Origin of the sequence: Niallia nealsonii, from assembly GCF_002835805.1 — a bacterium.
Taxonomy (GTDB): Bacteria; Bacillota; Bacilli; order Bacillales; family Cytobacillaceae; genus Niallia; species Niallia nealsonii.
Window position 1 is genome coordinate 1 of the sequence record NZ_PISE01000031.1, and the last position, 57,671, is coordinate 57,671.

Consider the following 57,671-nt stretch of genomic DNA (forward strand, 5'->3'; position numbering starts at 1 on the left):
AGAAGATATCGACCAGTAGTCCAGACTCGCGGACTCGCGAGGAGTTTAGGGAATTTTGCCCCGAGGGGCAAAATTCCCTAAACTCCCAATACCCTTCCAAATATGGAAATAACACAGAAAGAAGTGGCTCACTTTTAAAGTGATCACTCTGGCTCAAATTAATATTGACAAATACATTCAGAGTCCTTTGCACAAGGGCTCTTTTATTTTAAAGAAAGAAAAAGGAAATATTTGCATTTCCTTTTATGGATAAAATTACCCGCCTAATTTAAAATATATGCTAAAATTACTATGCGTTTATTTAAACATTAGATGGGGGAACAGCATGAAAAAAGCACTTAAAATTTTTATTGTATTAGCATTATTTTTAGGAATTGGATCAAATATCTCAAACGTGAATGCAGCAACGAAATATAGCGCAACTGTAAACACAAAGATATTAAATGTTAGGGAAAAGACATCCGATAAATCTAAAAAAGTAGGAACACTTAAAAAAGGGACAAAGGTTACAGTCTATTCAAAAACAAAATCTGGTTGGTCGCAGATAGTATATAAAAAGAAAAAAGCCTATGTTGCTACCAAGTACTTGAAATTTGCACCTTCTACTAAAAAAGTTAGTTATTTACGCAATAAAAATAAAATTTATGTATATGATGATGCTAACAGAGGAACTTTTACAGAAAAATATGTAACAACCAAGGATGATTGGAGTATTTGGAATACTTATTTATATAATGGTAAGGATGTTTTATGGCAGAAGAAAGAAAAAGAAGACAGTAAAGGATTATATAGTAAGTATGATAAAGATGTGAAAACATTACTTCAGTATCCGATTAAGTTAGGGAAATCTTGGTCCTATAAGTCTGATGGGGATACATATACTATAAAAATTACTTCCCTAAATAAAACTATTAAAACAAAAGCAGGTACATTTAAAAATGTTTTAGAATTAACTATTACTAATAAGAAAAAAACATTTCAAGAAAAAGATTATTACGCTCCTGGAAATGGTTTAATTAAATATTATTATGATGACAAAGAATACGGCAGCAATGAGTATGAGTTAATTAAAATAAATAATAAATAAATGATCAATAATCTTTTGTAAGAGTCCTCCTTTATAGGGCTCTTTTTTATGCCGTTTAAGGAGGTGAACTCAATGGACAATGAAACTATAAAAATCTTTTCTTACACAAGGGCCTTTTGCTCTTTTATTCGTAGGGCTCCTTATTTATGTGATGAAAAACAATAAGGAAAGAGAAATTAGACTTCAAGATTTATTAGATAAATTCAGTGAAAAGTATGATTTAGTTATTAGCAAACTTGATGATATTAAAGAAAAAATAAAATAGGGTGGGATTTAGATGGATAAAGCAAGCATTACACGATTCTCATTACTTATCGTAGCCGTAGCCAATTCCATATTAAATGCTAGGCTGTGAAACAATCTCAGAGGATTTAGTGAATGACATCATTGCTGTTGGCTCTGGTGTTTATTTTTTATATGCAGGATGGAAAAACAACTATTTAAGTAAAAAAGATTTGAAACAAAAAGAAGTACTGCAAGCAAATAAATTAATTAATAAAGTAAGAGTAGTCAAAATGGCTGCTCTTTTTTTATTGGAGGTGCAGGCATGTTAGCAAAAATCATTTGGTTTTCAGTAAAGAAGATCAAAAAGAACAAGACATTTTATTATTCTAAGCGAGAAGACCCCCACCTCCAGGAACGGAGAGAGTAGGTGGACAATCTAACCACAATACAGGAATTGCAATTGATTTCTGCTTAACTAATGAAAAAGGGGACTACTGCCAATTATACTGTGAATAGTGAATGAAAACGTGTAGTAGCGATTGTTAAAAGCTTAGGATTTGAATGAGGCGGTGATTGGACTAGCTTTAAAGATAATCCGCATTTGGAGTACACAGGTAAGATTGTTGAAACAACAACTACTGCTAAAACAGAAACTAAGTCTACAGATAGTGGCAATGATGCAAACATCAAGAAATTCCAAACATTTATTAATGGCTATGCATCTAAAGCTAAATTCACAAAACTTGATGTGGACGGCTACAAAAGACTAAAAACAATAACAGCTGATATTCGTGTTTATCAATATTTAGCAAGAGTAACAGTAGACGGAGAGTTCGGCCCTAAATCCAAAAAGGCAGCACTTCCTAATAAAAAAGGGAAACCTTCTGCAACTTGGAATAAAATTGTGCAAGGTATGCTGTATATCCATGACCATGATCCAAAAGGATTCAATGATATCTTTGGTAATGGGATGTTAGCAACTATTAAGAAATTCCAGAAAGAAAAAGGCTTAACTATGGATGGCATTGTGGGACCTAATACATTTGTTAAATTCTTTGTATAAAATAACCATGGTGAATAAATAATTAATAGCGTTCATTACTTTCATGACAATCCTACTCTTTAGAGTGGGGTCTTTTTTATTTAACGCTATTTTTATAAAGTTTGTTATTTTTGAGGAATTAATTAATTTATATTGTATAATTTTACTAAAATATACATGTTTTATGAGTTTAGAAAGAGGGGATTCTCTTGTTTAACAAAATTAAAACAGCGTTATTTGGGAAAGGAAATGTTATTCTATTTGAATTAGATGATTGGTATGCTTGGTACAAAGACCCTCAAAAGTTTCATAATACGGTTGTTACACATCTTGTAAAAGAAGGGAAAAAAGTAGAGACAATTTCAGTGGTTAATAAAGTTTTTAGTAATAAGATTTCAATCCTAATTATCGATGGAATAAAATATGAACTCAGTGTAAGAATTTATCAAGGTTTAGGTCCAACTCAAACAGTGGTTCTAAAAGAAATTGAATCCAAGCATTAAGAATATTAATTTAATCTAACTAGGAGAAAAAATCTGCATAAAATAAATGGGATAGGTAAATATTATATAGCGATTAGCCTTACCAAAAGCCTTACTCTTCGGAGTGGGGTCTTTTTTTATGTGAAAAGGAGTTTTTTTTCAGTTATAGAAATTGAAAGAAGGAAAGGAGGAATGTATATGAAAGATCCAGGACCAAGGCCAATAGTTTTTTGTGACCTGCCGGTAGGCGGTTTTACTGTTGATTCAGAAGGCGGGGGATATAAAGATTTTTTCTTTGACCCAACAATGGGAGAATATAACATTAACCCGGGTGGTGGAGGGAGTTTTAGATTATATTCACCACCAGGTTGGTAAAGTAATATAGCTCTCCCCATAGTGAGAAGGGAGTTTTTACTGTTTCTCTAGTTTTGTAACCAAGCGAAAGTACTTGATTAAAATATACAAAAGTAGAGGATTTAATAAAGGAGAATACCACCATTTCCACCAACCATAATGAAAATATCCCCAAGGTTGAGGCAATAATGCAATACATTCATAAATAAATATAAATATGTCCCATATTATAATTGTAGCAATCTTTATATAAATAGGTTTATCAAATGGATATAAATTAAGAAAAATAATATTAACGGATGGAATTAAAAACAATTGATATAAAAAGAGAGCCCAGTCAATATCACGAGTGAAATACCAATATCCATGATATTTGAAATCAACAAATATATCGAATAGAAGTTGGAGGCTGATACTGAATAGATAAACGCTCAATATTTGACTATAACTCAATTGTTTTTTATGAACTTTTATAGTTATGAAATTAACGATAATAATTGCAACTACAAGACCAATCAAGCGCATCACCTAAGTTTTTTATATATTATATCCTATATATAGGGGAAATAAACAATGATGGGTTTTCTTTTATTGTCGTTTTTGTAAACTAATAGAAATATCGAAATGAAAAAAGAATCCTTCCTAGTATGAAAGGAGGGATAGAATGACAGGATACGATTATCTTCTGTAATTAAAGAACAATACGATAAAGTGAAAATTTTTTCCAAGTTGAAAGTCCTCATTGATATCCTTTTAGAAATTTTCCTTCATGTGAGAGCAAATCAATAATCTTCTTACATCATTTTCTAAATATAAAATAAGAACGAATGTTTCTTTTTTATCTTGTTTAAGAACTTATGTTCGTATATAATTGTAAAAAAAGAGAGGTAGTTAGGATGAATCGGCAGCTAGAAAAGGCGATGCTTGAGAAAAAAGCACTGGAAATTATATACGAGAAGAATGACCATACATTCTCGAAAAGGAATATTTTAATTAAGCATATAAAAGCTTTCTGCTTAACCAAAAAGCAGCCGCGCATTTTTAGAATCGAATCCATCTTAGCTGCTTCTTATGTTAAGGAAAATAAAAGGTACGCATAGGAGGATAACTGAAAATGGCAAAAACAAAGAAGCTTCAAAGACCGCAAAGGGATGAATTTGAATTAGAGGAAATAGCAAATAGCTTACTAGAAGCACATACGGAAAAAAGCGAAGTACTATTAAACGTATGGAAAAGAGATGAACCAGTTAAAGGAACTATTGTGAAAATGGATGGGAATACTAAGCTAATTCACGTAGAGAATGATATAGATTGTGTAAAGATACCTTTCATGAATATCCTTAAAGTACAAATTATTTAAAAGAAACGGCCCAACTTATCTGGCTAACATTATATTACGAACGGGTGCTTATCTTATTGATCTTGCTGCCAATCGAGGATTATTTTAAATTACGTCATAATCGGGTAGGTTTGTGGAAAAAGTAATGAACCAGTAGTGATTGGATAACAGCGAAACCTTAATAGAACTTAATCGTCCTAACTATTAAAGATTCAAAGGTTTACATTGAAGTTATGGTGTTGCTTTTTTCTTGAACTTTCAAAACCCCTTACAGCAATAAATAAATTGGAATAAAATGAAACTAAGGGGTATAGATATTGGGGGATAGATATGTATTTCTTTAATAAAAAGGAAATTTATATGAGATATTCAATCGCAAAATTATCAAAGGTAAGAGGAATTTTAAAAGATAAGGGTATTAAATATACCTACAAAGTTATTGACCATTCAGGACAATGGCTAGGATGAGATACAACTAGAGGAAACTTTGGAAATATCGGAATGGACAGTAATTTTGAAAAACAATATGTTGTTTCAGTTAAGAAAAAAGATCTAGAAAACGCAAAGTATTGGGCTAACAGTGGTTTACATTCACAATAATTAAATGAATACAACCTATATTCCTTATAAAATTAAAATAACGAAGGCCGCTTTTTAATAATATAAATCAAGCACCACAATAGGAGATCCTTGATTTATATTTATTTAACAAAAATATTATCTAACAGAACCTGAAACCAACATTTAGTGGGTTATAAAAGTAGATATTGACAAAAAGGCTATAAGACCAAGCACTATTAAAATTTGAAGAATAATTCCTACAATACTACAAATTAAACCTACAGTAGCTAATCCTTTGCCACTTTCATTTGTTATATTAATCTGTTTTAACGCTTTTTTTGAAAATACTATCCCAATAATGCCTAAGATTAGACCAATAAAAGGAATAAGTAATGATAAAATACCGACAGTTAAAGAAATTACTGAATTATTGTTTGTTTGATTTTTATCAGACATTCTTTACCCTCCCTCACTTGATAATTTTACCATATTTTGTTGGTGTTAGGAGGGAAATAGTAAAATAAAATCCTTTTCTCAATGGAACAGCGAAGTATTCCTGTCATAAATGAAGGGAGAAAAAGAATAGATTTGTGAAGAAATACACTTAAACAAAATGGCAGTTTAGCTCAACAAGAACGATAATGAAAATATAATAATACATTCCGTTAATTGTAAAGGAATTACTATTTACAAAAAGATGAATGCTAATTATAGTTATTAAAGAGTAGTTATGTCTTTAATTAAAAATTTAACATTAGTGACAAGCAACATAGCATCCCAGTTAAAATAAACCATAAAGGAGATAGAGATATAATGGAATTCTGGGAATCAAGTTTTATAGAAAAACAAACGATGTGGGGATTTGAACCTACAGACTCCGCAATTTTAACAAAGGATTTTTTCCTTGAAAGGAATGTTAAGGACATACTGGTACCAGGTATTGGATATGGTAGAAATGCAAAGGTTTTTATTGATAATGGAATAAATGTTACAGGTATTGAGATTTCAAAAACAGCGATTGATTTGACGAGGCAAAATGGGCTTGATATTAGTATTTTTCATGGTTCAGTAACTGACATGCCTTTTGATAACAAACTCTATGACGGTATATTTTGCTATGCACTTATTCACTTACTGAATAATCGTGAGAGAGATAAGTTTATTAAAGATTGCTATAATCAGTTAAAGCCAAATGGATATATGATTTTTACAACTGTTTCAAAAAAAGCCCCCATGTTTGGTAAGGGCAAACAATTGGATAAAGACTATTTTGAGATAATGGAAGGTGTAAAAATGTTTTTTTATGATTCTGACTCTATAAAACAAGAATTTGGAAAATATGGACTGGTAGAGTTTTCAGAAATTGACGAGCCAAGTAAGAACATGAAAAATAAACCTCCAGTAAAATTTATAATTATAAAATGTAAGAAAGAATTATAAGGGTAATCATACAAAAATCTAAAAATAGTGAATTGTTAGGGGATAGGGGGTGTATATCCGCAACCTATTCGTCAAGATATTCAATTGGTAAAAAAGATTATATGAAATACAATATGATATTGAAGGAACAGATGCAAAGGTTTGTTAAAGAACGATTTTTTAACGGGAGATATTTCCCGTTAACTCCTAGTGGAACAGATTCAGAAAGTATTTTTTATGTTTTATGAGATGTAAACTTTGCAATGATGGCAATTAGACAGATTTTTGAGGATGCATATAACGAAAAGTCACCGAGAGACGTACCCGGTGACTTTTATTTCTATATATAATTTCCTTAATTTATGAATTTTCTTTTTTGGTTCGAATAATCTTATTCCACAAAAGCACCCTTTAATTTAGGTGCAATATTTTACAATCTTGCTTTCTTGGATACATACTATTACTAAATGTTTGATATATATAAAGGAAACACCTGATGACCAGGAAGTTCCCTTTATATTTCTCGAGATAAAAATACACCAAAACAATGATTAAAAAAAGAGTAAGGTTAACCTCCGATATAAACACTTTCACATGTTCCAGGTTTTGGTTCATAATAACAATGATTTTTATATTGACCAGCTAAAGGTTGGCCGTACCAAGTTGGAGGACACGGAGCATATGGATTAAAATACCAAAGAGCATATTTTCCTGGGTGGTCTCTCCAATAATCCAAATTCTGTTTTGCTAATCTTTTTTCAGCAGTTCTCGCTCTTTGATAAAATACATTCCCTTTTTGAACAGCTTCAAAAGAATAATTTCCTCCTTGTACTTGATAAATGACTTGTGGAATTGTTCTTAAATCTTTGAAATCTGAACAATTTGCTTTAAGACGATTAACAATTACATTTCCAACATATAACATTCCTTGTATTCCTTCACCTTCGGCTTCTGCTCTCATCATCCTTGCCATTAAGTCAACGTCTGAACTTCGGTAATTTACTCTTGGCATTTTGTCACCCCCAAAATATAGTATGAAAAAAAGCCTACATTGATGTCATTGTTTATAAAATAAGAATGCTTAGTTTTTAAAGCTTACAGTTTTTAAGTAAGGTGAAAATCATGTCATTTTTTTTAATAGTTTTATTCCACAAAAGCCCCGTTAATAACCTTAAAAAATAAGCGTTAATCCTTCTTTGAGTAACGCTAGCGGTTAGTTTAACAAATATCCAAACAATCTAAATGACGCGGAAATATAAAAAACATCTGGTTTGCTAAAAATCACCTCTTTAAAGCTTAGAGGTGATTTTCTATTGGATATTTATTTTGAAATTGCGATAAAGATTTTGAAGAATTGTACTTAAGGAAATTTCACCAATAATGGGATTAATCTTTGAATTTCCTGTTGGATTATCCATTGAAAGGGCATGAGTAGAAGCGACAGATTTACCATTAGTGTCAAAAAGCAAGTGTAGCCTATATTAAAGTAAACTTTAATGGAGACAAATGGAATTCAGTATATATCAAATTATTTTCAGATCGTCTAAACACTTATTTGTTTGCAGCGTTTCCTTTTCAAAAAATATTTTATGAAATTGAATATATTAGTAAAAAAGTAGCGGATTAAATTATTTTAATAAAAGTAAATGGAATAAATTTTATGTAGAGTGTCTGTCCTCCAATGTTTTAACGTTTAACAGTTTTGGGGGTAGGCACCAATATCCCAAAATCAAAATCCAATGTTAAAGTACTGTTTAACATGGATCATATTTTGTTAAGGGCTTTTGTTTGTGTTAATTTTATGACTTCATAGGAATATAAGCCTAAATTAGAACTGTTTTTTTGTTATAAAGAGGAGATTGTATGATATAATTTGGACAGTTTCTTTTAAGGTTACGCGGAGTAATGAAATGATAGCTAGTTATTTCTTTAAAAAAGAATAAGAAGCGACAAAGGCAAATTCATCGAAAGGTGAAGACGCAAAACTATAGGGACTAAGGTCGAAAGACGATGTTAGCCAGTTACCGATTTTTTTCATAAAGCAAAAAACTAATCGGTAATAGATTAGTTTTTTTGTTTTTTAGTAAAAAATGAGAATGGTTGGAGTCTGTGATCTGCTGAAGACTTAGCGGTTTAGAATAAAAAAGAAAAGGAGAAAGATTAATGGCATTATTTCAAACAGACAAAAACAATAAAGCTTTTATTATTACTTTAGGAGGATTTGCTGAAACAGACAAGGCTTCTAATTTTGTGGAAAATTTAAAAAAGGAAGTTTCGAGTATTGATGTGAAAAACTTTAGCTTAATAGTAGATTCGGCGGAACTGCGAACATTCAAAACGGAAATTTTGCCCGTTCTTGAAGCTAGCTATTCTTTATATATGAATTTAGGATTTAAAAAAATTCTAATGGTTACGCCAAAAAAAGTAACGCCAAGGCTGCAGCTGAAACGAATAGCCAAAAAAGTTCATTTTTCAGGAATATTTATAAATACTCTTCAAGAGGCACGGAGCGCTGCAAAAAGCGATTGATTTTTTGATGGAAAATATCATGCATAATGGCTGATTGCCAGCGATTAGTATAATTATTAAAAAAATCTGAATAATTTATTTAATAAGACCATTTCTTATCAAATAAGGAGGGAAAGCAAATGACTGTAAGTGCTATTCTAAAAGAAGTCTCTGTATATCATCCTGATAAAGTGGTAAACAATGATTATTTTATCCACCATTTTCAGCGTCAAGGAAAAGATATTGAACATCTGCTTGATGCTCTTGGGCGAGAAAATAGATATGTAGCCGATTATCAAAGGGAAACTACTTTAACGATGGCGATTGAAGCCTCCAAACAAGTTTTAGAAAAAAGCAAGTTGTCTGGTGAAGATTTAGATATGATTGTGTTTGTATCAGGCACACCTGAATATTTTTGGCCCCCAAATGCTGTTGCCATTCATCAAGCCCTGCAAGGAAAAGAAGAAGCGATTGTTTATGATATGAATGTAGCATGTGTAGGGATGGTTGTGGCAGTGGAACAAGCAAGCCGTAATATGCTGGCTAACCCAAATATAAAGCGTGCTCTTGTCGTAGCTTCTGAACAAATGCATCGATATGCAAGACAAGAAGATGCAGTGACATATGCTAATTTTGGAGATGGGGCTGCTGCTGTCCTTATTGAAAAAAGAAAGAATACAGAAAATGGATTTATTGACTCTACATACAAAGTAAATACAGAATCTATTGATAAAATTGTTTTCCCGGCCTGCGGCGTTTCTAACATGTTAGAGTCTGATACAACAGAAACGGAGAAAAAAATCAAATGGGAAAATGTTAACAATGATAATGCATTTCTATCTACAATCGAACTGATTGAAAAGCTGCTGAAAAGAAATCATTTATCTACCAAAGATATTCAAGCATTTTGCTTTTCTCAATTATCAAGGAAAAATATCTATAAAATACAAGAAGCATTCAAAGAAGACAGCGGGAAATTCCCTATTGTTGGTACTGAATATGGCTATACAGGTTCTGTAAGTCCTTTTATGGCTTTAGAGCACGCTGTAAAAACAGGTCAAGTGAAAAGAGGAGATTATGTCATTTTCTGGTCAGTAGGGGCAGGCTCTACTGCTTGTGCCGTATTATATAAATATTAAAATAGTGAAGAAACAAGCAGGGCATTCGATAGCCGAAAAAGCCCTGCGTTTAGAAAAAAAATTAAAGGATTTAGGAGAAATTAAATGAACAGAAAAAAATTATCCGACATCATTACACCTGGCCAGTTTAAAACACATGTCATCCCTTCTGCCATCATTGGCGCTTTTATCTTTACAAGCACTCTAACAGAAAATCAATTTGTAGAGTTTTGGATTGTAACAATAGGGGTGATTGCCTATATTGCTTTGGGCTTGTGGTCATCTATTCGTTCAACCAAAAAATTACATAAAATCATTCAATATACTCGGGATTTAGAGTCAGGAAATTTAGCCGAAACAATCGAAATAAATGGCCAAGATGAATTTGCGATGATTTCCAACTCTTTAACAAAAACAATGAACAATGTGCGACAACTTATGGAGGAATTGAAGGAAAGAACATCAAATGTAAACAGCAATTCTGATGAATTATCGGCAACAATCACAGAGTTGATTTATATAATGGACGATGTAAAGGAAACAACCAATGAAATGGCGCAAGGTTCTGTAGAATTGAGTGCAACTACCCAGCAAATTGGAGCATCGGTAGAACAAATCGAAGTTTCCACTAAGCTGTTAGCTGAAAAAGCAAATGAAGGTGAGGATACAGCAGAAGAAATTAAAAAACGAGCAACGCAAGTAAGGGAAGATGCAAGCATATCTGCTTCTTCTTCTTATGATATATATACGGAAAAAGCCGAAAAGATTAAAGGAAGCATCCAGCAAGCGGCAGTGGTCGAAGAAATAAAAGTATTAGCTGATACGATTGGCAATATTGCGGGACAAACCAATCTTTTAGCTTTAAATGCATCCATTGAGGCAGCAAGAGCAGGAGATGCAGGCAGAGGTTTTGCAGTTGTCGCAGAAGAAATCCGCAAGCTGGCAGAACAATCCTCCAAATCAGTCAATAATATTCGCAAGATTACAAGCCAAGTTCAAGATGCTTTTTCTGATCTAATAGATAATTCAAAAGATATATTAGACTATATGGACACAAAAGTTAAACCAGACTATGAAAAATTGGTGCAAATAGGGGAGCGATATGAGCATGATGCGGAATTTATTAATCAAATGTCCTATGAAATCGCCCAAGCATCGAGCGAAATGGCAACTGCCATTGAAGAAGTAAATCTAGCCATTCAAAGCGTAACCGCAACAAGCCAACAATCCGCAGCAGGAACAGAAGAAATTTTGCATAATATTTCAGAGGTCTCCTTGGCGATTAAAGAGACGGCAGAAATGGTAGAAGATCAAAACAATGTAACAAGCAATTTGAAAAAACTTACGCGGAAATTTGGATTGTAAAACAAGCTATTAGGGGTTTTTGGATATGAAAAAACAATCTGAATGTGAAAGAATCAGCATCGTTTATTTGCTTTATTACAAATAAAAAAGAATGTAGGGGAATGCTGCATAAGCATAAATAATAAATAGCCTTCTCTTCATGTTAAAAGCCAGCAGACAAATGCTAGATAGGATTTGTCTGCTGGCTTGTTATTATTTGGTCCTCTTTTTATTATCAAATCGCCTAATTTCTGCTGTTGTCGGCAAACTAAGTGCTACGAATGATTTTTTTCTTTCCCGCATCGCACACAAGCATTGGAATAATAGCTGAATTTATGTTTCCTTTTAAAAAAACAAATAATAGACATCCATTTCAACTGGAATCACCTTATTTCTATTTTATACTCCCACTATTTTATAATTAAAATATGAACAAATTATGAAATGTTCATTAAAAAAAAGAGAAAAAATGGATAAAGGTGTGGTGTGTACATAGTATACAGGGGAGAGAGCAGCAGTTTTGAAATAGATGCTGTATAGGAGCATTCATGGATGCACCAACAAAGTCATCCAATGTACTATCTAGTTCTCGCTTGTACTGTTTAGATAAAAAAATCTTTTAAATAAGATTGGAGCAAAAATGTTTGAAGTTTTCTTTTCTAAAATGATGAAAGATAAAAAGAAAGAGTTAGAACTGCTTTTGGAGAATAAATTTCTTGAGTGGATATACTGTGCGTTAGTATGTATAAATGTGTAGAATGAATTTGCAAAGTATGCTGGTAAGAACGGCATTAAAATCTTAATGTGGATCAACATCAAAATGAAGGAATTCATGGAAGAAGAAAAAATGATTGAAGAGTATCGTAATAAGAAGCGCTATAAATAGGGTGATTCTTTTGTGCACTAAAAAAGGAAGAATCAAATTCCTTCCTTTCTAAAAGGGAAGCTCTTTGGAATGGTTACGGTTCAGCAGATCAAAGAAAATGATTGCAAAAGCAAAAGTCCTTGGATTTATATGGGGAGGCGATTGGGATAATGATGGGCAAACAAGCGATGAATCTTTGGTTGGTAGCCCGCATTTACAATATGCGTACAAAGGATATGGAACAGATACCTTTAAAACACAAGGTAATGCTATCTCTTTAACAGTAAAAACAACAACGACAAAAACATCTAGTTCAGACAATGCTGCTATCGTACCTTATCCAGCTAAACTAATTAAAAAGGGTTCAACAGGTAAAAATGTTGAGAGAATCCAAAGGATAGTCGGTGTAAGAAGCGCTGGTGATTTTGGGCCAGTAGCAGTAAAAGCATATCAAAAACGTAAAGGCCTTGATGTGGATGGACTAGTTGGAAAAAACACGTGGGATATGATGTTTTAATTAAGAAAATAAGGGAATACTGGTTGTACAGACCAGTTCCCCCTGGGCTTATAACATTCCTACTCTTCGGAGTGGGAGCTTTTTATTTTTTTTGCATTTTTTGTACAAAAGAGTTCTTCTTAAAATTAGAAAGACTCACAATCCAGGTTATTAATAATTATAGGTTATTCTTCACAGCCTTAACCTATTAATCTAATCTATTAATTATTTGAGTTAACTTTAAACTTCATTTCTCCATTTTCATTAATAGACTTTATAGTAACAGATACTCTTCCTATATATCCTTTTTCAAAATAGCCTACTAATGTTATTTGATGTTTTTTTCCATTATTATCAAAATAGTAAAGTCTCATTTCACCTTCATCGACACTTTTATCAGGAATAATATTAATAGAATATTTTGCATTACTGTCTATTTTTAAAATTTTCTTATCTTGTGGGGCTTGAGTATATGTAATATATAAATTGGAAATGGTTGTGTCTGAGTTATTTTTAATTTTAATTATAAATCCTTCACGTCCGGCATAATAACCAATTAATATACCTAATAGTAATACACCTACTAATCCGCTTATTAACAACTTTTTTTTCATTATAGCTCCTCCTATTAAATGCTACCAGTTAAATTACAGGAAATACTTCATTATTATAATGGACTAATATGTTGCCCGGGTTGCCGCGAGTAGTTTCTTCTCTATAATAATATGAAATTGGACCTATTAAATACGTTGACTCATCTTTATTGCGATTTACCACTTCAAATTAAAGACTTAGAGAAATTCTAGAAAGATACCTAGAATGTTTTTCGCCAAAAGAAGATATCTCAAAATCTAAAGTTATTTGTTGTTTTTAACAAGTAAAAAACCCTATTCTTTATTGGAGTAGGGCCGTTTTTTCTCTTTCAAAGATATACAGAAGAATACTTCCAAAAAAGATTGCTTCAATTAAATGAGTAATTCTGCTTATAAATGGAGTTTCATCAAAACCAAATAGAATATGTCCAAAATTATAAAATCCTGACAAAACAATGATCCATCGAATTACTATCTTTTTTATTAATTTGTCACTTCCTTGTTAAAACAATTATAATACTGCAAGAAAAATTGGACAAATCATTTATGCTTTTTTATGTCCAAGAATGTTGATAAATCAACATTCTTGATTTTGAATTTTAATAGATTTTCCCTTTTGAGACAAATCCTTTTGCGTTTCCTTTTAAATGAAGGCTTAGTTATATTTTTTAAACAAACTTTATTAAGAGCTATACTTCAGAAGATATCTTTAAAATAACCTCCAACAAGTTAAAAAATTTAGTCAAGAAGATAATACAGTATGTTTTATCTAACTGACCGAATCACTGACCGTTTAAAAAATATTAAGGATATAATTTTAAAATAAAGTTTCATCATTCTACTAATCCTTGCTTAACTAATACATCCTTTTATTTTAAGTGTATTTATTCACAATGTTTTAAACCTGCAGTTAGTTTTTCTCTGATACGGATATTTTTTTTGATATGGGAGCATTTTTTCCTAATATAACAGAGAAGACAACAATTAATGCTATCATAACAGTAAAAACTGTGATGGATTCATCTAGAAATACTGTTGCAAATAGAATCATTAAAAATGGTTGTAAATATTGAATCTGACTAACTCTTGCTATTCCGCCCATAGCCATTCCGCTATACCAAGCAACATATGCCAGAAATTGACTGACCACTGCGAGGTAAATAAAACTAACCCAAGCATGTATTGGGGCATGGAGCATCTCAGTTGTAAGGTTTAGTCCAACTGGAATAATGAAAAATGGAGCACCGATCATAATTGCCCAAGCAATCACTTGCCAGCTACCTAATTCTTTTGCGAGTCTTCCACCTTCTGCGTAACTAAGTCCAAGTATAAGAACTGCTGCTAGTAAAGTTAAATCGGCAAATTGTAATTGACCGAATCCAAGATGAAGTGCATACATAATAACAGCTAACGAACCAATTACACTTGAAATCCAGAATTTGCGAGAAGGGATTTCACCTGCTCTAAACGTAGCAAATCCGGCTGTTGCTAATGGTAACAGGGCTAATTCCACAGCACCATGAGAAACAGGCAAGGATTCCATTGCCAAAGAAGTAAGGAGAGGAAATCCTAAAACTGCACCAAAAGCAACAATAAGTAGACTTTTGAATTGGCGAGGAGAAGGTAGTTTTTCTTTTCGAACAATCAATACCACAGCTACTAAAATAGCGGCAACAACTGTTCTTCCTAAACCGACGACTGTGGTCCCAAAATACTCTACTGCAATACTTGTAGAAGGGAGCGTTAAGCTAAAACAAATAACACCTACTAATCCCAGTAATAACCCAAATTTCTCTCTGGTTTCTTTCTGCATCTTATCCTACCCCTAACCTTTTATTTTTGTCATATCTGTACCATTTTCTGCACTTCTAAAAAAACAGTTCTGATATAATTAAAATGATAAGGGGACATATGATAAAAATACATCATCTTTTTGTTTATCTGTACTGGTACAGTTGGAGGAGGGATTAATATATGAACTCAAAATATATCAAAATAATGGAAGAAATTAAGCTTCGGCTAGCAGATCGATCGCTTATTGCAGGTAGTAAACTTCCTTCTGTTCGTCAGTTATCTGAGTATTTTTCATGTAGCAAAAATACAGTCATTAAAGCATACGCCGAACTAGAAAAAGAGCATTTAATTTATTCTGTTCCTAAAAGCGGTTATTATGTTGTGAATGAATTTCAAAATGCGACGAATGAAAATGAGGTGATTGATTTCTTATCTGCTGGTCCAGATAAAAATGTTATGCCTTATCTTGAATTTCAACATTGTATGAATCAAGCAATCGAACAATATAAAGAAGAGATTTTTACATACTCTGACCAACAAGGGTCTTACTCATTACGAGTACAGCTAGTGAAATATTTGCAGAATTTACAGGTGTTCACTCAACCTGAGAGATTAGTTGTTGTATCTGGTTCACAGCAAGCCCTTAATTTATTAGTTTCAATGCCATTTCCAAATGGAAAAAATAATATTCTAATTGAACAGCCTACTTATTTCGGATTTATCGAGTCCATCACTCTGCAAAAAGCTACTACCTTTGGAATTGAGTTATCAATGGAAGGGATTGACCTTGATCGTCTGGAATACATTTTTCGAAATAATGATATAAAGTTTTTCTATATTATCCCGAGATTTCATAATCCTCTTGGACATTGTTACACAAATAATGAAAAGAAAAAAATCGTGGAGTTAGCTGAAAAATACGATGTATATATAGTGGAAGATGATTTTTTAGGAGACCTTGACCCAAATGCAAAATCAGATCCTTTATTTTCTTTTAATCCTTCGGGGAGAGTGATTTATATTAAAAGCTTTTCGAAAATTTTTCTCCCAGGGTTAAGGATTGCTGCTGTCGTTCTTCCTGCATTCATGAATAACAATTTTTTACGATATAAATTTAGTTCCGATTTTAACAGTTCAGCACTTTCTCAAGGTGCTCTTGAAATTTATTTAAAAAGTGGAATGTTTAATAGCCATCTGAAAAAAATAAAAGAGGTATACCGTACTAAAATTCACATCCTTCTAGAAGCATGTGAATTATTGCTACCTGCTAATACTCATTTTTCTAAACCAACTTCAGGATTCTATCTATCCATCAGTTTGCCTGAGAATGTGACAGCAAAACAGGTAGTTCATATGCTAAATGAGCAGCATATATATGTGGATGATGCATCTAGATTTTTTTTGCCAGACTATAAAAAGGAAAACCTTCTTCGATTAAGCATCTCTCAAGTGGACGAGAGTAAAATTAAATTAGGAGTAGAACGATTGGCTGACTGTATTGCTTTAATGGAAAGTAGAAAAAATCATCTTACTCGAAAGAACTTTTTATTCTTTTAATATCGGCAAGTTTATGTAGAGGATAGAATTGGGATTATGCGGTTTTCTAATGTTAAGAAAATGGATCAAAACGGTTGTTTATGAATTTAGGCAAGCATTTGAGACATATTTACTCTCAAAATCTATAAACTTTTAAATAATATCAAACCCTTTCAAAATGATAATTTTTGAGATGGTTTTTCAATGAACCTAATTATTAAACTGACCACATAGAAGGGATGAAAGGGGCAAAAGCCGAAATTGAATCAGCAAAAAAACTATTGTTTATATGGTGGATGACACTCGGATTACAGGTGGAGAAAAATTAATAAATCATAAATAGGTAACAGAAAGTGAACTTTCAGATAAATAATTAAGAAAAAGGGGCTGTCCCAAAAGTCATTAAAAAATGACTTTTGAGTACAGCCCCTTCTTTTTAGCTCTGTTAAACTAGCCTGTTGATTTCCACTCCAGGCGTTCGCTTTCCGCGGGCGGTCCGGGAGCCTCCTCGGCGGCCCGCCTGTGGGGTCTCCCTTTGACTCGCTTTTCCCGCAGGAGTCTCATGCCTTCCGTTCCAATCAACAAAGTGCCAAAATTAATCATAAGCATTAACATAGATTTTTTTAAAATTAAATGACAAAAAACCGTCTTTTCTTGTAAAATGAAAGTTACCACACCAACACATACAAAAGAAAAGGACGGTTTTTTATGAGCAATCTTACGACTACTAACCCGAATTATAACATGGAACAAACTTCTCTTCCACTTCCAATTCAAGAGCAAATTTCTCCTCCAAAGAAAAGAAAAATAGCTCCTACTTTTCTTCCTTATAATAATCAACAAACTACCGTTATTTTTGATATCCAAGAATTCATTCCAGAAAACCACGTGGCTCGTGTCATTGATGAAATGGTTGAATTCATAAAAGAGGAGGTATTCTTCGAACACTATCAAGGTGGCGGGCGCAGTTCGTATCACCCAAAAATGATGGCGAAAGTCATCTTATATGCGTACTCACAAAAAGTGTATTCTTGTCGTGAAATTGCCAAACTAGTGACGGAAAATATTCCAACGATGTGGCTAGCTGCATTATAAAGGCCTGATCATCGAACGATCAACCGATTTCGTACGCAACAAATGGAAAAACTTCTTCCGAAACTGTTTGAAGAAATGATCCAGCAATTAATCAACCAAAAGTATATTTCCATGGAAAACTATTTTTTGGATGGAACTAAGTTAGAAGCAAACGCAAACAAGTATACATTTGTTTGGAAAAAAGCGACAACAAAGTTTGAGAAAAAATTAAAAGAGAAAATAGAGGAAACGTATCAACAGATTCAAGCAATCGCCGAGCAGGAAGGACAGGAGATGCCTGCCGCCGATGAGAGCAGTTCTCTTTCGACAGAAGAAAAACTGGCGAAAATGGAAGAAGTACTCGAGAAGAAAGTAACAAAAGAAACGACTGATATCCAGCAGGAAAAAGATGTTCAGATACGAAAAGAAAAGCGACGCACTCTCAGCCGGTTTAAGAAACTATTAAAGGTAGTTCGTGAAGATTTTGGTCCAAGACTAGTAAAATATAAGGAGCAAACTGCCTTATTTACTGATCGAAACAGCTACTCGAAAACGGATCCGGATGCCACGTTTATGCGAATGAAAGAAGACTACATGAAAAATGGGCAATTAAAACCTGGATATAATGTGCAAATGGCAACGGAAAATCAATTTGTTCTTTTTTATACGATCCATCAACGTCCAACAGATACCCGGTGTTTCAAACCGCATTTAGAAGCATTGAGAAACACATCCCTGCCATTTCCTAAGAAGGTAATCGCAGATGCAGGATATGGGAGTGAAGAAAACTACCTTTATTCATTAGAAGAAGAGTTCGAAGCGTTGATTCCATATAATACGTTTTTAAAGGAACAAAAAAGAACATATAAAAAGGATATCCGTCATGCGAGTAATTGGGCATATGATGAACAAAAGGATGAGTATACTTGCCCAAATAACCGTAAGGTGTTATTCAAACGTTATTCGAAGCGTACCGATAAAAACGGATTTACTCGCGACATAAAAATCTATGAATGTGAAGACTGTTTTGAATGTCCACTGAAAATACAATGTACAAAGGGGACTGGAAATCGCCAAGTTCATTACAACCCGGTTTATGAAGAATTAAAAGAAAAAGCAAAAAGAAGCCTTTGGTCTGAATCAAATGCACAAATCTACGCTCATCGAAAAATGGAGGTAGAGAGTGTTTTTGGTCCTATCAAGGGCAATCGGTCGTTCCGTCGATTTTCGCTTCGAGGCCTAGCGAAAATCCAAACGGAATTCGGCATCGTGGCCATGGCTCATAATTTCCTGAAAGTAGCTGGCCTCCGCCAGCTACTTTCAGGAAAGAGGACTAGAAACCAAAAATCAGGCGACGAAAAACAATTTGTTTTTCGTCGCCTGATTTTATTTTAGGACTTATTAGACAGCCCCTTTTTCTTGTGGAATTAATGTGTAGTAGTATAGATTGTTTTTACTATTAGTGGTAATATTATCCTATGTATTATGGGAGGGGAAAAATATGCCATTTAGAAAACCTGTTTCCACTATGGGTGGTTTGAATTTTTGGAAAAATATTGAACAAGATACTTACTTTGTAATGCAGAAACATAAAACTGGAATATGGCCATATAAGTATAGAATTTTAATGAGAGAGAATTCCAAAGAGATTGCCAATGCAAATGACCGGAGTACCATTCAATATGATTGGGAATATTTACAGAATCACGCCGTACCTCGAACTAATGAACAAGGATTTTTAGATATTAATTTAATCGTTGAAAAACTAATCAATAGTAAGATAGGTATTTAACTATTGATTGTTTCAGGACTCTTTTTTATTTAGGAGTTCTTTTTTATGCCTTTTTAAGGAAGTGGACGCAATAGAAATGAAATTATCAAAGTATTTTCTTACATAGGAGCCATTTGCGATTTTATTTGTGTGCTTCTTATTTATAAGATAGAAAACAATAAGGAAAAAGAAAATAGGGTAGGGTTTAGGCGGATAAAGCAAATGTTTCACATTTTGCATTATTAATTATAGCTGTAGCTAATTCATTATTAAATACACTAGGGTATTAAACAATTTTAGATTATTGTTTTGTGAACGACATTATTGCTTTTGGCTCTGATGTTTATTTTTATATAGGATGGAAGAACAACTATCTTTTTAAACAAGGCCTAAAGCAATTAAGTAAAAAAATAAAGCAAGTAGGGCTGTCCACACGGATGGTCCTTTTTGTTCATAAGATAAATTAAAACCATTATAGGAGTGTGTTAAATATGAAAATAATTTTAGATGCTGGACATGGGTATAATACTGCTGGAAAACGTACTGTTGATGGGAAAATGAGAGAATGGGAGTTTAATAATGCTACTGCGAAATATGCGGCAGAATATCTAAATGATTATAAAGACGTGGAAATAAAATTTGTACAAGATACTACCGGTAAAACAGATGTTTCTTTAACTACTCGTACTAATATTGCAAACTCTTGGAAAGCTGATGTTTATGTATCTATTCATGCAAATGCTTCTGGTAACGGTAAATGGGATGATGCAAACGGTATTGAAACATTTACGTATACATCTAAATCAAAAGAAGCTGTTGCTTTAGCAAATAAAGTACAAGCTGCTTTAATTAAAGCTACTGGACGTAAAAATCGCGGTGTAAAAACTGCAGATTTCCATGTACTAAGAGAAACAAATATGACAGCTATCTTAATCGAGTCTGGTTTTATGTCTAATAAAGAGGAAGCTGAATTATTGCAAATAACGGAATATAGAAAAAAAGTGGCAAAAGCCATTGTAGAAGGAATTGCAGATCAATACAATTTAAAGAGAAAAGCAGTTCAAACATTTACAGAGAAAACGGCAATTCCATCAATCGTTTATGAAGCTCATATTCAAGGGACTGGATGGCAAGGCAAAAAGAAAAATGGAGAAACAGCTGGAACCACTGGAAAGTCATTAAGACTTGAAGCAGTAACCGTTAAACTAGAAAACACAGAGGCAAAACTAGAAATGCAAGGACATGTTCAAGGAATCGGATGGACAACTGTAAGAACAAATGGAGAAGTTATCGGCACCATTGGAGAGGGTCTGCGTTTAGAAGCAATTAAATTAAAAGTACCTGGATTGAACGTCCAATATAGGGTGCATGTAGAAAAAGACGGATGGACATCTTGGAAGAAAAACGGGAAAATGGCAGGTACTACTGGCCAGAAAAAACAAATTGAAGCGATTCAAATCAAGTTGTCATAAAAAATATAAATGAAGATAAAATACCTGCACAGCTATAAACTTATACAAGTTCTTTTTCGGAGTGGGGAATCTTAATAAGTTCTAAAAATAAAGACAGTTGAAGAAAAATAGTGAATTTTTTTTCAACTGTCTTTTGTTTTTATTAATTTATTTATTTGGTTAATAAATATGTTCAGTCCATTTATATGTTAATCTTTATTAGAAATATTGAGCCTTGCTGCTGCAGTTATAACAACTCGTTCAATTCCAGCACTGGTTCCTTCACGAATAGCCCTATCATGCGAAAAAATCCAAGTTTTTATAATTGCCTATGCTAAGTGGAGAGGCTATAGGAAGCACATAATCTTTTTATTATGAAAAATATTTTATGACCGGCCAAACAACGGACTATTTTAATTTTAGCTTTAGAATAAAATTCTATTATTCTAGTAAGTTTACTTAATTAAGGCACGATTAACTGACGTAATCTCTGGATGCGTGTAGATAATACATATATTCACCCTTTCATCTCCTTAAATAGAAGTTGTTTTTTTAGAAGGAGAGGTTGCTAATAATACGCCAGTCAAAATGAGAAGAGCAGAAAAATATCCTTGCCGCCCCATATTTTCATGCAGGAAGAGGAAGGCAAACATGGCTGAAAAAATTGGTTCCAGGGAAAAAAAAAAACCAGTGTTCTCAGGTGCCGTATATTTTTGAACAATTGGCTGCATAACAAAGCCGTAAGCAGAGCAAATAAGGGCTAGACCAAGTATGGCAAACCAATGGATCAGCTTTTGTGGTAAAACAGGTGTTTCAAAAATGAATATTCCAATGGCTGAAAAAAGGCAAGCAAATCCGAGTTGATAGATTCCTAGTTGCAAGACATTAACCTCCCGAGCGAAGCGGTTTGTTACGATGATATGTACTGCATAAAGAAAGGCAGCAGCCAAACAATATAAGGAACTAAGAGCAAAGGTAAAATCATCTCGAATAGTAAGCAATGCTAAGCCAATAGAAACAATCGTAACGCCTAATATGATTGAAGTTTTCGTGTAATAAATGTCTGCAAAATTGGCACTAAGATAACGGTTGTGCTAGTCAAAAAACCAGCTGAGGAAGCAGGAGTGTTTTGCATGCCATACAAAAGGGAAATAAAATACCGTATAGGAGAGCACCGACAATCGCACTGTATGTTAATGTTTTAGCATCCACTGGAATTACTTTTTTGTGGAATATCACCATCATAACCATACATGCAATTCCAAATCGTAATGCTATAATTGTTATGGGGGAGAGTGTATCCAGACAGATTTTCATAAAAATATAAGATGTACCCCAACTTATAGAGACAGTAGCTAGAAGCAAGTTAGCCTGTTTTTGTGTCATAAAAGTAATCCCTAACCTTTCGTGAATTTTTCTTAAGATTGGCTATATCGTATCATCGGATTTTGCATTAGTAAAACGAATATTTATAATAAAACTATTAGCAATTCTAATGTAAAGGGATGGGTTATTGTGAATCCATATTATGCGTTTATCAAAGCCATAGAAACAGGCAGTTTTACCAAAGCGGCCGAAGAACTAGGCTATACTCAATCTGCCATTAGCTAAATGGTGCATTCGCTGGAGGAAGAACTTTCTACTACTCTTATATTGCAATCTCGAACGGGGGTTACACTGACTTCAGACGGTGAGGAGTTTTTGCCGTATATCACAAAAATTTGTAATTCGCATAGAGAACTTCAAGAAAAAATCAAAGAGATGGAAGGGCTGTATAGCGGACTTATTCGAATTGGCACATTTACTAGTGTTTCATGTCATTGGCTGCCAGGATTGATTAGAGATTTTAAGGAACAGTACCCAACTGTTCATGTTGAATTACATCAAGGAGATTATACGGATATTGCCAATTGGATAAAAGAAGGAAGCGTAGACTTTGGTTTTGTAAATCCAAAAGCTGTTTCCAATTTAACTACCGTTCCTTTGCAAGAAGATGAAATGCTTGCGGTATTGCCCGTAAATCATACTTTATCTGCGTCTAGCAAAGTTTCATTGAAAGAACTAACCCATGGGCCTTATATACTTTTAGATGAAGGAGAAATAAGCGAACCATTAACCATTTTTAAACAAAATAATTTTGAACCGAATTACAATACCGACTACATGATGATTCCACCATTATGTCCATGGTGGAATAAGGGCTCGGCATTTCTATTTTACCAAAACTTGTCCTAAGTAGATGCCTGTATAACATTGTAACAAAATCAATCTCTCCATCTGTTATTCGCACAATTAGTCTGGCTTACAAGGACAAAAGAGTATTGCCGATCGCCAGCAGATATTTTATTGATTTTATTATAAAAGGTATAGTAACTCGTTATAAAAGATACTAAAACTAATGCATAATGAAAATGGAAATAAAAACTGCAAATGCTAAATGATGTATTCGAATTTACTTGCATAACAAAATAAACTTCGAATGCAAAATGTCTTTTCTCTAATTCATGTTGTCCAACACCATTTTTTTCTATAATAAAGGAATAGTGGACAAGGTAGAGTCTATCTAGATGTTTTACTTTCTACATGGTCTGGAGATAATTCTAAAGATCTTTTTTTGTTTTAAAAATGTTCTTTTGGAAAGTTAATCAATGGCATGGAACTAAAGATAAAAGCATTGCTTTTAACTAACATATCAGCTGTGAGGATAGTTTATGCAGTTAATGGCGACGATGCATATCCTAATATTTTCATGAAAAGGAGAAAAGTAGTGAATAGTAAATTTTTTATATTTTTTGTCTTAATCGGAGTCATTATTACTATAGTATTTTTAGTTTTTGGTCAAGAAAACAAAAAAAGTTTAGAAACGCTAAAAAAAGACAATATAATCAAAAACGCAAATGATATAGAAATACGAAATACTAAAACGGATATTTTTGATAAATTAAATCGTGGAGAAGACGTTACTATTGTATTTTTAGGAGATTCTACAACGGAACAAAACAAATATACTAACGGTAAAGCTGGGCATGTGGAACTTATAAACAAAGCTTTATCTCATGTTTACGGAGATAAAGTAACGGTCATTAATGCTGGAGTATCTGGAAATACTATCATAGACATGGCTAAGCGATTAGATAGTGATGTTTTAAGATACAAACCTGATTTAGTGATCATCAATTCAGGTATTAATGATGCTAGAAAAGGTGTTTCAATGGCAGACTTTAAAACAACATATGAGAATATAATTAAAAGGATTAAGAATGAAAGTGATGCAACTATTATCCTTCGGACGTCTAATGTAACATTAGGAGAAAAAATCAACTATATGTTAAGAGAAAAAATTAATCCTATCGTAAAATCTATTTCTAAAGAATACGATATAGGTTTTATAGACTTATATAGTTATTATGCCAAAGTGATCAGGAACGACCCCGCTGGAATTGATAAGTATAACTATAATCGTTTGCATCCAAATGAAATTGGACAAAAAGTCATAAGCGATTTAATCCTATATTCTTTATTAAATCCTAAGCAATAGATAGTAGTGTTCATTAGTTTATCTCAATGCTGATAGGTGAATATTAGGTAATCGTACTATCTCATTAGCTGCAAAGAGGAAGAATCTTTCTGAAAAAGGCATCAAAATCTTTATGTAGATCAATATAAATGATGAAAAAATTTATCGAAGAAGAAAATTGGAAACAGAAGCGCTCTGAACAGGGTGCTTTTTATTTGGAATAAAATATCAATAATTATTAATAGTACTCTTAAGAAGAAGCGAAAATATTTATGTTTTCAAATGCTGATAAAACTAGCTTTTTATACGGTCCTATTTAGAGCAAAAAATAAATAAATGATTATGATAAATGAAAATACTCCAAAATTGATTGAGTTTCTTCTTATGTGGCAATGTGTTTATTAATCTTCTTGAATCATTACTCAAAGAGAAAATTTATATAGACTAATATTTATACATATTTGCGAAGCTGTGTTTAGCAGGCCAATTCAATAAGAAAAGGAGTATTAATTTAAGGCTGAATTTGTAGAATTAAGTTTACAGAAGCTTTATATAGTTGTGCAATAATATACTATATGCTATTTAATTTTAAGATGTATATTTATAGGATAATAACTTAAAAGGAGTTTTCCTCATGAATATGACATCTTTACTAATATACTGTTTTATTGTTACTTTTACACCAGGTCCTACTAATATCGTCATATTATCCACAGTACATAATGCTGGGGCAAAAAAGGCAATGGAATATACGTATGGAGCAACTATTGCCTTTGGTTTATTACTTGTTATTTCTGCTATGCTGAATACGATGCTTATAACAGTAATACCTAAAATTTTAATTGTGATGCAGATAATTGGAAGTTTTTATATGTTCTATCTCGCTTATCAAATTTATAAAGCAGACACATCAAAATCAACTGTAAACCAAACTGCTAGCTTTTTATCTGGATTCCTTATGCAGTTTTTAAATCCAAAGGTGGTATTATTTACACTGACTGTAATTCCAAGCTTTGTTATGCCTCACTATATCTCGACTTCTATGGTAACAATAAGTGTTATTACTATAACTCTTATCGGGTTTTTAGCATTTATTACATGGGTCCTTTTTGGTAAAATCTTTAAGGATTCTTTACAGAAGCATAATAAGATTGTTAATGTATTAATGGCATTGTTTTTAGCTTATTCTGGAATAATGATATGGTTGTAAGAAAGCAAAATAAGAGGTGAATTTAATGGATAAATTTATCTATAAAAAATCGGCAGGCATTACTGCGTTATCAGCAAGTATGACTGATTTTACGTACAAAAAGCATTCTCACAAGGAGTATGCAATAGGGGTAACATTACGTGGTATTCAACAGTATAATTTAGATGGAAGTTTACAATTATCCTATGAAAACGGTGTTATGCTTTTTAATCCAGAACAGGCACATGACGGCAGAGCACATGATGAGGCAGGACTTGATTATGTTATGCTATATATTGAACCACAATTGCTTTTAGAGGTTATGGAGAAAAAGGATATCGTACGTTTTTCAACCCCTATTGTGTATGATAATAGGCTTAAACAACGTATTTTAATTCTCTCCAATGCAATATTTAGCGAAAAAGATGAGGCTTTGTGCAGTGAATTACTCTTATCCTTTACAGATAGCCTTATTCAGACTAATCCTTCTACAAATTATAAGAAAGATAACACTTTCATTAGTAAAGCAAAGGATATGCTTCATACTAACTTAGACCATGTACTTAAACTGGACGAGATATGTAAAGAGCTTCATTTGTCGAAATTTCAGTTTATCAGATTATTTAAGGCTCATACTGGAATTTCACCCTATCAATACTTTCTTAATGGCAAGATAGAACGTGCAAAGCAGTTAATAGAAAAAAATGGAGATGTTTATTCAGCAGTAGCTGAATGTGGTTTTGTAGATTTAACCCATTTAAACAAACACTTTAAAAGCGTATATGGAATAACAGCATTTGAATATATGTCACATTTAAATTGAGGAGAAGGTGTCACAGTAACCAAGTATGATTTGTTCTGCAAGTGGCAAAGAGTTGCAAGAGATGCTGAAAAGGGCTCTTATAAAAAACGTTAACATGACTATCTATACAGAAGAAATCTTCCAGACAGATTATAATAAGGAAAATCATGCGAAAATTGCGGAGTAACAAACTGACCATTTAAATCTTATCGGTATAATAGGCAAGAAAATAATAGAACAGCTATTATTTGTGTACAGAAGGGATATCTGCACAATGACAAAGATATTCCGCCCATTGAATTTTATACTAAAAAAGCTTTAAAGAGTTGGGTGTGGAGCATCCGACTCAATGGATGCTCGGTAGCCTAGAAGATGTATTTGGCTGATGAATGATAAAGTGGTTATGCATCGATTGTTTTTAATAGATTAGTAGACAACAACTGTGTAGTAAAAGAAAAAACAGCAGAAAGTCTACTGTCCAGTTTAAAAATATTTAGCTACTAAGTTAGTTATGGCTAATACTAATTCATCTGTATTTCCTTCGAACATATGAAAATTAAGAGAGGATTGAAGGTGTTTGGATTGTATGGCTAGTTCATCGATTTGATTAAATTGAGCAGACCAGTTGATGTCTGGTATAGATACTACGAATTTTTTTTCAGGAGTTACATGTATAAAAACTTCAGCTAACTTGTTACCTGAAATGGTTATTTTCTCAAGTGAAGTAATCAAGGTTATCCCTCATTTCTATTTATAATTACTTGGTATAAATTATAACAAATATCTCCGTTTTTTCATAGTTCGGTAGAGGAGAATTTAATGCGTAGTTTAGATGCTTGTTGCAGTAGCCGTCTGTTTTGGCTCGATAAGCAGGATGAAGATTTGGTGGATGTGGTGTACATGGATAATTAGCAATTGAGTAAGGCGTTATGTGATGGCCTTGCATTAGAAGTTAATCTAGATATAGTAGTAGATTTTAAAAATAGGCCTTTTAAAGCTAATGACTAATACACAGTTCGAACATATCATGCAGCAGAGAAAAGAAGATGAGAATGAAATGCGATATTATCTATATACAATCCCCTTTAGCAGCTTGATCTGGACTTGGTTTACTTAATAATCCATCTGGATAAATCACTTTAATTTTCCTGTTGAGCAACCATCCACCATCTGTTTCTAAAGAAATAATAGCCTTATCTACCAGTAAACTATAAATAAATTCACATCCGTCAATATTATTAACATGGAATAAATCATCCACTTCAAATATTAAGGGTTTAATTTGAGCTTGAATCTGTGGTGATGTTTTAAGGCTACACACCTCAGATGCTTTTGATTCTGATTCGAATGTTTGAATAATATTGTGGAGCTGAAGTTTTACCTTTCGTTCACTTATGGGGATAGCTTCTATATTTATGCAAAAAACAATCTATAAAAGGTGGTTTATAAAATTTACAGAGAAGGGGCGTTGGTTTAATTCCCTCACACATTATCACAGAAAAATAATATGAAAGTAAAAGGGCTTCTCGACATTCGAAAAGCCCTTTGATCATGATCTAAAGCCGCTCATTTTAATTGTCGCTCTAGATTAAATAAGAAAAGACTGCTGGAACTCTTCTACTTCAATAAGGCTAGAATCTGTTGTTTGGCTTTTTTTGCTTCAGGTAAAGGAAATAATGGGAAAACATGCATCATGCCGGGATACTCGTAATAGTTAAAGTGTTCTGGGGCATGGTCAATCATTTTTCGGGTATCTGGATTCGTTATATCAGCCGTTCCTGAAAATATGGTTATATTTGTGGTTTGTGCAAAATTCCCGTTAATTGGGCTAAGTAAAGCATCAGATAATGAATAATCCCCTGCAATCCATTGTCCAATGTCCTTTAGTGCTGGTGAGGCACTTATAGGGTCAAGCTTTTGGACAGTGAGGATCTCTGGATTTTTCAGCTCAAAATCAACCAGGGGGGAGATGGCAATAACTTCTTTTGGAAAGGGTAATTGCTGTTTTTTTAATAATTGAATAAATGATAAGGCAATAGTTCCACCTGCTGAGTCACCCATAATGACTAGCTCTTCCTTATTACTAATAATATTTTGATAGATTGTTAACAAATACATCATTATATCATTTATTGTATGATTTGGTGCTAATGGGTAGAGGGGAACTATGACATTCACATTTGCTTCTTTTATCATATTATCTATAAAAGACCAATGTAAGGGAGAAATCGGTAAGACAAAACCCCCTCCTGGCAAGTACAAGACTGTTTTCTTTGCTGGATTCACCTGGGAATGTAGTAGGTATATTGGATGTTCATACTGTACATTGATTTGAATATTGTAGTTCTTAAACATTTTCTTTGTAGGAAGACCAATATCTTCCTGCTTTTTGTGGAGTGAGTTTTTTAATTCTTGCCCTTGTTTCATCCATATATTATTTATTTTAAAGAGTTTTGCAAGTGTTTTGATTGCTTTACTCTGCATACTTTCCATCGAGAATCTCCATTTCTATTTTGTAATCTCAATTATTCTTTTTGCAGTGGAGCTATTTGTAAATCAATAGATGAGCTTAAATAATCGAAAGAAAATTCATTTGTCTCATTTTGAAATCTGTTTAGCCGTTTACTCCAATACTGCTGCTGATTTTGACAATAACTAATAAAATTATGTATTAAGTATATACAATTGCTGAAATATAACAAGACGAAATGATTGGCTTTAAATTTAAGGGGGATATAAGTTCCTGCATTTATATATTTTTTTATCATTAAAGGAATGAACTTAGTTCTTTTTCTTATTGGAAGCAAATATATCCGATGCAATAAGTCCAGAAAAAATGGCAATCCCAATAGAAAAGTTCCTAATGATGTCCCCCTTAGTGTTTAATGTAACGTACGAATGAAAAGGGGAGGCGTTTCATTTATGCATACAGAAGGATTATGGTATTTATGAAAAAACATACAGTGCATTCTTATTGCTGGTAAATGAAGAAAAGCTAACCACTAAGATTAACAGGAGGGAACTGATGCCAATATCCTAGTGAAAAACTGGCAATACAACTGATTAAAGATGTTTCTCTTAATAGTTGGTTCCAATTCAAATGAAACTTAGTTATTCTCTTTTCTGTATTAGATGAAATAGAAAAACAGGTGGAATATGTTTCCGCCTGGTCTTCTATTTCATCATAAATAATTACGTCATGCATATTAAGAACGCTTTTGTTTTTTTCTGGAGGAATCAGCCTTTTTAACTCCAGTTTCCTTTGTTGTTGTTCCTTGTCCTTCTATTTCTGATGAAGTCAAACCAATTGTTGATGGATCAGCTTTTCTTTTTGACACTCTATTCACCTCCACTTATAGTATTCCTTAAAATAATTTTAGTTATGTTATTTTATTGCTAGCTGGAATAAACCATCAATAATAGAAGTCTTTGAATAGAATCAAAAAGGGCAGCTTCAAAACAAATTCAAGGAGATAGATTTTTTATCCTATGCTTTTGATAAGTTTTATAATAATTTGTGATGATTATTCGATAAGGGTAACAGACTATTAGTGCAGTAAACAAAAAAGCTGCTAAAACGATTATTTAAATTTCATTTTATATTCGGCTTCAAATGTTTCACCTATTTTAAGCTTATTTATCCCGAATTTTTCATCCATTTTCCCAGAAGTATTATATGTATCGGCAATGCCGTACCAGGGCTCAATACAAACAAACGGCGCCATCGTACCATCTTTATCCATATATTTTGACCAAACCCCAACAAATGGAAAATTATCAAGTGTTACTTCTATACCATGACTCGATTTATTGGATACAAGTGTAATGAAATCAATATTGCTGTATACAAGAGCATCATTTATAAATAGAGAATCAGTGAGTTGGATCGTTGGAATAGCATTAGCAGTTCCTTTCTCATGAATCAGAGAATCCTTTAGCTCATATTCCATCACATTCTTATTTGCAGCAGGAGTAAAGTGCAAACTGTAGTCCTCAAATGTTTCATTTTCTAAAAGAGGAACCTTAAAGGCAGGATGCGCACCAATAGAAAAATACATCTCTTCTGTGTTTTCATTCACTATTTCCCACCGAACAATAAGTGACTCCTCTTTAAGCATATAATGAATAAATGCTTTGAATTCATAAGGATAAACATGCAGGAAGCGTCCAGCCGACTCTACTACAAAAGAAACGCTTGTTGGGGTACGTTTGTCCAAATCAAATATAACATCACGCAAAAATCCATGTTGTGACATCTCGTAAGTTTGACCATTAAGTTGATATTGATCTTTCTTTAAACGTCCAACTATGGGAAATAAGACAGGAGAGACACGTCCCCAGTAAGCGTTATCCCCTGTCCACATATAGTCTAATCCATTTTTCTTATGCTTTACTTTACGTATTTCTGCTCCATTACTTGCGATTTCTACCTTTAACCAATCATTTTCAATTACAATCAACATCTTATATTCCCCATCTCTGGTACTGATTTTTTATTCTTATTATACCGGAAATTCTCTGAACTTAGCTTAAATTCTGTTTCTCAAGGGGAGGCTAGTGCAGACCTATTTTTAAGGTTATTTTCCAATGAAAAGGGGGAGCGTATCAACGACTTTAGAACGTTTTCCAAATAACCCCTTTGTTAAGCTCTATACAATTAGAGTGATTTGTTTTCTTCTAAAATTAACCTGCTCTGCTAGTTGAAAAATGACAATCAGCACATCCATTAAGAGAGCCTTTGTTTAAAAAAGGATTTTCCTTTGTTTTATTAATGCTTCATAATAAAATCAACCATTTTGCTAAATGCTTTTTGTGCGGATATTACATTATATTTTGGAGAGTAGGAGTCACTGAATCCGTGCTTTCCATTAAATTTATGTATTTCGATATTCTTTTTATCTAAAACGGAAATTAACTCGTCCACATTAAATGATTGTTCTTCTTGTGGGAAAAATAGTATGCTAGGACATTTGGGTGTTAATTCTGCATAATTCCTAATACGTGAACCATAGTATCCAACTATTCCATCGACACAGTCTTCCTCGCTACACAACCAAGCCACAGTTGCACCTACACTAAATCCAACGATAAATATTTTTTGATACTCATTTTTAACAGCTGATACTATATCTTTTATTTTATGGCAAATGTCAGCGAATCCTATGTTTTCCGTAAAATTATGATAAGCAACTTCCTCTTGAGAATAATCAAAAGATGCCCCTCTTTCTAATAAATCTGGACAAATCACATCAAAACTATATGTTGATAATAATTCACAAAAACTCTGCATATGTTGGTTAATTCCATAAATTTCGTGTATTACAATAATTATAGTGTCAGACTTTTTGTTTATTTGAATCATTTTTTACCCCTTTGACTTGATACTTCTATTATACAAAGTAATATCTTGCAATGAAAAGAAAGGTTATTTGGTGTAGGCGATTTTAAAGAATGTACGGCCAGATTAGTTTTTGTATGGAAGGAAAAGTGGAGAAATTGGAGCACTTATATTTCTAAAGTTGGTATCAATTTTAACGGTATTTACTAAGCATCTAGGCTTTGGTGAAACACTTGACTTCACATAGGAATACATGGAACAAGTTTATTATGCAAAAATGAAAATCAATGATCAAAGGCAAGCAAATGAATATTAAACAGTAGACAACAAATGTGCAATAAAAAAATGTTCAGATTATATAAAATTTATTGGGAGGGTCTGAAGAAATGATAAGATCCCTCGGTCCAGTAAGAACCGAGGACAGTAAAAGAATTTGTTCATCACCGCATTTGACTTAGAACCTTTTATTTTTTCTTGTCAAATGCCAAATTAAGAGCTAATAGACACAAGACGGTTGCCATTGATGTTTAAAAAATTACAGTTGGTCTGAGCATACAATAGGAAAAATTGAAAATAATGAATAAACTCTAGAAAATTTCTTAGAAATGTTACTGAAACAGCAGAGCATTATAATAGTTGAATTGTGATTGTATAAAGAGATAAAAACGAAATACGGTCCTATATGTTCACCATCATATTCAAAAAGCAGAGGCCAGAAATCTACCATGAATGAGTATGATTCGCCGTCACCTGGCACTGTAACATTAGAAGATATTTTTTTCAAAGGTGACCATACTAGCTAAAAACAGCAGAAAATAAAAATCGCCCTTAGTATCTTAATAGAAGAGAAGCGCCATTGACTTATAGGCACTATAAAAAACTAGAAGGGAATTAGCGGGCAACAGAATAGATGGAGATTTATTCAGGCCAAAATCGTCCTTTTAATAGATTATCGATAAATTCTTCTTCTGTAATTATAATTTTAAATTCAGGAAGTTCGATGCAAATTTTTCCGTCATCTGGCAGATAGAAAACAGGTGTAGCAGCTTTTGTTTTGTACAAAAATAAATTTGTTTTTTGTTCCTCTTTAATATTTTTTTTGAATTTGTAGAGAATAAAATAAACTTCTCCCCAAAAAGGAAGATAAGGTTTGTATTTGTATGAATGGATCATTTGTTTTAATTCATTTTGTATATCATGCTGCATTTATTTCACCACACTATAAAGTAAGAAGAATTTTTTTAATATAGTAATTTTTCGAGAGATTAATTAAGTATACACACAGAAATAAGGAATTTCAATCAAAGATTAGAGAGAAGGAAAATTTAGTGAATGCTTGAGGGAGATAGAGAGGAATTCTGGAATTGTTTAATATTATAAGTGATTATAAGAAACGGTATATTATCAATCAGATTATATAAGAAAATGCTGATAAGCCTTTTGCTGTATAGAAAGAGGCTGGCTGTCTTTCAATTAGTCTTTTTTTCTTGGCACGTGCTTTTTAACATACTATCAGGATGATCGTTTTTTTTTTTTTTGAATTTGTTGTTGTCTTGTTTTTCTTTCTATTAAAATCTGCAAAAATATGGAGAATGAATTAAAATAATGCAGTTTAAAAAATGTAATGTTCATAATCGTTATGACCGAACCTGACAGAGCAAAAGTTCTCCGGAGGGTTTATAGAGCTTTTTAATATGCTTTTTCTAGTTGTTTAAGAGCGTGGCGGAAAAGAGGATGATTGGTATAGCAAATGGAGTGTTATATTGTTTGCTTAAGCTTTTTATAAAGTAGCAAGCAATATGATGCTCCATATAAAAAGCCTTTTTCATCATAAAAAACCTTAGAAAGTTAGTTGGATAGGTATTTATTGCTGCTAGGCAGAATTTTTATTTTATTCCACGTTTTAATTGCATCCTCTCTGCTTTTTTCACAATTTTTAGGATCAGCAAAATAATCACGTATAAATTGATTATATTCAAATTGAGGAGCAATATCTTTTTTATAAGAGGGGTCTTTTTTGCGCTGTTCTTCTTTATGCCAAGCATTTGCAACATCACGGTAGGTTTTGCCAACATTATCTTTAAAATAGTTTTGAATATATGTTGAGAAATGAAAGTTTGGAATTATTAATTTTAAAAAGGCCCTGACGGTTTGGCTGCAGCGATGATGTTGGGTAATGACGGTATCAAGAGTCAAGTCAGCAGCTATTATTTTTGATTTGGAAGTTGTTGTCCTTATAGGTTTTTGGATTACTCCTGTTTCAAGGAAGATAGAAATTCTTTTGGATATTTCAATTTTAGAACCAGAAGCACTAATACCATTTGCATGGCAAAAAGTTTGCAGATCTTCTTTTAGCCAGTAATAATGTTGAAAATTCTGTAGGATAAATGTTTTGAGAGGAGAGGTCTCAAGTATATGCCTCCTTTTATAGTAGTTTAGTTTTGTTATAGAACGTATATTCGTTTTTTTGTCGAGGGGGATTTAATGGTTAGAATAAAAAAATATTGAAATAATTTGACAATTTAGTTTAAAAATATATATACTATATATGAATACATGTTCATATAAGAAAATAAGGAATATATGAATGATGCAACAAAGCAAGATGGACTCTAAATACATCAGTTTATAAAGTTAGAGAACAGCTTACCATTATTATGCTCGTTAATACATTCTATTGATTTTAAATGTATCTATATAATTAAAATTATGTTTTTTGGATGGGGCTGGGCAGATCCGCTGGCAAGTGTACTAGTAGCCATTCTTATTCTAAGAAGTGGTTATTATGTAACAAAAGATGATCTTCACGTATTAATGGAGGGAACTCCGTACCATGTGGATGTCAAGGATGTCATACTGACAATGGAAAAGACAGAAGGAATACAAGGTATCCATGATTTGCATATTTGGTCCATTACGAGTGGCTTAAATGCACTTTCTTGCCATGCTGTTGTTGACAATCAACTCACTATTAAAGAAAGTGAAAGGATCTTGCGCAGCATTGAACATGAACTGGAACATAAAGGCAGTACACATGGGACTATTCAAATGGAAACCGCAACACATAACCATGGGAATTCTATCCTTTGCCAAGCTAAAACGGAGCCATTCCATGACCACCATCATCATTAAAAAAGGTAGTTACACAGTTTTTAAACTTAGAATTAAATCAACCAAATAGGTGTAGCAAAGGAAAATATTTTGTTAACCCTTGCTGCACGAATCTATTCCTGTTTAATTAAAAGAAACTTGTTTTTAAAATGCCCAACATGTTTTAAGGGGGATAATATGTACGACACTATTGTTATAGGAGCAGGTCAAGCAGGTGTTTCAATTGGATATTATTTAAAAAAATCATTCCGTAATTTTCTTATTTTAGATAAAGGCTCAAAAATAGGAGAGAGTTGGAATGAAAGGTATGATTCATTAGTTTTATTTACACCTAGAATGTACAGCTTCTTACCTGGAATGAATCTAGAAGGAGACCAACATGGTTTTCCAAACAAAGACGAGATAGCTGCTTACTTAAGAATGTATGTTGAAAGGTTTAAAATTCCCATCCGATTAAAAACAGAAGTAGTAAACGTTCTAAAACTAAAAAATCATTTCCTCATAAAAACTAAACATGAAGAATATCTAACAAAGAATCTTGTAATTGCAGCAGGTCCTTTTCAAACTCCCCATATTCCCCCGCTATCGAAGAATTTGCCTAAGGCTATTAATCAATTACATTCTTCGCAATATAAGAATTCAAAGCAGTTGGCAGCTGGAAATGTTTTAGTGGTTGGTGGGGGGAATAGTGGTGCTCAGATAGCTGTTGAGTTATCAAAAGAAAGAGCTACCTATTTAGCTCATAGCAAAAAACTAGTTTATTTACCCCTGACCTTTCAAAACAGAAGCATCTTTTGGTGGTTTGATAAATTAGGAATGCTAAGAGCAAATAGTACATCAATATTAGGGGGAGTTATACAAAAAAAAGGAGACCCTATATTTGGGTTTGAATTAAAAAACGCAATTAAACAAAATCAGATAATCTTAAAAAAAAGAGTAGTAGATGGAAATCAAAACAAAGTAATTTTTGAAGATTTATCAATGTTAGAAGTAAATAACATTATTTGGGCTACGGGTTTTAATAATGTCCTTCCTTGGCTAGGGATAAATGGTATTTGGAATGAAGAGGGAAAAGTAATGCATTATCGAGGTATTTCAACTATTAAGGGATTGTATTTTATTGGTTTGCCTTGGCAGCATCGACGTGGTTCAGCGTTGCTTCAAGGTGTAGGAAATGATGCAGATTATATTGTAAAACAAATAAACTCTTATTAAACTATCTAAAAGTATCCGAGGATCGATTAAATAGAGGTTGATAGAATAGAGTTTGTATTATTTATGTCTAATGACTGATGTTCCCTGACAGAAAAGTATTGATATAAAAGGGTTTCTCTACATTCGATAAACCCTTTTGTTCTGAAAAATACTCTATAACCAACCGTTTTAATGTCTACTTTGTTTGATCTATTTTTTTATTAGCTGAGAAATAACTGCTGATGCCCAATATGAGGCCGCCGCTAATACCAATTATTGTGCCAATTATAGCCCAATGGGTGGATAAATATATTCCTGACATAAACATTAGCAATCCAATAAAAAACAAAAGCTGTTCTTTTTTCATGTTTCTCCTCCATCTTTGATACAATCCATCCTCTTTTTTACCGTTTATCTATATTTTACCAAATGATATTTTACAAGTCAGTAAGGAGTGACGAAAATGAATGATTTTTTTACCTTTTTAATTCTTTCATTATTTGTTGTAATGAGCCCAGGCGTTGATACAGCACTTATTACCAAGAGAACCATAAAAGATGGATATAAAATGGGGCTAGGTATTACAGTTGGCTCTTTGGTGCATACATTTGCAGCTGCTTTTGGAATTTTCGCTATTTTGATGCATTCTGCGGGTACTTTTGAAATCATTAAATATACTGGTGCAATCTACTTGATCTACCTCGGACTATCTTCATTCATCTCTAGGAAACAGAAGATGGTTGTGAGTGTGGAAAGTCAAACTAAGACTGAAATCAAAAAGTCTGCTTTTAAACAAGGGCTTTTTTTCAAATGTACTCAATCCAAAGGTTGCAATGTTTTTCTTAACATTTTTGCCCCAATTTGTGAAAACAGGAGAAACTGCAACTGGGCAGCTTATGATAATGGGAGCTATTTACACACTTCTATCCATCTTTGGGTTTTTTATTTATGTTTTTTTCATTAACTATTTGCGTGAATGGCTTATGTCTCCAAACGTACAAAGGGCAATGGATAAAGTAACAGGTCTTGTTTTAATTGGATTTGGATTAAAGTTAGCTTTAGATAAGCAACATTAAACGAACTTTCCGATAGCTCTATAAGAAAAACCGGAATGCATCTAATTCCGGTTTAAGGCTGTTTTTTAAACATTCGTTTTTTTCATTGTTCTCTTTACACGGCTGTGCATTATTTACCCTGCAACTTCGTTTATTCCACATTTTTACTTTTTTAGGGACAACCCTTTTTGATTATCCCTTTTATATAAAAACTCTCACATACGCTATATGAAGATTAATTGCGGCGAAAAAATAAAAAAATTTAGCTTATATTCATCATTTGAAAAAGCGCATAAAGATAGTTGGTCTAACAATACATACAGGCTAGATAAGTCAACTTAGAAGATATGATACAATATGCGGATAATAAGAGAAGGGAAAGGAATTGCAATGGCTGCATATTTTGGATTGAATATACGTGTAAAACCGGATGGATTAAAACTAACAAGAGACAATTACATAAAAATAAATAAGAAAAGTTCTTTGATGAAAGGAGAAGTTTACTCGGATTCTTATATAAATAAACAGATAGAAGATAGTTTATATAATTATGATTTGAATATAGAATATTTTCGTTTATTATCTAAACTGGAATTTAATCATGAAGTGATGAAATTTGTTCGCAAAACGAAAAACTTTCAGGAAATTACGGATCTTGCGCTTATAGGCGGGGTCCCTGGATATTACATGATGGTGCTGGAGGAATATGCTCAAGCTTATATCGGCAGAAGCAATGATATAAAAAAACGCATTCAGTCTCATTGGAGCAAACAAAAAGAATTTGACCGCTTAATATTTGGAAGCAAAGAAACCTCCGTTTTATCTATAGATAGCTTTAGAGCTTATGATACTACAAGGATATTTGTGTATCCAACTGATGAATTGGAAGAACACGAAGATGATTTTATTAATTTGTTTGATGCGAAATATCTTTTAAATAGAACAAGTGGCGGAACATTGGCTGGATTAATGGAAGCCATAATCAATAGGAAAACAAGAGAACTGTCCGTTTAGGCTGAATATGCCACAAAGGTTTCAGGTTCTAATTCATAAAAAATAATAGCCAGAGCAATCTGGCTATTATAAAGGGAACATATCAGAATCTTATTCTATTCTCAATTCAATTAATGGACGTGTGTATTTTTTGATAAAATAACTTCCTAATCCTATACATAAACCGAATGAGAAGGATACTAATATAAAGTACTGGTCAGACATCGTGCTTAACGTATCATCAGATATAAATGCTTGAATGGTTTTGATGATAAATCCGTGAAGCAGATAGATATATAAAGTCCGTTTTCCAATAACGGTAAAACTAAAACCTTTAGAAGGGACAATGGCCAAAAATCCGCCGATAACCGTTATGGTTAATAAATATTGCGCCAAACGTTTTAGACCATCTATTTGTTCTTTTACACCCATATTGGCATAGGAAGTATCTCCGAGTAACCAAGCAATAGCGTCCTTTGGAAACAAAAGAGCGAATACTAGTGTAATAATTAATAATATTGCCATACCGATGACAGGTGAAAATTTCACTTTTTTTACTAAGTTTAAATGTTTTAAATCTAACAGATATCCTAAAAGAAAATAAGGAAAAAAGACAAAAGTTCTGGATAAGGATAAAAAATTTCCAATATCGTCTACATAGCCAATTAAGATGCCGATGATAGTGGCAATAGCCAAACCAATCCATTTTAATTTGGCAAAAATATAAAGGAAAAGATTCCACCAAAACAGGCTCAGTAAGAACCAAAGTGTCCAATGGGGCTGGAAAAGATCAAATTTAAGATCTGCCGCCTGTCCATTCCAATAATAGAAAATGGAATAGATAATTTGAAAAATGAAATAAGGCAAAAGAATCTTTTTGATGATTTTTAAGAGATATCCTTTTTTATTATATCCTTTAGAAAAATATCCTGAAATAAAAATAAAGGCTGGCATATGAAAAAGAAAGATGACCGAATATAAGGAAAACAGTACATCATCATGTCCTTTTAAAGGACTAATAACATGACCTAATACAACGAGAAAAATTAAAATGAATTTCGCATTATCAAAGTAAAAAATCCGTTTTGCTGATGAAGAATCCAAATTAATACCTCCTAATTATTTGACATACCCATAGGATTTATTAATTAATCGCATATTTCATTCGAGAGACTAATAGGGTAATTAAATTAATTTAACCTTCTCGTATTTTACTAAAATAATATTACGAAACTATTAAAATACATTTAAAAGAATTTTAATAAATTATATCAATTTATGAAATGAAGAAATAAACCTCTATTTATTCTCAAACGATGGGGAAGGGGATGAATTCTTATTCAAGATTTTTCATTTTTATAAAAAATCCATCTGCCGTTCACTAGAGCATGATTGTATCTTGTGAGAATATAAGCTAAAGTAGAATAATGTGATGATTGTTTAATGGAGGAAGCGTTATATGCATTATGATGTAATTATAGTTGGCGCAGGTTCGATGGGAATGGCCGCAGGTTATTTTTTATCGAGGAGCGGGAAAAAAACGTTGTTGTTAGATAGCTTTAATCCACCCCATCACAAGGGGAGCCATCACGGCGATACTAGAATTATAAGACATGCTTATGGAGAAGGAGAAGAATATGTTCCGTTAGCTCTTAAAGCACAAGAATTATGGTATGACTTAGAGGAAAAAAGCGGTAAGCAACTGTTTCTCAAAACAGGTGTTCTTAACGTTGGGAATGAAACATCTGAATTCATCCAAAACATCATTTCTAGCTCCAAGACCTATTCTTTGCCCCTTGAAGTGCTAGATTCAACTGAAGTGAATAAGCGGTGGCCTGGCATTGACTTATCCAACGAATATATTGGGTGCTTTGAACCAACATCAGGTGTACTGAAATGTGAAGAATGTATAGAAGCGTATCGGGAGCTTGCCGAACAGCATGGGGCTACGATTCTGCCAAACAGTAAAGTAAAAGAACTGTCAGTGCATGGAAAAAGAGTAACAATTAAATTCGAAGAACAGACTTTTACCTCTGATTCGTTAGTAGTCTCAGCAGGAGCATGGTCTGGAAGTCTTCTTTCTATGCTGGATTTGCATTTGCCTCTCAATCCAGTAAGAAAAACCTTTGCTTGGTTTGAAGCCAATGAACAGCTATATAATCACAAAGATTTTCCAGCCTTTTCGTTTGAGACGCCTAATGGTCTGTATTATGGTTTTCCGAGTATTGAAGGGGCAGGGTTAAAAGTAGGACGTCATGATGGGGGAGAAACAATAAACCCAGAGGAAGAAATGCTTGGATTTGGCGAGTTAAAAAAAGATAAAGCTGATTTATCACAATTTTTATCACAATTTATGCCATCTGCAGATCAATTGAAGTATGGAAAAACATGTATGTATACACTTACTCCTGATGAAGATTTTATCATTGATGTGCATCCTGCTTATCCAAACGTTGCCATTGCTTCTGGTTTCTCAGGTCATGGTTTTAAATTTAGCAGTGCAATAGGACAGATTTTAAGTGAATTAATCATCTCAGGAAGAAGCGAACAAAATATTACTCCTTTTTCCATCAATCGTTTTAAAGAAAAAGTTTAATGGATTGGTGCATTAAGCCTAGCAGATTTATGTCTTTTTGATGGGAAATGGCATGTAAAGCAAAGTTGAATCGAATACATAAAGTCAGAAACTAAATAAAACGCTATATGCATATCTTGCATATAGCGTTTTATTTTTTAATTATTAAATATAAGTTATTTCGATTTATCGGAAAGAAGAATCATTTGATCATGTTGAATACCAAAAATAAAATCTCCTCAAAGTGTTAAGCATATCAAGGGATTGGTGAAAAAAGCATTTAAACAGATTGTCTTCCTTCGAATGGAAAATCATCTTCTAGGTTGCGTCTTTTTAGGAGGCCAAAGAAATTTTCAATTTCCCGTTCGGCGCTTAAAAGAGAATCTGATCCATGTATGACATTCTCTTCTTTTTTAGCGGCGAAGTCACCACGAATTGTACCTGGCATTGCTTCTGATGGGCTTGTTTTCCCAATCATGAGACGAGAAACTTCAATTATATTTTCTCCTTCCCAAACCATTGCAAAAACAGCCCCAGATGTAATGAAATCTACTAATTCGCCGAAAAATGGTTTGTTTTGATGTTCCATATAATGATATTCCGCTTTAGTGCGGTCAACTGTCATAAGCTCTGCATGTAATAGAGTAAACCCTTTTTGTTCAAAGCGTTTAATGATTTCTCCGATTAGTCCTCGTTTCACTCCATCAGGCTTCACCATGATAAACGTGCGCTGTAAAGTCATATGATCACCTCTTAATCAAATAAATATTCTAATGAGAACCACCAGCATGAAGAGTTGTTGAACTTTCTTTTTGAAGGTTGGTTCTGCACATTATCCATTATGGCGAAATAATACAGATTTCAAACCAATTCGCTATTAATAAAATAAAAAGCATACTAGTGTTAACAGATTTCTGCGGCTTTTTAGTGAATAAAAGTAAATAAACTATTTCTGTCTTTAATCAAACAGGCTTAAATGGAGGGAGCTGGTGCAGGGAATAGGACATCAGGAGAAAAACTCTCTAGTTATTCCTTCAATTAATTGGGCCATTTCGTTTTTCTTATATTTCTCTCATTAGCAATAGATAAAAGATCATTTTCCCATTTTATTATTTTTGTAGTTAATTCTACTCTGTTAATAAGCAGATCACCGCATTTTCTGCAAGAAATTTAATATTGAAAAATTAAGGGTGCGCTAAGAAAAAAATGATAAAATAGCTAGTAGCGGAGGGGTAAAATGAAAAATGATTTTATTCACTTAATTGAAAATGAATTATTAAAAAAAGTGATATTAGAGAGCAAAAAAGCGCATGATCCAATCGTTGTAAAAAATACGCCTGCTGGATGGACTTGTGTTGGTGCAGGGAATTATGCAGCTGTATTTATGCATGATACGGATTCTAATCTTGTAGTGAAAATAAATGCAGTGGGAGTAGAAAATTTAGAAAAAGAAGCGGAAATCTATAGACGAATAGGGAAACATCCTGCCTATTCTTATTTAGTTCATCAAGGCACCAACTACCTTATTTTAAAAAGATTAGAGGGAATTACCTTGTATAATGCCTTTGCGAAAGGGATTAGAATTCCAGAAAAAGTGATTGATGATATAAATAAGGCTTTAGATTATGCTAGGAAATGTGGTTTAAACCCTTATGATATTCACGGTAAAAATGTCATGATGAAAGATGGCAGAGGATATGTTGTGGATGTCTCTGACTTTTATAAAGAGGGCAAAGATGAAAAATGGGAAGATTTCGTTAAAGCTTATTATAAACTGTACAAAAAAACCTTATATAAGTTTCCAATGAAGATTCCTTTTAAGGCCTTAGATTTTATAAGGTATGGATATCGATTTTACAAGAAAATAAGACGTAAGCTTTTAAGAGTCATCTAATACTATAAATCTGCTACATAAGGTGTTATGTTTATTTGCTGAGCTTATAATATGAATGGATTCTTTTCGTGTGAAACAGCTGCTAGTTGGCAGATGTTTTATTCATTTAGCATAAGAGAGGGGTTTATCATAAATGAAGACTACTATGTAATAGTATGTATGGTGAATTTGCAAAGTATGTCTGGCGAGAAAGGTATCAACATCAAAATGCAGGGATTCATCGAAGAAGAAAAAGTGATGAAAGAATATCGGAAACAGAAGCACTCGAAATAATCAAGTGCTTTTACTGCTTTTCTTTATAATAATTTATTAGTGTACCTATGCTTTTTTATTTTTCTTCTCAAAATGAAAAAACAAATTAGTAATCCATTTTGCAATTAAAGATACTGAAACATAAGAAAAGAAAAGATGAAAGTAATTTGCTCCATTGGATAATCTAATAAGATTATGTAATGCAAGTATAGGTTTAAATATGAAAGCAAAAAAGATACTTGCTAATATTGCATAGATATAATAATTTTTTTTATGATTGAGTGTCCATTGATAAACAAATATATACACTATAGGGATTAATGAACTATCCAGTACAAGATTGATTGAGAGTATAGAGGTTAACTTATATGGATATTCCCAGAATCCATGTCTGGTTGCATACCCGTCAATATATGTTGATAACATATGAATACTATAACCATAGAATCCTAAATGGAATGCTTTCTTTTTATCTATTTTAAAATAAAGAATGCTTAGTGGAACTATAAAAAATAAAAGATTAATCCAAAATTGCCAGGTATCAATATTAGAGTATGTTGACCAATAATGATCCCATTTATTTGCAAGATTTTCTTGTATATTTTCAAGCTGGTTTAAACTTTTTACCTGATCTTTATTCAAACAATTCACCCTTTCGTAACTAGGAAAGTATATTTATTTTTTACATGAAAGTAGAAAAACATTCATACATGGATACTACCTAGCAATTTTTTGTAGGTGGAAAGTTTATTAAGTTATTTATGTCAGAGTAGTATTTATTACTCTTTGTAAATGTCTGGAAATGTTGATATATCAGTATTTATGGATATGTTAACAACAATGAAGACCACTGTGCAATTATGTATAATGGATTAAATTGGAAAATTAGTGCGTACAACTTCAGACGTTCTTAAATTATTAGAAGAAAGTTTAAAAGAGATTGGAAGCATAACAGCTGTCATAAACGGTATTGCTGATCAAACTAATTTATTTGCTTTAAATGGGGCAATCGAAGCAGTAAGATAGCAGAGAGTTTACAAGAAAGTAGGTCAAAGTTTAAAAACTAAAAGAGCTTACGGTGAGTAATAACTGTTAAAGTTTTAAGGGTGAGTGGCAAAAGGAATTGCGGTCGTTATAGATGAAGACTGTCTGAATTTTGAATAACGATTGATAATTTATAATAAAATCTAATCGTTATCGTTTACAGTAAGCTTTTTTAAAAAATTCTCAAAAAAAATAATGATTTATCTGTTGATAGTGCTGTAGGACTTAATACATTCGCTAAGTTCTTTGCATAAAATATATGGGATGGTAATAAACTAGTTGTACAACATCATGAAGAAACACAAAAGCCCTGCTCTTTTTTAGAGTGGGGTTCTTTTGTGTGTAGAAAAAGTGCACCTTAAGAAGGCGAGGAGGATTACATAAGTTTATTAACCCTACTTGATATAAATATGCTGCTGAATACAGAACCACTTTTCCTGCTCTTTTTTTATTTAATAAATATAATGAACAATTTTAATTGATTTGTTCACTAATGAACAAATTGTTTTCATAAAGGATCTATTAAGAATATGCCAAGTGAGGTTTGGCTCTTTATTAAAAATAATAAACAGGGACTTTATCATTTCTAATTATACTTCATCCTCTTTTTGGTTTATGATAAAGTTAACTATTTCTATTAAAATAGTTGGTTTTATAAAAATGGAAGGAAGGAGAAAAATTTAAATAAAATGCGTTCCATTTAATATAAAACATTTGTCCCAACAGATATATATTCAGAATAAAAAATTAATGCATGAAATTTTGAAGGATATTTTTTTTAAAGATGGAGAAAGGATGAGCGAAATGGAATTACATACTATTACAGAAAATAAAAGTGAGTTAAAAAAAAGTTTAATAGAGGTGAGAAGGAATTTACATGCGGAACCTGAATTATCAAATGAAGAAGTGAAAACAACAAATAAAATTAAAAAATGGCTAGAAAACGCTGGAATTTCTATATTGGATCTTCCTTTAAAAACAGGCGTTATTGGGGAGATTATTGGAGAATCAGCGGGTCCAATCATAGCGATTCGTGCCGATATTGACGCGCTGCCTATTCAAGAAGAGGCGATAAGTCCCTTTCAATCCAATGTTGCTGGTGTGATGCATGCTTGCGGACATGATTTTCATACGGCGGTCATCATTGGAGCAGCCTATTTATTAAAAAATAGACAAAGCAGATTAAAGGGGACGGTAAGGATTATTTTTCAGCCAGCAGAGGAAACAGGACATGGTGCGAAATCTATTCTTGCTACAAGTGGATTAAATGATGTGCAGGCTATCTTTGGGCTTCATAATGATCCTCATAGTAAAGTGGGTGTACTTGGAGTAAAGGAGGGCGTATTAACAGCTGGTGTGGATCGTTTTGAAATTAAAATAACTGGAAAAGGAAGTCATGCTGCAAGACCACATGAAGGCATAGATCCAATTGTTATTGCAGCAGAAATTATTACGAGATTGCAAACAATCGTAAGCAGAGCAATAAAACCGAGTGAAAGTATTGTGATAAGTGTGACACAAATCCATGGTGGGAATACGTGGAATGTTCTGCCGGAAACGGTTTATTTAGAGGGAACAGTACGAACCTTAAAGGAAGAAATTAGAGAAGCAATACCAGGGAAAATTGAAAAGGTAGTAAAAGGAATAACAGATACGTATGGAGCAAAGGGCATACTAGAGTGGCATCCAGGACCTCCGTCTGTTGAAAATGATCCAGAATGGACCAGATTTTCCAAACATATTGCCGCACAAAATGGTTATCAGGTAGTAGAAGTGGAACCATCATCAGGGGGAGAAGATTTTGCTTTTTATCAGCAAAAAATAAGGGGGACATTTGTAAATGTTGGTGTATCAGGAGAATATGGACTTCATCATCCAAAGTATACCTTAAATGAAGAGGCAATAGTGCCTGCTGCTTATTATTTTGCTGATCTAGCCGAACAAGCCATCATAAAACTATTGTCAGACAGGGATAGTTCTGATGCCAATGCGTGATTAGAGAGGAAAAATGTACCAAAAATGAATAAATCGAAACATGCAGCTAATAAGCAGTTTAGCTGCATGTTTTGATTTTAAATAAAGAGCCGCAGCCATTTTCTCCTTTGGGAAACTTCCAATGATCTTATTTTTAGATGCTAGTTTCTTGTTTGCTGAGCGCATTTTTTTCGGAAAAATAGGTATCTATCATTTCTAATAAATGAGTGGAAGCTTTTCCGTAAATTGTGTTGTTTTTCTTTAAAAGACCAATTACAGGCGCAGCCTCTATTCCTTTGATTTCCATAATTTTTGTTCCAGGCAAAGCGAAGGAATTTGCAGTACGGGTAAAAAGAGAAACTCCTAAGCCAGCTTGAACAAAATGCTTGTGTGCCATGCTGTTGCTTATTTCTAATTTTTTATAATTGGATCCTATTGTTTCCACAATAATTTGTTCTATTTTTATGCGAATAGGACAATTGTGTGGAGTGAACAGGATTGTTTCATTCCGTAAATCATGTATTTCTGCGATTGCTTTTTCTGAAAGAGGATGTGAATTAGGTACAAGCAATACAATATCGTCATAATACAAAGGTTTAAAAAGGTTTTCCATGGAAACCTCTGGAGCTCCGCAAATCGCAAAATCAATTTGATCATGAAAAAGCATCCCGCTTAATGTGTTTGCATCTGCGATATGCAGAGAAATTTCCACTTTAGGATGTGCCTGGACAAAATCGGCAATGATCGATGGGAATTCTAAACTCGCTGTAGGTTCTGATACACCAATGCGGATTAACCCTGCTGAGCCTCCTTCTAAATCTTCCAAAGTTTTATCTAAACGATCATATTCCCTCAGCAAATCGGTTGCTCTTTCATAAAATAGCCGGCCAGCTTCGGTCATTCTTAATATTTTTCCTCGCTCTAGAAGCTTTTCGCCTATTTCTTCTTCCAAATGTTTAATATGCAGCGTAATAGTTGGCTGAGAATAGTTTAAAGCCTCAGCAGCTTTAAGAAAATTTCCGTATTTAACAATCGTAGTAAATGTTCGAATCGCACGAATCTCCAATTTAGACACCTCTTATTCTTTTTAGTTAAAAATTTTAAAGTTGCTAGTTGCTAAATATATATAAAATCTTCGAACAAGGAAAGCAACGGTGAAAGGGGCGTTTGCCGAAATCAATAATTTAAAAATATTAAATTATTGATTTATTTTTACTAATTATACTTTTTAGATTATTTGTTTTATTATAATCTATATTACTAACTAATCCAAGTGGTTTAGGCGGAATTTTGAAAGGTGGATTAAAATGCAATAGACGAGTGTATCAAGCGGAATTTCAATTTATAAGTCTATTAAGCTAGGTGAAAGAAAGTGCAGGATTTGTGAATCATTGATAAAACAAAAATCAAAGGAGTGGGAATATAATGAGTCAAGCGAAAAAAGTAGTGGTATGGAGCAAAAAAGGATGCAGTTATTGTGAAGAAGTAAAGTCTTATTTAGCGGAGAATAATTTGGAGTATTCAACAATTGATGTAACAGAGAATGATTCATTAAGAGATGTTTTAGAGGTGAAATACGGAATACGTTATGTTCCAGTAGTGGAAGTAAGCAATGGCAGTGCAGAAGATGCAGTATATCAAGCCGTTTTTAAAGTAGATTTGGAAGCATTAAAAGCAGCATTAGCTTAATTTTTTATCTAAATAAAAGTAAATGGATGGGAAGAATAATTATTCGGAAGGTGGCTATATAATGGCAAATCATAAAAAAATAAAATTTGGAGCTATTATTCATGGAATTGGAGGTACAACAGATGGATGGCGCCATCCATCTGTTCAAGCTGATGCGAGCGTCAGTTTACCGTTTTACAAAGAAAGAGCACAGCTTGCAGAAAAAGGCAAATTCAGTTTTGTTTTTATTGCAGATGGACTGTCCATTACGGAAAAGTCTTTGCCTCATTTTCTAAACCGATTTGAACCGATTACATTGCTGACTGCACTCGCAGGAGCAACAGAAAAAATAGGTTTGGTAGGAACTTTATCCACCTCCTATAGTGAGCCTTTTAATGTAGCAAGACAATTTTTATCGTTGGATCATCTCAGTTTGGGAAGAGCGGGCTGGAATGTGGTGACGTCTCCATCAGCAGGAGCGGCACAAAATTTTAACGGGGACGAACTTCCTGCCCATCAAACTCGCTATAAAAAAGCGGCAGAGCACTTAGAGGTCGTGAAGGGATTGTGGGATTCATGGGAAGATGGTGCATTTATCCGCAATAAAGAAACAGGACAATTTTTTGATTCAAAAAAACTGCATGCATTAAATCATAAAGGAGAATTCTTTTCTGTAAAAGGTCCTTTGAATTTAGAAAGATCAGACCAAGGCTATCCAGTAATTTTTCAAGCGGGTTCTTCTGAAACAGGAAGGAACTTTGCGGCCGAGTCAGCAGATGCTGTTTTTACGGGACATGACACATTAGAGGAAGCAAGGGGATTTTACAAGGATATAAAAGACAAGGCAGTACATAATGGGAGAAAGGCAGATGATGTGTTGATTTTTCCAGGGATTAGCCCAATCATTGCAGACTCTGTCGAGGAAGCACAAAAGATATATGAAGATTTTATCCGTTTAGTGCCTATTGATCATGCGATAACGTATCTTGGCAGATTTTTTGACCATTTTGATTTTAGTGCTTATCCATTAGATAGTCCTTTTCCAGATATAGGGGATGTAGGAAAAGAAGCTTTTCAAAGTACAACAGATAAAATAAAAAAAATGGCGAAAGAAAACAATTTGACGTTGCGCCAAGTTGCACAGCAAGTTGCTGTTCCGAAAAGTACCTTCATTGGGACGCCAACAATTGTAGCAGATAAGCTTCAAAGCTGGTTTGAAAGTGAAGGGGCAGATGGATTTATTATTCATACGGATATCCCAAATCAATTGGAGCATTTTGTGGAGCGGGTTGTTCCTATTTTGCAGGATAGAGGCATCTATGAAAAAGAATATACGGGAAATACTTTAAGAGAGCATTTAGGTCTTTTGGTTCCTGACAATCGAAATAGCAAAACAAATACTTCCTATATTGAACTTTAAAGGGAAAAAGTTATGTGGAAGTATCTAATAAACAGACTAATTGCTGCGGTTATCGTGCTTTTTGGATCATTATTTCTGGTATTTGTCATCAACTATTTTCTTCCTGGAGATGCAGTGGACCAAATGCTGGAAGGAACAGGCGCAACACCTGAGATGGCTGCGAATTTACGAAAAGAGCTAGGACTAGATTTGCCTTTTCATACCCAATTTTTTCACTATATAACAAGCCTCCTACATGGCGATTTTGGTCATTCAATTGTAAATAATGCACCGGTATTGGACAAGATATTAACACAATTTCCTGCAACGCTATCTTTGACATTAGTTAGTGCTTGCATATCTGTTGTCGTGGGAATTACTTTGGGTGTTTTTTCGGCTATCCACCATAATACGATTATTGATTATATAGCTAGATTAATAGGATTGTTTGGCATCTCTATGCCTACCTTTTGGTCAGGGATTTTATTAATTTTAGTTTTTTCTGTACATTTAGGCTGGTTTCCATCAATGGGATCTGATGGATGGATTACATTGGTTCTTCCTGCAGCAGCTTTAGGTCTTGTTGGCTCAGGTGCTATTGTCCGAATGGTTAGAAATAGCATGCTAGAAGTAATCAACGAGCAGTATATTCTAACTTTGCGATCAAAGGGATTGGCTGAAAAGGTTATTATGTATAAACATGTATTAAGAAATGCATTAATTCCTTCTATTACAATTATCGGAATTATGATAGGGGATTTATTGGGAGGGGCAGTAGTAATCGAAACAGTTTTTTCAAGACAAGGCATCGGGAGAATTGTAGCGGATGCTATAGCGGCAAAAGATTTGCCGGTCGTTCAAGGGGTCGTGTTTTTTGCTGCGATTGTATATATTTCGATCAATTTTATAGTAGATATCTCTTACTCTTTTATTGATCCCCGTGTTCGAAAATCAATTTAGGAGGTGTAATTTTGAAAGATACGCTTGTAGCGGCTCCACTTAAAAAAATGCCATTGTTCAAAAAGAACAAAAGAATCTTTTATTCAGAACATGCTTTTCTTTATCTAGCAAGTGGAGTGATCCTTTTTCTAATTAGTTGTGCGATATTTCCTCAATGGATAGCGCCATATGCTCCGACTAAGATGTTTTCAGATGCAATTATGCAAGCACCTTCTGCCAGCCATTTTTTAGGAACAGATTATTTTGGGCGCGATATCTTTAGTTTGATTGTTTATGGAAGCAGAACTTCTCTATTCATTGGATTTTTATCTGTATTTCTAGCAGCGCTTTTAGGTATGCTGATTGGCTCCATTTCTGGTTATATTGGAGGCATTGTGGATCTTTTGTTTATGCGTGTCATCGATATTTTAATGACTATTCCAGGGATGCTTTTAGCACTTGCGTTTGCGGCTGCTTTAGGACCAAGTCTCATGAATATCATCCTTGCCATCACTATTTCTGCATTGCCAGGATATGCTCGATTAATGAGAGGACAAATTATTAGTTTAAAAGACAGAAACTATGTGATTGCTTCTAAATCAATTGGGGTCAGCAGTATCGTGGTGTTTTTTAGGCATATTCTTCCAAATGCTTATTCGCCATTATTAGTTATGGCAACAAATGGGCTTGGAACATCCATTCTTTTAGGAGCAGGTTTGAGTTTTTTAGGTTTAGGAATTGTACAGGAGATTCCAGATTGGGGAACATTGCTGTCACAAGGGAGAGGCTATTTATCTGCAGCATGGTGGATTGCAACTTTTCCAGGATTGGCAATAACATTATTTGTACTGTCAGCAAATATCCTTGGAGACAGCTTTCGCGACTTTTTAGATCCAAAGAAAAAAATCAGATAGAAAGGAGGAACTGTCTAAATGTTAGAGATAAAAGAGTTAACTATAGATTTCCGAACAAAAAAAGGAACCCTTACTGCTATTTCTAATTTGGATTTATCTATGAAAGCTGGTGAAACGGTCTGTTTAGTTGGAGAATCAGGGAGTGGAAAAACGATAACTTCTAAAGCAATTATGCGCTTAATTGAGTATGAAAATGGAGTCATTTCCAAAGGGGAGATAAATTTTCAAGGAAAAAATATCACGTTCCTTGATCAAAGTTCCTTGCAAAATATTAGAGGCAAAAAAATTGCGATGATTTTTCAGGAACCATTATCTGCATTTGATCCTGTTTTTACAATTGGTTTTCAAATAACGGAAATGATAAGAAAACATCAAAAATCATCTAAGGTGGACGCTTGGAATAAAGGGATAGAGCTTCTTAGAAAAGTTGGCATTTCCGAACCGGAACATCGCATGAAGCAGTATCCAAATGAGTTTTCTGGGGGAATGCTTCAACGGGCAATGATTGCGATGGCTATTTCTTGTGAACCGGATTTGCTTATAGCGGATGAACCAACTACCGCACTAGATGTCACCATTCAATTGCAAATTATGGAGCTATTAAATTCACTGAAAAATGAATATAATATGGGGCTACTTCTAATTACACATGATTTAGGGATTGCTGCAGAGCTGGCAGATAGAATAATCGTCATGTATGCAGGGGAAGTAGTGGAAGATGCTTCCACAAGCCAACTATTTGATGCACCTCATCATCCCTATACACGGGGCCTGCTGCAATCTATTCCTAAAATGAATGGAGCAAAAAAAAATAAACTTTATTCAATTGATGGCAGCATTCCCAATTTAAATGATTTGCCGACTGGCTGCCGTTTTCATGCTAGATGCCCCTTTGCGACAGAAAAATGCAAGAACATAAAACCAAAATTGGAAAAAGTGAATCATCGTTTAACAGCATGCTTTTATTCAGAGGAGCTGGTGAAAAGACCAGATTGGAACGTTCTTAATGAAGAACAAAAAACTGATTTACAAGACACAGATGCAAAAAGCGATCCTGAGGAAATACTATTTGATATACAAAATATCAGCAAATATTACCCATTGGATAAAGGGATTCGCTTTTCTAGAAAACAAGTAAAAGCAGTTGATAATGTTTCTTTTTCCATAAAAAAAGGAGAGACGTTTGGCTTAGTTGGGGAATCTGGCAGCGGAAAATCAACATTAGGAAGAGCCATTCTGCAATTGGAAAAAATAACGGCTGGGAAAGTGTTATATGAGGGAACCTCGCTGGATGAACTTTCTAATAGAAAGATGAGCAAGTATCGCAAGGAAATGCAGATGATTTTTCAAGATCCATACAGTTCTGTTAATGGCAGACTGAAAATAGGAGAAATTATTGCAGAACCTTTAAAATGGCATTTAAATCTTTCCAAAAAAGAAATAAAGGAGCAGGTAGAAGGGTTATTAACAATGGTCGGATTAAAACCAGAATGGTATGAAAGGTACCCCCATGAGTTTTCAGGAGGGCAAAGGCAAAGAATTGGAATTGCCAGAGCTATCGCCCTTAATCCTTCGTTTATTCTAGCAGATGAAGCAGTTTCTGCTCTAGATGTTTCCGTTCAAGCACAAATTATTAATTTACTGCAAGAATTACAAAAAACCATGGGCTTAACCTATTTGTTTATTGGTCATGATTTAGGAGTAGTTCAGCATATTTCCGACAGAGTTGGCGTAATGTACTTAGGAAAAATTGTGGAGATTGCACCAAGTGAGGAGTTGTTTCAACATCCAGCACATCCATATTCAAGAGGATTAATTGATTCAATCCCAAATGGAAAAGAATCCGCCAGAACAAAAATAAAGGTAGAGGGCGAAATCCCTTCACCAGCTAATCCTCCTTCCGGCTGTCGGTTTAGAACAAGATGCCCTTTTGCGACAGAACAATGTGCCATAGAAGAGCCTGAATTAAAGGAGGTACAGAAAGATAGATTTGTAGCTTGCCATTATCATTTATTGGCTCGCGATAAAGAGAAGGAAAATATAAGGCATTAACAATCATTACAAAAAGGGGAGAATAGAATATGTCATCCATCGTACGGCAAAAAGCTATCTTATTTTATTTATTATCGGTTGTACTGCTTTTAACAGCGTGCCAATCATCAAACCAAAATACAGCTGCCAAAAAACAGGGGAAGCCCGAGCAAGGAGGAGAATTGATTTATGGATTAGCTACATCTCCTGACAGTTTAGATCCTCATACTAGCGGCATGGCAGTATCCACAAGAGTCAATAATAGCATTTATGAAAATTTAGTATATCAAACAACAGATAATAAAATAGAGCCATGGCTTGCAACAAAATGGGAAGTTTCCAAAGATCAGAAAACCTTTACTTTTACATTAAGAGATGATGTTACTTTTCAGGATGGCAGCAAGCTGAATGCTGAGGTTGTGAAGTATAATTTTGACCGAATTGTAAATCCTGAAACGAAAGCTGCAAGTGCATATGCATTGATCGAAAATTATCAATCATCAGAAGTGGTGGATGACTATACAATAACTTTCCATTTTTCTTCACCGTCTGCCACATTTTTAAGTAATTTGAGCCAGCCGAAACTTGCTATTGTTTCCAAACAAGCAGCCCAGAAGTATGGTCTATCTTTGGCAACCCATCCTGTGGGATCTGGACCATTTAAGTTTGTGAGTTTAGATGAAAATAATGAAATTGTCTTGGAAAGATTTGAAGATTATAAGGGGAAAGCACCATTTGCCAAACACGACGGAAAAGCATATTTAGATAAGCTGGTATATAAAATCATTCCAGAAGAGGCCACAAGAATAGGAAGTGTACAAAGCAATCAAATAAATGCAGTAGAAACTGTACCTCCACAAGATGTACAATCGATTAAAAACAGCAAAAACTTAAAAATTTTCGAGACAGAAACAGCAGGAATGCCTTATGGTTTATTTTTAAATCCAAAAAATGCACCATGGAATCAGCTGGAAGCTAGACAAGCATTGCAAGAGACCATTGATGTTGAGCAAATTGTTCAAACATTATATCTTGGCACATATAAACAAGCATGGTCTGTTATCACACCTACTATATTAGGTTATAACAAAGATTTGGAAGGAAAGGGAAAACTTGATATTGCTCATGCAAATGAACTATTAGAAGGACTTGGTTGGAAGAAAAATAGTGATGGAATACGAGGAAAAGATGGAAAAGAACTAGTGCTTCGATTAATCGACAGCAATGTAAATAGAGAAAAAAGACATGATATTGCCACTATTATTCAACAGCAATTAAAAGAAATAGGAGTGCAATTAGAAATTACTACGACTGCAGATTATTATAATATTACGAAAAATGGAAAAGATTATGATGTAATTGGCAATAGTAGAGTCGCTGGAGATCCTGATGTGCTTCGTTTGTTCTTTCATTCAGAAAAACTGCCTGAAAATGGGGGATCTAATTTAGCTAGACTTGCAGATAAAGAAATTGATAAGTGGCTAGAACAAGGTGAGTTGGAAACAGATACAGCTAAACGAGTGGATTTATATAAAAAGGTTCAAGAAAAGTTAATCGATCAAGCTTATTTTATTCCTATATATGTATTTCCATATACGGTGGCAGCTTCTAATAATGTAGAAGGACTGGCATTTGATTCACAAGGATATCCTCTTTTTAATGATGTTTTTCTTACAAATTAATAACTAGCAAAAGATGCAGTCGTAAACATTTATAGGAGGAATGAAAAAGTAGAGGTTAGGAATCTGCTTCTATATTTTTTAGTGTGGTTAAAAAGGAGCTGTTATGGCTTTTTAATTTAAAAAGCGGAGCAAAGAACCAAATTTAGGAGGTGGCTGCAAATGAAATTTATATTATTTTCTCTTATGAGCAACAATATTCATCCCATTACGAAAGAGGCATTTACTACTCAGCAGAAATTTCAGCAAGTAATTAATCAAGCTGTTTTTGCAGAACAGCAGGGGTTTGATGGTTTTGGAGTCGGAGAAAGACATGGCCGGCCCTTTCTTTCCTCCTCCCCAGCTGTTGTTCTGACTGCGATAGCTGCCAAAACCGCCAAAATCAGATTACTGACAACCGTAACTGTTTTGAGTGTGTTAGATCCAGTTCGTGTAGCAGAGGATTATGCTACTTTGGATCATCTATCTGAAGGGAGATTGGAATTAATTATTGGAAAAGGGAATGACCCACGACATTATCCTTTGTTCGGCATTTCAGAGGAAGAACAGTGGGAATCTCTTGCTGAACGATATGAGCTTTTAAAAAGATTATGGAAGGAAGAGTGTGTAAGTTGGAGTGGAAAGTATCGTCCGCCTTTACAAGAAGTTACTATAGAGCCAAGACCATATCAGAAGGTGATACCAATTTGGCATGGCAGTGCATCTAGCAAAATGTCAACAGAATTAGCCGCAAAAAACGGGGAGCCTATTTTTTCTTCAAATGTCTTTCATCCAATGACTAAATATAAAGAGTTAATTGATCATTATAAGGAAAGATTGGCTTATTATGGGCATAATCCACAACAGGCGGTTATTGGATCGGGAGCAGGAAACTTATATATCGCAAATACAAAAGAAGAAGCTATAAAAAAATATCAGCCTTATTATGAGATTTTTAGCAACACAGATGCTTCTAAGCATAATAATTCTCCATTTACAGACTTAGAAGACAATGTGAAAAATGGCCCATCATTAGTTGGATCTGCGGAATCGATTATTGAGAAAATTTTGTTTTATCATAAGTATTATGGTCACCAAGTTCAAGGGATAAGTGTCGATGGATTAAGCGAAAACGAACAAAAAGAACAAATACAGCGTTTTGCTGAAGAAGTAATCCCGACATTGCAAAAAGAGATTCCAGATTTCATATGGAGAGATTCTAAAGAAGCATTAAGCAATTAAAGCATAGTCGGGACTGAAAGGTCATCTGAAAAATGATTTTTGATTTCATCTCCATTATTTTAGAGTTTTGTTAAAGAGAATGGTTGATTTTTTAGTAATAAGGGAAACTCTGAATCACTTAGAGTTTCCCTTTTGCATTAGAACCGGATTGTTTTTTTAGGCGGTTTATTGGGGGATTCTATTAACCTTGCCACTTTTTTGCCTTTTTTGAACTTTCTATTATTCATCCAATATACAAACGCTTCTGCATTAAAATAAACTCCATACTTCTTATTGCCATCTTCGTCCACATGGACTATTTCCCAATAAGGATGATTGTTGTTTTTATCATAAAGCCATTTATCAAAATCATGTTGCAATTGGCGAATATTTTTTCCTACTTTTGCAGGACAAATCATATATTCTGTATCGGCTTCATAACAAAATTCAATTCGAATAATCATAAGTTAACTTCTTTCTCCTATATAGTAAATTTTTTTAAAAGTCTTTAGCTATCAGGATGTAGCCCTGGTTACAGCTAATGCTCTGCTTTCCCGAATAGAAGAAGGTCTCAGCCATTTTAATCTTGTTTTGTTGAAAGCATAAAGAATGAATGAGAGAAGCAACGATCTGTATCTTTACAATTTGAATCTATCCGTTAATTTCTTCATGTCTGCAGCCATAACAGTAAGCTGTTCAATGGAATGAGATATGTCTGTAATCAACACTTCTTGATTTGCGGTGATTTGTACTGTATTTTTTGTTTCCGCTACAGCTTTTTCGGCAATGTTTGCTGTCTCATTTGCAGATGCAGTGATTTCTTCAGCCGCTGCAGACATTTCTTCAGCTGATGCTGTTACTTCTTGAATCTTTGTGTTCACCTCTTGTAGCGCTTTAAAAATATTACTGAAAACATGTTGTGTTTCTCCTACTGAATGGATTCCTTTTTTTACATGATTTGATACAACTTCCATCGTATCAACAGTTTGATTAGTAGCTTGGTTAATTTGATCAATTATGTAGCGAATACTCATTGTTGATTGTTCAGACTGCTCTGCTAGTTTGCGCACTTCATCTGCAACAACGGCAAATCCTTTTCCAGATTCGCCAGCACGGGCAGCTTCAATAGCCGCATTTAGTGCAAGCAAGTTTGTTTGAGATGAAATTTCTTGAATAATGTTTACGATGGATTCAATTTCCTGTGAATGTGATTTTAGAGTCAGCATGGAACTCGCTGATTCCTTTACAGAAAGGTTAATGGTATCCATTTGTTTGATTAAATTATCTACTTTTTGATTGCCATCTTCTACTTCTTCATGTGTGTTGGCAGAAAGCTCTGATACGATAGAAGAATTATCTGCAACATTGTTTATGCATATGGACATTTCTCCAAGGACTAGTGCACTTTCATCCAAACTCTTATGCTGTGTTTCTACATCAGAAGCGATTTGTTCCACCGTTATGGCAATTTCATTACTTGCTGCTTGTGTTTCATTTGCATGGATTAACAGCTTTGCGGCTGTTGTATTTATTTGCGATGAATTATTGTTGATAGTGGAAATCATTGCTTTTAAATCTTGCAGCATTTGATTAAATGAATGGGTCAGTTTTCCGATTTCATCGTTTCTTTTTGATTCAATAGAAACAGTTAAATCGCCTTTTCCAATTAATTCAACATTTTTACTTAAAACTTGGAGAGGTTTTATAATAGATATAGTTGCAAAGTAAATAAGAATTATACTAATTATTAATACACATAAAGTGATAAGCAGTAATTCTATTTTATTTTTTTTCATGGAAGAATAAACTTTTGTAGCATCAAGGTCAGCACCTATCACTCCAAT

The 57,671-nt window shown here is 33.5% G+C and carries 54 protein-coding genes, 7 pseudogenes and 1 riboswitch (1 of these 62 running past the window's edge); of the genes and pseudogenes, 39 read left to right on the forward strand and 22 right to left on the reverse strand.

The genetic code is table 11. The features are described from left to right. Positions 1–325 precede the first annotated feature (325 nt). From CWS01_RS14125 to CWS01_RS14160, 8 genes and pseudogenes are all read left to right on the forward strand, one after another. Complete coding sequence (locus CWS01_RS14125; RefSeq protein ID WP_157827658.1) at positions 326–1,087, forward strand: SH3 domain-containing protein; 762 nt, start codon at positions 326–328, stop codon at positions 1,085–1,087. Between the two features lie 91 nt (positions 1,088–1,178). Beyond that, positions 1,179–1,352, forward strand: a pseudogene (locus CWS01_RS14130) (BhlA/UviB family holin-like peptide); the annotation flags it as partial. Positions 1,353–1,461: 109 nt separating this feature from the next. Continuing rightward, a complete protein-coding gene (locus CWS01_RS23195; protein WP_268877076.1) occupies positions 1,462–1,641 on the forward strand; it encodes a hypothetical protein in 180 nt (59 codons plus the stop codon). Positions 1,642–1,913: 272 nt separating this feature from the next. Further along, entirely contained in the window at positions 1,914–2,375 is a 462-nt protein-coding gene (locus tag CWS01_RS22805) for a peptidoglycan-binding domain-containing protein (RefSeq protein ID WP_205161152.1), read from the forward strand. A gap of 188 nt (positions 2,376–2,563) precedes the next feature. Next, a complete protein-coding gene (locus CWS01_RS14145) occupies positions 2,564–2,857 on the forward strand; it encodes a hypothetical protein (protein WP_101177846.1) in 294 nt (97 codons plus the stop codon). Between the two features lie 177 nt (positions 2,858–3,034). Beyond that, on the forward strand, positions 3,035–3,211 hold the full coding sequence (locus CWS01_RS22430) for a hypothetical protein (RefSeq protein WP_157827659.1): 177 nt from the start codon (positions 3,035–3,037) through the stop codon (positions 3,209–3,211). Between the two features lie 875 nt (positions 3,212–4,086). Continuing rightward, positions 4,087–4,290 (forward strand): hypothetical protein, encoded by a 204-nt coding sequence (locus CWS01_RS14155; RefSeq protein WP_101177848.1) that lies wholly within the window; start codon positions 4,087–4,089, stop codon positions 4,288–4,290. 14 nt (positions 4,291–4,304) lie between these two features. Further along, positions 4,305–4,550: a YolD-like family protein gene (locus tag CWS01_RS14160; protein WP_101177849.1), complete on the forward strand. Its 246-nt coding sequence runs from the start codon at positions 4,305–4,307 to the stop codon at positions 4,548–4,550. Between the two features lie 723 nt (positions 4,551–5,273). Here the strand turns inward: CWS01_RS14160 and CWS01_RS14165 are convergent. Continuing rightward, positions 5,274–5,546, reverse strand: coding sequence for a DUF4190 domain-containing protein (locus CWS01_RS14165; RefSeq protein WP_101177850.1), 273 nt, complete (start codon positions 5,544–5,546; stop codon positions 5,274–5,276). A gap of 357 nt (positions 5,547–5,903) precedes the next feature. On the opposite strand from CWS01_RS14165, the gene CWS01_RS14170 reads away from it, so the two are divergent. Then, positions 5,904–6,530 (forward strand): class I SAM-dependent methyltransferase, encoded by a 627-nt coding sequence (locus tag CWS01_RS14170; RefSeq protein ID WP_101177851.1) that lies wholly within the window; start codon positions 5,904–5,906, stop codon positions 6,528–6,530. Positions 6,531–7,077: 547 nt separating this feature from the next. On the opposite strand, the gene CWS01_RS14175 is transcribed toward CWS01_RS14170, so the two are convergent. Next, a complete protein-coding gene (locus CWS01_RS14175; protein ID WP_101177852.1) occupies positions 7,078–7,521 on the reverse strand; it encodes a cell wall hydrolase in 444 nt (147 codons plus the stop codon). Between the two features lie 932 nt (positions 7,522–8,453). Further along, a riboswitch (cyclic di-GMP riboswitch) is annotated at positions 8,454–8,538 on the forward strand. A gap of 134 nt (positions 8,539–8,672) precedes the next feature. Between CWS01_RS14175 and CWS01_RS14180 the strand changes: the two genes are divergently transcribed. The 4 genes from CWS01_RS14180 (at position 8,673) to CWS01_RS14200 (ending at position 12,861) form a co-directional block, all read left to right on the forward strand. Next, a complete protein-coding gene (locus CWS01_RS14180; protein WP_101177853.1) occupies positions 8,673–9,038 on the forward strand; it encodes a hypothetical protein in 366 nt (121 codons plus the stop codon). Between the two features lie 119 nt (positions 9,039–9,157). Beyond that, positions 9,158–10,156: a ketoacyl-ACP synthase III gene (locus CWS01_RS14185; protein ID WP_101177854.1), complete on the forward strand. Its 999-nt coding sequence runs from the start codon at positions 9,158–9,160 to the stop codon at positions 10,154–10,156. 84 nt (positions 10,157–10,240) lie between these two features. Next, entirely contained in the window at positions 10,241–11,500 is a 1,260-nt protein-coding gene (locus CWS01_RS14190; RefSeq protein ID WP_101177855.1) for a methyl-accepting chemotaxis protein, read from the forward strand. A 929-nt stretch (positions 11,501–12,429) separates the two neighbouring features. After that, the gene (locus tag CWS01_RS14200; RefSeq protein ID WP_157827660.1) at positions 12,430–12,861 is read left to right on the forward strand and encodes a peptidoglycan-binding domain-containing protein; all 432 of its coding nucleotides are present in this window, start codon (positions 12,430–12,432) and stop codon (positions 12,859–12,861) included. A gap of 200 nt (positions 12,862–13,061) precedes the next feature. On the opposite strand, the gene CWS01_RS14205 is transcribed toward CWS01_RS14200, so the two are convergent. Further along, on the reverse strand, positions 13,062–13,454 hold the full coding sequence (locus tag CWS01_RS14205; RefSeq protein WP_101177857.1) for a hypothetical protein: 393 nt from the start codon (positions 13,452–13,454) through the stop codon (positions 13,062–13,064). An 889-nt stretch (positions 13,455–14,343) separates the two neighbouring features. Next, a complete protein-coding gene (locus tag CWS01_RS14215) occupies positions 14,344–15,246 on the reverse strand; it encodes a DMT family transporter (protein WP_101177859.1) in 903 nt (300 codons plus the stop codon). A gap of 161 nt (positions 15,247–15,407) precedes the next feature. Between CWS01_RS14215 and CWS01_RS14220 the strand changes: the two genes are divergently transcribed. The 6 genes and pseudogenes from CWS01_RS14220 (at position 15,408) to CWS01_RS14245 (ending at position 21,080) form a co-directional block, all read left to right on the forward strand. Beyond that, a complete protein-coding gene (locus tag CWS01_RS14220; protein WP_101177860.1) occupies positions 15,408–16,784 on the forward strand; it encodes an aminotransferase-like domain-containing protein in 1,377 nt (458 codons plus the stop codon). Between the two features lie 200 nt (positions 16,785–16,984). Continuing rightward, positions 16,985–17,092 (forward strand): annotated as a pseudogene (locus CWS01_RS23495) (DUF1541 domain-containing protein); the annotation flags it as partial. A 379-nt stretch (positions 17,093–17,471) separates the two neighbouring features. Then, positions 17,472–17,858, forward strand: coding sequence for a transposase (locus tag CWS01_RS22995; protein WP_101177862.1), 387 nt, complete (start codon positions 17,472–17,474; stop codon positions 17,856–17,858). Positions 17,859–17,873: 15 nt separating this feature from the next. Next, positions 17,874–19,232: pseudogene (locus CWS01_RS14235) on the forward strand (IS1182 family transposase); the annotation flags it as partial. Between the two features lie 106 nt (positions 19,233–19,338). Beyond that, positions 19,339–19,629, forward strand: coding sequence for a hypothetical protein (locus CWS01_RS14240; RefSeq protein WP_101177864.1), 291 nt, complete (start codon positions 19,339–19,341; stop codon positions 19,627–19,629). A gap of 470 nt (positions 19,630–20,099) precedes the next feature. Next, the gene (locus CWS01_RS14245; protein ID WP_101177865.1) at positions 20,100–21,080 is read left to right on the forward strand and encodes an N-acetylmuramoyl-L-alanine amidase; all 981 of its coding nucleotides are present in this window, start codon (positions 20,100–20,102) and stop codon (positions 21,078–21,080) included. A 512-nt stretch (positions 21,081–21,592) separates the two neighbouring features. On the opposite strand, the gene CWS01_RS23000 is transcribed toward CWS01_RS14245, so the two are convergent. Then, positions 21,593–21,940 (reverse strand): EamA family transporter, encoded by a 348-nt coding sequence (locus CWS01_RS23000; RefSeq protein ID WP_407938569.1) that lies wholly within the window; start codon positions 21,938–21,940, stop codon positions 21,593–21,595. A 217-nt stretch (positions 21,941–22,157) separates the two neighbouring features. After that, the gene (locus CWS01_RS23005) at positions 22,158–22,445 is read right to left on the reverse strand and encodes an EamA family transporter (RefSeq protein ID WP_235852070.1); all 288 of its coding nucleotides are present in this window, start codon (positions 22,443–22,445) and stop codon (positions 22,158–22,160) included. Between the two features lie 129 nt (positions 22,446–22,574). Between CWS01_RS23005 and CWS01_RS23010 the strand changes: the two genes are divergently transcribed. From CWS01_RS23010 to CWS01_RS14270, 5 genes are all read left to right on the forward strand, one after another. Beyond that, positions 22,575–22,670: a helix-turn-helix domain-containing protein gene (locus CWS01_RS23010; RefSeq protein WP_235852071.1), complete on the forward strand. Its 96-nt coding sequence runs from the start codon at positions 22,575–22,577 to the stop codon at positions 22,668–22,670. Between the two features lie 90 nt (positions 22,671–22,760). Beyond that, on the forward strand, positions 22,761–23,294 hold the full coding sequence (locus tag CWS01_RS23015) for a LysR family transcriptional regulator substrate-binding protein (RefSeq protein ID WP_235852072.1): 534 nt from the start codon (positions 22,761–22,763) through the stop codon (positions 23,292–23,294). Between the two features lie 532 nt (positions 23,295–23,826). After that, on the forward strand, positions 23,827–24,597 hold the full coding sequence (locus tag CWS01_RS14260) for an SGNH/GDSL hydrolase family protein (protein ID WP_157827661.1): 771 nt from the start codon (positions 23,827–23,829) through the stop codon (positions 24,595–24,597). Positions 24,598–25,210: 613 nt separating this feature from the next. Continuing rightward, positions 25,211–25,786 (forward strand): LysE family translocator, encoded by a 576-nt coding sequence (locus CWS01_RS14265; protein ID WP_101177867.1) that lies wholly within the window; start codon positions 25,211–25,213, stop codon positions 25,784–25,786. A gap of 25 nt (positions 25,787–25,811) precedes the next feature. Next, entirely contained in the window at positions 25,812–26,588 is a 777-nt protein-coding gene (locus CWS01_RS14270) for an AraC family transcriptional regulator (protein ID WP_101177868.1), read from the forward strand. Positions 26,589–27,050: 462 nt separating this feature from the next. Here the strand turns inward: CWS01_RS14270 and CWS01_RS14275 are convergent, their stop codons facing one another. The 9 genes and pseudogenes from CWS01_RS14275 to CWS01_RS23345 form a co-directional block, all read right to left on the reverse strand. Further along, the gene (locus tag CWS01_RS14275; protein ID WP_101177869.1) at positions 27,051–27,299 is read right to left on the reverse strand and encodes a YueH family protein; all 249 of its coding nucleotides are present in this window, start codon (positions 27,297–27,299) and stop codon (positions 27,051–27,053) included. 337 nt (positions 27,300–27,636) lie between these two features. Then, a complete protein-coding gene (locus tag CWS01_RS14280) occupies positions 27,637–27,888 on the reverse strand; it encodes a hypothetical protein (protein WP_101177870.1) in 252 nt (83 codons plus the stop codon). A gap of 296 nt (positions 27,889–28,184) precedes the next feature. Next, positions 28,185–29,060: an alpha/beta hydrolase gene (locus CWS01_RS14285; protein WP_101177871.1), complete on the reverse strand. Its 876-nt coding sequence runs from the start codon at positions 29,058–29,060 to the stop codon at positions 28,185–28,187. 713 nt (positions 29,061–29,773) lie between these two features. Further along, positions 29,774–29,905 carry a YuzL family protein gene (locus CWS01_RS14290; protein WP_101177872.1) on the reverse strand — a complete coding sequence of 44 codons (132 nt, stop codon included), beginning with the start codon at positions 29,903–29,905 and terminating at the stop codon, positions 29,774–29,776. A gap of 243 nt (positions 29,906–30,148) precedes the next feature. Next, positions 30,149–31,030: an aldose 1-epimerase family protein gene (locus tag CWS01_RS14295; protein ID WP_235852073.1), complete on the reverse strand. Its 882-nt coding sequence runs from the start codon at positions 31,028–31,030 to the stop codon at positions 30,149–30,151. 305 nt (positions 31,031–31,335) lie between these two features. Next, on the reverse strand, positions 31,336–31,929 hold the full coding sequence (locus CWS01_RS14300) for a dienelactone hydrolase family protein (protein WP_101177873.1): 594 nt from the start codon (positions 31,927–31,929) through the stop codon (positions 31,336–31,338). An 894-nt stretch (positions 31,930–32,823) separates the two neighbouring features. After that, the gene (locus CWS01_RS14305; protein WP_101177874.1) at positions 32,824–33,111 is read right to left on the reverse strand and encodes a hypothetical protein; all 288 of its coding nucleotides are present in this window, start codon (positions 33,109–33,111) and stop codon (positions 32,824–32,826) included. 642 nt (positions 33,112–33,753) lie between these two features. Further along, positions 33,754–34,101, reverse strand: a complete 348-nt coding sequence (locus CWS01_RS23340) for a DUF6434 domain-containing protein (protein WP_328588921.1) — start codon at positions 34,099–34,101, stop codon at positions 33,754–33,756. A 93-nt stretch (positions 34,102–34,194) separates the two neighbouring features. Then, positions 34,195–34,386 (reverse strand): annotated as a pseudogene (locus CWS01_RS23345) (SAP domain-containing protein); the annotation flags it as partial. A 219-nt stretch (positions 34,387–34,605) separates the two neighbouring features. On the opposite strand from CWS01_RS23345, the pseudogene CWS01_RS14315 reads away from it, so the two are divergent. Beyond that, positions 34,606–35,037: pseudogene (locus CWS01_RS14315) on the forward strand (cation diffusion facilitator family transporter); the annotation flags it as partial. 156 nt (positions 35,038–35,193) lie between these two features. Next, complete coding sequence (locus CWS01_RS14320) at positions 35,194–36,231, forward strand: flavin-containing monooxygenase (RefSeq protein WP_101177877.1); 1,038 nt, start codon at positions 35,194–35,196, stop codon at positions 36,229–36,231. Between the two features lie 175 nt (positions 36,232–36,406). Here CWS01_RS14320 and CWS01_RS22705 read toward each other — a convergent pair whose 3' ends face one another. Beyond that, positions 36,407–36,577, reverse strand: coding sequence for a hypothetical protein (locus CWS01_RS22705; RefSeq protein ID WP_168714403.1), 171 nt, complete (start codon positions 36,575–36,577; stop codon positions 36,407–36,409). 96 nt (positions 36,578–36,673) lie between these two features. Between CWS01_RS22705 and CWS01_RS14325 the strand changes: the two are divergent. Continuing rightward, a pseudogene (locus tag CWS01_RS14325) lies at positions 36,674–37,286 on the forward strand (LysE family translocator). A 336-nt stretch (positions 37,287–37,622) separates the two neighbouring features. Then, positions 37,623–38,279 (forward strand): GIY-YIG nuclease family protein, encoded by a 657-nt coding sequence (locus CWS01_RS14330; RefSeq protein ID WP_235852074.1) that lies wholly within the window; start codon positions 37,623–37,625, stop codon positions 38,277–38,279. 90 nt (positions 38,280–38,369) lie between these two features. Here the strand turns inward: CWS01_RS14330 and CWS01_RS14335 are convergent, their stop codons facing one another. Next, the gene (locus CWS01_RS14335; protein WP_101177878.1) at positions 38,370–39,362 is read right to left on the reverse strand and encodes an acyltransferase family protein; all 993 of its coding nucleotides are present in this window, start codon (positions 39,360–39,362) and stop codon (positions 38,370–38,372) included. A gap of 355 nt (positions 39,363–39,717) precedes the next feature. Between CWS01_RS14335 and solA the strand changes: the two genes are divergently transcribed. After that, positions 39,718–40,854, forward strand: coding sequence for an N-methyl-L-tryptophan oxidase (gene solA / locus CWS01_RS14340; RefSeq protein WP_101177879.1), 1,137 nt, complete (start codon positions 39,718–39,720; stop codon positions 40,852–40,854). Between the two features lie 259 nt (positions 40,855–41,113). On the opposite strand, the gene ndk is transcribed toward solA, so the two are convergent. Beyond that, positions 41,114–41,575, reverse strand: coding sequence for a nucleoside-diphosphate kinase (gene ndk / locus CWS01_RS14345; protein WP_101177880.1), 462 nt, complete (start codon positions 41,573–41,575; stop codon positions 41,114–41,116). A 495-nt stretch (positions 41,576–42,070) separates the two neighbouring features. Here ndk and CWS01_RS14350 point away from each other — a divergent pair, with 495 nt between their 5' ends. Next, positions 42,071–42,727 carry a serine/threonine-protein kinase gene (locus tag CWS01_RS14350; protein WP_101177881.1) on the forward strand — a complete coding sequence of 219 codons (657 nt, stop codon included), beginning with the start codon at positions 42,071–42,073 and terminating at the stop codon, positions 42,725–42,727. Positions 42,728–43,045: 318 nt separating this feature from the next. Here CWS01_RS14350 and CWS01_RS14360 read toward each other — a convergent pair whose 3' ends face one another. After that, a complete protein-coding gene (locus tag CWS01_RS14360; protein ID WP_101177883.1) occupies positions 43,046–43,621 on the reverse strand; it encodes a CBO0543 family protein in 576 nt (191 codons plus the stop codon). A 234-nt stretch (positions 43,622–43,855) separates the two neighbouring features. Between CWS01_RS14360 and CWS01_RS22810 the strand changes: the two are divergent. Beyond that, a pseudogene (locus tag CWS01_RS22810) lies at positions 43,856–44,002 on the forward strand (methyl-accepting chemotaxis protein); the annotation flags it as partial. Positions 44,003–44,818: 816 nt separating this feature from the next. Beyond that, positions 44,819–46,018: an amidohydrolase gene (locus CWS01_RS14370; RefSeq protein ID WP_101178029.1), complete on the forward strand. Its 1,200-nt coding sequence runs from the start codon at positions 44,819–44,821 to the stop codon at positions 46,016–46,018. Between the two features lie 133 nt (positions 46,019–46,151). Here the strand turns inward: CWS01_RS14370 and CWS01_RS14375 are convergent, their stop codons facing one another. Further along, the gene (locus CWS01_RS14375; protein WP_101177885.1) at positions 46,152–47,063 is read right to left on the reverse strand and encodes a LysR family transcriptional regulator; all 912 of its coding nucleotides are present in this window, start codon (positions 47,061–47,063) and stop codon (positions 46,152–46,154) included. Between the two features lie 359 nt (positions 47,064–47,422). On the opposite strand from CWS01_RS14375, the gene CWS01_RS14380 reads away from it, so the two are divergent. The 7 genes from CWS01_RS14380 (at position 47,423) to CWS01_RS14410 (ending at position 55,848) form a co-directional block, all read left to right on the forward strand. Further along, a complete protein-coding gene (locus tag CWS01_RS14380; RefSeq protein WP_101177886.1) occupies positions 47,423–47,686 on the forward strand; it encodes a glutaredoxin family protein in 264 nt (87 codons plus the stop codon). Positions 47,687–47,747: 61 nt separating this feature from the next. Continuing rightward, positions 47,748–49,085 (forward strand): LLM class flavin-dependent oxidoreductase, encoded by a 1,338-nt coding sequence (locus tag CWS01_RS14385; RefSeq protein ID WP_101177887.1) that lies wholly within the window; start codon positions 47,748–47,750, stop codon positions 49,083–49,085. A 12-nt stretch (positions 49,086–49,097) separates the two neighbouring features. Further along, positions 49,098–50,024, forward strand: coding sequence for an ABC transporter permease (locus CWS01_RS14390; protein ID WP_101177888.1), 927 nt, complete (start codon positions 49,098–49,100; stop codon positions 50,022–50,024). Positions 50,025–50,035: 11 nt separating this feature from the next. After that, a complete protein-coding gene (locus CWS01_RS14395) occupies positions 50,036–50,917 on the forward strand; it encodes an ABC transporter permease (RefSeq protein ID WP_407938570.1) in 882 nt (293 codons plus the stop codon). Between the two features lie 18 nt (positions 50,918–50,935). Then, positions 50,936–52,969 (forward strand): ABC transporter ATP-binding protein, encoded by a 2,034-nt coding sequence (locus tag CWS01_RS14400; RefSeq protein ID WP_101177889.1) that lies wholly within the window; start codon positions 50,936–50,938, stop codon positions 52,967–52,969. 29 nt (positions 52,970–52,998) lie between these two features. Beyond that, positions 52,999–54,630 carry an ABC transporter substrate-binding protein gene (locus CWS01_RS14405; RefSeq protein WP_101177890.1) on the forward strand — a complete coding sequence of 544 codons (1,632 nt, stop codon included), beginning with the start codon at positions 52,999–53,001 and terminating at the stop codon, positions 54,628–54,630. A 159-nt stretch (positions 54,631–54,789) separates the two neighbouring features. Next, positions 54,790–55,848, forward strand: a complete 1,059-nt coding sequence (locus CWS01_RS14410) for an LLM class flavin-dependent oxidoreductase (RefSeq protein WP_101177891.1) — start codon at positions 54,790–54,792, stop codon at positions 55,846–55,848. Positions 55,849–55,985: 137 nt separating this feature from the next. Here the strand turns inward: CWS01_RS14410 and CWS01_RS14415 are convergent, their stop codons facing one another. Together CWS01_RS14415 and CWS01_RS14420 are read right to left on the reverse strand one after the other, a co-directional pair. Beyond that, positions 55,986–56,291: a hypothetical protein gene (locus CWS01_RS14415; RefSeq protein WP_101177892.1), complete on the reverse strand. Its 306-nt coding sequence runs from the start codon at positions 56,289–56,291 to the stop codon at positions 55,986–55,988. A 174-nt stretch (positions 56,292–56,465) separates the two neighbouring features. Beyond that, positions 56,466–57,671: the 3' portion of a methyl-accepting chemotaxis protein gene (locus tag CWS01_RS14420; protein WP_168714404.1), read on the reverse strand. 513 nt of this gene lie beyond the right edge of the window; only the last 1,206 of its 1,719 coding nucleotides appear in the window; its start codon lies beyond the right edge, outside the window — the gene reads right to left on this strand; the stop codon is at positions 56,466–56,468.

Bases quoted from the DNA above. Each gene is read 5' to 3' on its own strand.
- CWS01_RS14125 (WP_157827658.1), top strand. From the start codon at position 326: ATGAAAAAAGCACTTAAAATTTTTATTGTATTAGCATTATTTTTAGGA.
- CWS01_RS22430 (WP_157827659.1), top strand. From the start codon at position 3,035: ATGAAAGATCCAGGACCAAGGCCAATAGTTTTTTGTGACCTGCCGGTA.
- CWS01_RS14155 (WP_101177848.1), top strand. From the start codon at position 4,087: ATGAATCGGCAGCTAGAAAAGGCGATGCTTGAGAAAAAAGCACTGGAA.
- CWS01_RS14160 (WP_101177849.1), top strand. From the start codon at position 4,305: ATGGCAAAAACAAAGAAGCTTCAAAGACCGCAAAGGGATGAATTTGAA.
- CWS01_RS14165 (WP_101177850.1), bottom strand. From the start codon at position 5,546: ATGTCTGATAAAAATCAAACAAACAATAATTCAGTAATTTCTTTAACT.
- CWS01_RS14170 (WP_101177851.1), top strand. From the start codon at position 5,904: ATGGAATTCTGGGAATCAAGTTTTATAGAAAAACAAACGATGTGGGGA.
- CWS01_RS14175 (WP_101177852.1), bottom strand. From the start codon at position 7,521: ATGCCAAGAGTAAATTACCGAAGTTCAGACGTTGACTTAATGGCAAGG.
- CWS01_RS14180 (WP_101177853.1), top strand. From the start codon at position 8,673: ATGGCATTATTTCAAACAGACAAAAACAATAAAGCTTTTATTATTACT.
- CWS01_RS14185 (WP_101177854.1), top strand. From the start codon at position 9,158: ATGACTGTAAGTGCTATTCTAAAAGAAGTCTCTGTATATCATCCTGAT.
- CWS01_RS14190 (WP_101177855.1), top strand. From the start codon at position 10,241: ATGAACAGAAAAAAATTATCCGACATCATTACACCTGGCCAGTTTAAA.
- CWS01_RS14205 (WP_101177857.1), bottom strand. From the start codon at position 13,454: ATGAAAAAAAAGTTGTTAATAAGCGGATTAGTAGGTGTATTACTATTA.
- CWS01_RS14215 (WP_101177859.1), bottom strand. From the start codon at position 15,246: ATGCAGAAAGAAACCAGAGAGAAATTTGGGTTATTACTGGGATTAGTA.
- CWS01_RS14220 (WP_101177860.1), top strand. From the start codon at position 15,408: ATGAACTCAAAATATATCAAAATAATGGAAGAAATTAAGCTTCGGCTA.
- CWS01_RS22995 (WP_101177862.1), top strand. From the start codon at position 17,472: ATGAGCAATCTTACGACTACTAACCCGAATTATAACATGGAACAAACT.
- CWS01_RS14240 (WP_101177864.1), top strand. From the start codon at position 19,339: ATGCCATTTAGAAAACCTGTTTCCACTATGGGTGGTTTGAATTTTTGG.
- CWS01_RS14245 (WP_101177865.1), top strand. From the start codon at position 20,100: ATGAAAATAATTTTAGATGCTGGACATGGGTATAATACTGCTGGAAAA.
- CWS01_RS23005 (WP_235852070.1), bottom strand. From the start codon at position 22,445: ATGACACAAAAACAGGCTAACTTGCTTCTAGCTACTGTCTCTATAAGT.
- CWS01_RS14265 (WP_101177867.1), top strand. From the start codon at position 25,211: ATGAATATGACATCTTTACTAATATACTGTTTTATTGTTACTTTTACA.
- CWS01_RS14270 (WP_101177868.1), top strand. From the start codon at position 25,812: ATGGATAAATTTATCTATAAAAAATCGGCAGGCATTACTGCGTTATCA.
- CWS01_RS14285 (WP_101177871.1), bottom strand. From the start codon at position 29,060: ATGGAAAGTATGCAGAGTAAAGCAATCAAAACACTTGCAAAACTCTTT.
- CWS01_RS14295 (WP_235852073.1), bottom strand. From the start codon at position 31,030: ATGTTGATTGTAATTGAAAATGATTGGTTAAAGGTAGAAATCGCAAGT.
- CWS01_RS14300 (WP_101177873.1), bottom strand. From the start codon at position 31,929: ATGATTCAAATAAACAAAAAGTCTGACACTATAATTATTGTAATACAC.
- CWS01_RS14305 (WP_101177874.1), bottom strand. From the start codon at position 33,111: ATGCAGCATGATATACAAAATGAATTAAAACAAATGATCCATTCATAC.
- CWS01_RS14320 (WP_101177877.1), top strand. From the start codon at position 35,194: ATGTACGACACTATTGTTATAGGAGCAGGTCAAGCAGGTGTTTCAATT.
- CWS01_RS22705 (WP_168714403.1), bottom strand. From the start codon at position 36,577: ATGAAAAAAGAACAGCTTTTGTTTTTTATTGGATTGCTAATGTTTATG.
- CWS01_RS14330 (WP_235852074.1), top strand. From the start codon at position 37,623: ATGCGGATAATAAGAGAAGGGAAAGGAATTGCAATGGCTGCATATTTT.
- solA (WP_101177879.1), top strand. From the start codon at position 39,718: ATGCATTATGATGTAATTATAGTTGGCGCAGGTTCGATGGGAATGGCC.
- ndk (WP_101177880.1), bottom strand. From the start codon at position 41,575: ATGACTTTACAGCGCACGTTTATCATGGTGAAGCCTGATGGAGTGAAA.
- CWS01_RS14350 (WP_101177881.1), top strand. From the start codon at position 42,071: ATGAAAAATGATTTTATTCACTTAATTGAAAATGAATTATTAAAAAAA.
- CWS01_RS14370 (WP_101178029.1), top strand. From the start codon at position 44,819: ATGAGCGAAATGGAATTACATACTATTACAGAAAATAAAAGTGAGTTA.
- CWS01_RS14380 (WP_101177886.1), top strand. From the start codon at position 47,423: ATGAGTCAAGCGAAAAAAGTAGTGGTATGGAGCAAAAAAGGATGCAGT.
- CWS01_RS14385 (WP_101177887.1), top strand. From the start codon at position 47,748: ATGGCAAATCATAAAAAAATAAAATTTGGAGCTATTATTCATGGAATT.
- CWS01_RS14390 (WP_101177888.1), top strand. From the start codon at position 49,098: ATGTGGAAGTATCTAATAAACAGACTAATTGCTGCGGTTATCGTGCTT.
- CWS01_RS14400 (WP_101177889.1), top strand. From the start codon at position 50,936: ATGTTAGAGATAAAAGAGTTAACTATAGATTTCCGAACAAAAAAAGGA.
- CWS01_RS14405 (WP_101177890.1), top strand. From the start codon at position 52,999: ATGTCATCCATCGTACGGCAAAAAGCTATCTTATTTTATTTATTATCG.
- CWS01_RS14410 (WP_101177891.1), top strand. From the start codon at position 54,790: ATGAAATTTATATTATTTTCTCTTATGAGCAACAATATTCATCCCATT.
- CWS01_RS14415 (WP_101177892.1), bottom strand. From the start codon at position 56,291: ATGATTATTCGAATTGAATTTTGTTATGAAGCCGATACAGAATATATG.